We start from the raw sequence: 57,671 nt of genomic DNA on the forward strand, positions 1-57,671 counted from the left end.
ATGGAAAATATTTTGGATCTGTGGAATAAAGCACTTCAAAAAATAGAGACAAAGTTGAGCAAGCCCAGTTTTGAGACATGGATGAAATCGACAAAAGCCCATTCTCTTCAAGGCGATACGCTTACAATTACTGCACCAAATGAATTTGCTAGAGACTGGCTGGAATCAAGATATCTTCACTTAATTGCTGATACCATCTACGAACTGACAGGTGAAGAGCTCAGTATTAAATTTATTATTCCTCAAAATCAGGATGAAGTGGAAGCTATGCCAAAGTCTCCAATTAAAAAAATGTCTAAAGAAGATCCCGTCGATATTCCACAAAATATGCTGAATCCAAAATATACATTTGATACTTTTGTTATTGGTTCAGGCAACCGATTTGCGCATGCCGCTTCACTTGCAGTTGCGGAAGCACCAGCAAAAGCATATAATCCGCTCTTTATTTATGGGGGCGTTGGTTTAGGAAAGACTCACTTGATGCATGCGATTGGTCATTATGTCATCGACCATAATCCATCAGCCAAAGTGGTCTATCTATCATCTGAAAAATTTACAAATGAATTTATCAACTCAATCCGAGACAATAAAGCTGTCGATTTCCGTAATCGCTATCGGAATGTCGATGTGCTTTTGATAGATGATATTCAATTTTTAGCAGGAAAAGAACAAACACAAGAAGAATTTTTCCATACATTCAACACACTTCACGAAGAAAGTAAGCAAATCGTCATTTCTAGTGATCGGCCGCCGAAAGAAATTCCGACACTTGAAGACAGATTACGCTCTCGATTCGAATGGGGCTTAATCACAGACATTACCCCGCCAGATTTAGAAACGCGTATTGCGATTTTACGAAAAAAGGCAAAAGCAGAGGGATTAGACATTCCGAATGAAGTCATGCTTTATATTGCCAATCAAATCGACAGCAACATTCGTGAACTGGAGGGTGCTTTGATTCGTGTCGTTGCTTATTCTTCTTTAATTAATAAAGATATCAATGCGGATCTAGCAGCTGAAGCGCTAAAGGACATCATTCCTTCATCGAAGCCAAGGATCATTACAATTAAAGATATTCAAAGAATTGTAGGGCAGCAATTTAATATTCGTTTAGAGGATTTCAAAGCGAAGAAACGTACGAAGTCAGTTGCTTATCCAAGACAAATTGCCATGTATCTCTCTAGAGAAATGACCGATTCCTCTCTGCCTAAAATAGGAGAAGAATTTGGAGGTCGTGATCATACGACTGTCATTCATGCTCATGAGAAGATTTCGAAATTAATCGTTGAAGATGAACAGCTTCAGCAGCATGTGAAAGAAATAAAAGAACAATTGAAATAACCTAGCTGATATAATAAGTACGGGGAAATGTGAATAACTAGAGCATAGTCATACACAGTCTGTCCACATGTGGATAGGCTGTCTTTCCTTTCTTTTTACCGACTTATCCACATATTCACAAGCCCTACTATTACTTCTACGATTTTTATTAATAAAATATATATACATGTCATTAAGAAAATTTAGGAGGACCACTATGAAATTCACGATTCAAAAAGATCGTCTTGTCGAAAGTGTCCAAGATGTATTAAAGGCCGTATCCTCTAGAACAACGATACCTATTTTGACAGGGATAAAAATTGTTGCATCTGATGAGGGGGTTTCTCTCACAGGAAGCGACTCTGATATCTCAATTGAATCCTTTATTTCTCAAAGAGATGGAGATTTAGAAGTGATCACGATTGATCGTCCAGGGAGTATTGTGCTTCAGGCCCGCTTCTTTAGTGAAATTGTGAAGAAACTGCCAATGACTACTGTCGAAATTGAAGTAGAACAAAATCACCTCACCAACATCCGTTCTGGTTCAGCGGAATTTAACTTAAACGGCTTAGATGCTGAGGAATATCCGCATCTTCCGCAAATTGAAGAGCATCATGCATTTCAAATTCCGACAGACCTGCTTAAAAACTTAATTCGTCAAACTGTTTTTGCAGTGTCCACCTCAGAAACACGACCTATCTTGACAGGTGTAAACTGGAGGGTAGAAAAAGGTGAATTAATATGCACAGCGACGGATAGCCACCGTCTTGCTTTAAGAAAAGCAAAGTTGGATATTGACGAGGGAAGCTCATACAATGTCGTGATTCCAGGGAAAAGTTTAACAGAGTTAAGTAGAATCCTTGACGACGGACAAGATCTTGTGAGCATCGTAATTACAGAAACACAAGTTCTCTTTAAAGCACAAAACGTGTTGTTCTTCTCAAGATTGCTGGATGGTAATTATCCAGATACAGCTCGCCTGATCCCGCAGGAAAGTAAAACGGATGTCGTGGTCAACACGAAGGAATTCCTTCAAGCCATTGATCGTGCATCACTTTTGGCAAGAGAAGGACGCAATAACGTCGTAAAGCTGTCAGCTGATCCTGAACAAAGCCTTGAGATTTCTTCTAATTCACCTGAGATCGGTAAAGTAGTCGAAACGGTTCAAGCAGATGACATTAAAGGGGAGGACCTTAAAATCTCCTTCAGTCCAAAATATATGCTGGATGCGTTAAAAGTATTAGAGGGAACAGAAATTCATGTAAGCTTTACTGGCGCCATGAGACCTTTCCTGTTGCGCACACCAAATGATGATTCAATCTTGCAGTTGATTCTTCCAGTCAGAACATATTAATTCAACTAAAATAGCTGCTGTGAGAGTGCACAGCGGCTTTTCTTCTCGTTTACCATGCTTTCTTTCATCCCAGTTCGCTTTCCCCCTTTCCTTCTTGTCTTGTTTTTTAGTACAATTAGATATTAGTGATATTGAAAGAGGTCGATACAATGCCTAATCTTATAACCATTGAGAAAGAAATGATTACATTAGGGCAGTTTTTGAAATTAGCCGAAGTCATCCAATCTGGCGGAATGGCGAAATGGTTTTTAAGTGAACATGAGGTGTTCATTAATCAAGAGCCAGATAATAGACGGGGACGCAAACTATACCCAGGAGATGTTGTCGAGATAGAAGGTTATGGCACATTTCAAGTTGTGAATTAGAAACGGGTGACAATACATGTACATTCAAAGTCTGGCGTTAACTTCATACCGAAACTATGAACACACCGAGCTTCAATTCGACAACAAGGTGAATGTCATGATCGGTGAGAATGCCCAAGGTAAAACGAACTTGATGGAAGCGATCTATGTATTGTCGATGGCAAAGTCGCATCGTACGTCAAATGATAAAGAACTTATCCGATGGGACCAAGACTATGCTAAAATAGAAGGTAGAGTCATCAAAAAAAATGGTCCACTCCCAATGCAGCTCGTGATCTCAAAAAAAGGGAAAAAGGGCAAGGTCAATCACATTGAACAACAGAAGCTCAGTCATTATGTTGGTGCGTTAAACACCATCATGTTTGCACCAGAGGACTTAAGTCTTGTGAAGGGCAGCCCGCAAATCCGCAGAAGATTTCTCGATATGGAGATTGGACAAGTTTCTGCTGTCTACTTGCATGATTTATCGCTCTATCAAAAAATTCTCTCTCAGCGGAATCATTACTTGAAACAATTGCAGACAAGAAAGCAAAAGGATCAAGCGATGCTGGAGGTTTTAACAGAGCAGTTGATTGATGCGGCAGCGAAAGTTGTCAAAAGACGACTGACTTTTACGAAACAGCTCGAGAAATGGGCGCAGCCGTTGCATTTTGGCATTTCTAGAGAGCTAGAAACACTCACGCTCCAATACCACACGGCGATAGAGGTATCAGAAGCGTCAGACTTGTCGAAAATAAAGAATAGCTATGAAGAATCGTTTCAGAAACTAAGAGACAGAGAAATAGACCGAGGAGTGACGCTGTGGGGACCTCACAGAGATGACCTTCTTTTCTTTGTGAATGGTCGGGATGTTCAGACATATGGCTCTCAAGGGCAGCAAAGAACAACAGCTCTTTCACTAAAACTGGCAGAAATCGACTTGATACACGAAGAGATCGGAGAATATCCCATTCTTCTACTCGATGATGTTTTATCTGAACTTGATGATTACAGACAGTCTCATTTGCTCCATACCATTCAGGGACGTGTACAGACCTTCGTCACCACAACAAGTGTTGAGGGCATCGATCACGCCACCTTGAAAGAAGCGGAAATTTTCAGAGTAGCCAGTGGAAAAGTAATTGACTGATAAATGAGGTGTGGGTCTTGTATATTCATTTAGGTGATGATTGTGTTGTTTCTACACGAGAGATTGTCGCAATTGTTGATTACAAAATGAGGTCGTCTTCTGTTGTGGAAGAGTTTCTCCTAAAACAAGAAGGACAAATCATTTCGTTATCACAAGGGACACCCAAATCCATCGTCGTCACAACTAAATCTGTTTATTACTCTCCTCTTTCCTCAAGCACGCTCAAAAAACGTGCTTCATTTGTGATTGAAATTGAAGTCTAAAAGCTCAATTCATATAAATATATCGTTTAAGAAAAGTGTAGGTGAATGTACGTGGCAATGGAACAGCAACATAATAGTTATGATGAAAATCAGATACAGGTGCTTGAAGGACTAGAAGCTGTTAGAAAACGTCCAGGAATGTACATTGGGTCAACCAGTGCAAAAGGACTTCACCATCTTGTATGGGAAATTGTCGACAACAGTATTGATGAGGCTTTAGCTGGATATTGCACAGATATTACGGTGCAAATTGAAAAGGATAATAGCATTACAGTGAAAGATAATGGCCGCGGAATTCCTGTTGGGATTCATGAGAAAATGGGACGTCCTGCTGTAGAGGTTATTATGACTGTTCTTCACGCTGGCGGTAAATTTGACGGCAGCGGTTATAAAGTATCTGGCGGTCTGCATGGCGTAGGGGCATCTGTTGTTAATGCGTTATCTACGACCTTAGACGTGACCGTATATCGTGATGGGAAAATTCATTATCAACAATTCAAACGTGGTGTTCCAGTTGGAGATTTAGAGATCATTGGTGAAACAGATGTTACAGGGACAACCACTCATTTTGTGCCAGATACAGAAATTTTTACTGAAACCATTGAATTTGATTACGACACACTTGCCAACCGTGTACGTGAGTTAGCTTTCTTAACAAAAGGTGTCAACATCGTTATTGAAGATTTACGTGAGGGGAAAGAACGACGAAATGAATACTGCTATGAAGGCGGTATTAAGAGCTATGTAGAACATTTAAATCGCTCAAAAGAAGTCGTTCATGAAGAACCCGTTTACATCGAAGGTGAAAAAGATGGAATCACGGTTGAAGTGGCATTACAATATAACGATTCCTATACAAGCAACATCTATTCCTTCGCCAACAATATCAACACGTATGAAGGCGGAACACACGAAGCAGGCTTTAAAACAGGTCTGACACGTGTCATCAATGATTATGCTCGTAAAAATGGCGTATTCAAAGATGGAGACTCGAATTTGAGCGGTGAAGATGTGCGAGAGGGCTTAACAGCCATTATCTCCATCAAACATCCAGATCCTCAATTCGAAGGACAAACGAAGACAAAGCTCGGTAACTCAGAAGCAAGAACCATTACCGACTCCCTTTTCTCTGAAGCACTTGAGAAATTCCTCTTAGAGAACCCTGATGCTGCAAAGAAAATTGTGGAGAAAGGCGTGATGGCAGCTCGTGCAAGAATGGCTGCCAAAAAGGCACGTGAGCTGACAAGACGTAAAAGTGCACTGGAAGTCTCCAGCTTACCGGGGAAACTGGCGGATTGTTCTTCTAAAGACCCTTCCATCTCTGAACTTTATATCGTAGAGGGAGATTCTGCGGGTGGATCTGCTAAGCAAGGTCGTGATCGTCACTTCCAAGCAATCTTACCGTTAAGAGGGAAGATCCTAAACGTAGAAAAAGCGCGACTAGATAAAATTCTATCGAACAACGAGGTTCGGTCAATGATTACAGCGTTAGGGACTGGAATCGGAGAAGACTTTAATTTAGAGAAAGCTCGCTATCACAAAGTTGTGATCATGACGGATGCGGATGTCGATGGAGCGCACATTCGAACGCTGCTTTTAACATTCTTCTATCGCTACATGCGTGAAATCATTGAAAACGGTTATGTGTATATTGCGCAGCCACCTTTATTTAAAGTGCAGCAAGGTAAACGTGTTGAGTATGTGTATAACGATAAACAGCTAGATGAGCTGCTAAAGACATTGCCTCAAACACCAAAACCTGGACTTCAGCGCTATAAAGGTCTTGGAGAAATGAACGCAACTCAGCTTTGGGAAACAACAATGGACCCTGATGCGAGAACACTTCTTCAAGTCACACTTGAGGATGCGATCGATGCTGATGAGACATTTGAAATGCTCATGGGAGATAAAGTAGAGCCGAGAAGAAACTTTATCGAAGAAAATGCGCAATACGTGAAAAACCTCGATATTTAGATAGATCCCTACTGAGAACAACCTTATTTCTTGTTTGGAATAAGGTTGTTTTTCAAGAAATAGGGGCGTGTAACCAATGTCCTGTTTTTCCGTGTTTTCGCTGATTTTCTAGTAAATAAATGTGTATAAAGACGAGATTATTGATATAATGGAGAATAGTCTTGTGAAGATAAATACATATTTTACTCCCACATAATTTATTTCATGTGATACGTAAAGGGAGGTTCTTATAGTGAGTGAACAACATACACCAAATGTACGCGAAGTGAATATTAGTCAGGAAATGCGTACGTCTTTTTTAGATTATGCAATGAGTGTGATTGTGTCGCGTGCATTACCAGATGTGCGTGACGGATTAAAGCCCGTGCATCGAAGAATTTTGTATGCGATGAATGACCTAGGTATGACAAGTGATAAACCATTTAAGAAATCTGCACGTATCGTCGGGGAAGTTATCGGTAAGTATCACCCTCATGGTGACAGTGCTGTATACGAAGCGATGGTTCGTATGGCGCAAGACTTCAACTATCGTTATATGTTAGTAGATGGTCATGGAAACTTTGGTTCAGTCGATGGAGACGGAGCAGCGGCGATGCGTTACACCGAGGCACGTCTATCGAAGATTTCTATGGAAATCCTCCGTGATATCACTAAGGATACCATTGATTATCAGGATAACTATGACGGCAGTGAAAGAGAGCCAATGGTGATGCCTGCAAGATTCCCGAACTTATTGGTCAACGGAGCGACAGGAATTGCTGTAGGAATGGCGACCAATATTCCGCCACACCAATTAGGTGAAGTGATTGATGGGGTATTGGCTATCAGTCAAAACCCTGAAATGACCACACAGGAACTTATGGATATCATCCCAGGTCCAGATTTCCCAACAGCAGGTCAAATCATTGGCCGAAGTGGTATTCGGAAGGCGTATGAGACAGGGCGCGGCTCTATTACATTAAGAGCAAAATCGGATATTGAGGAAACATCTAGTGGTAAACAGCGCATTGTTATCAATGAGATTCCTTACCAAGTCAACAAAGCCCGTTTAATTGAAAAAATTGCTGATCTTGTGCGTGATAAAAAGATTGATGGCATTACAGACTTGCGTGATGAATCAGATCGTAATGGTATGCGTATTGTCATTGAACTGCGTAGAGATGCAAACGTTCATGTTCTATTAAACAATCTTTATAAACAAACGACACTTCAAACGTCTTTTGGTATCAACTTATTAGCACTTGTTGATGGACAGCCGAAAGTCTTGTCCCTCAAACAATGTCTAGAGTACTATCTAGAGCATCAAAAAGTGATCATTCGCAGAAGAACAGCGTATGAGCTACGTAAAGCAGAAGCAAGAGCACACATTTTAGAAGGTCTGAGAATTGCACTTGATCACTTAGATGAAGTCATTGCTTTAATTAGAGGCTCTCAAACTGCGGAAATTGCGAGAAATGGTTTGATGGAGAACTATAGCTTGTCTGAAAAACAGGCACAGGCCATTCTTGATATGCGACTTCAGCGTTTGACTGGTCTAGAACGAGAAAAGATAGAAGATGAATATAAAGGACTTGTTGATTTGATTGCTGAATTAAAAGCCATTTTAGCAGACAATGAGAAAGTACTTGAAATCATTAGAGAAGAATTAATAGAAATTAAAGAACGCTTCAATGATACGCGCCGTACTGAAATTGTGACAGCGGGTATTGAAACAATTGAAGACGAAGATTTGATTCCTGTTGAGAACATCGTGATTACGCTGACGCATAATGGTTATATCAAGCGTCTCCCTGCATCAACATACCGCAGTCAAAAAAGAGGCGGTAAAGGTGTCCAAGGAATGGGAACCAACGAAGATGATTTCGTTGAACAGTTGATTTCAACATCGACCCACGATACGATTCTTTTCTTCTCTAATAAAGGGAAGGTTTATCGTGCGAAAGGGTATGAGATTCCTGAATTCGGACGGACAGCGAAAGGGATTCCGATCATTAACCTTCTTGAAGTAGAAAAGGGAGAATGGATTAACGCCATTATTCCTGTAAGCGAATTTGATGAAAATTCGTATCTCTTCTTTACAACAAGACATGGTGTATCCAAACGGACGACATTGTCCCAGTTCGCTAACATTCGAAACAACGGTCTTATTGCACTTAGCCTTCGTGACGAAGATGAACTGATGGCCGTTCGTTTAACCAATGGAGAAAAACAAATCATCATTGGGACGAAAAAGGGGATGCTGATTCGTTTCGCCGAGACAGATGTTCGTGAAATGGGACGTACGGCAGCTGGGGTCAAAGGGATTACACTTTCTGAGGATGACATCGTCGTTGGAATGGAAATCCTTGAGCCAGATGCAAACGTATTGATCGTAACCGAAAGAGGTTATGGTAAATTAACGCCTGAAAAAGAATATCGTGTTCAAACTCGAGGCGGTAAAGGTCTTAAAACATGCAAGATCACTGACAACAATGGTCCGCTTGTCACAGTGAAGGCGACCAATGCTGAAGCTGAAGAAGACTTGATGATTATTACAGGGAGCGGTGTCATCATTCGTATGGCCGTTTCAGACATTTCGACAACAGGCCGTGTCACTCAAGGTGTCCGCCTAATCCGTCTTGGTGATGAGGAACATGTCGCAACAGTGGCATTAGTTGAACAATCACAAGAAGACGATGAAGATAATGAAGAGAACGTAGAGAATATAGAGTCAGATCAAGAGCAATCTGAGTAAAAATAAAGCCGGTTTTTCACCGGCTTTATTTTTTTTTGAAAAAACATCACTTTTTTTGAAATTTATAATGCTTTTTTCATAGATATGTGTTAATCTTTCAAAGGAGCAAAAAGAGGCTCTATTTTTTATCTCATTCCCCAGTAAAAACTTCTTAGAAAAACAAAATGTTTTTTAAGAAAAATGTTGACTGTTGATAGAGATATATGATATATTTAAGTGGTCGCTTTAAGAGAGTGACACACAAGTTCTTTGAAAACTAAACAAGACAAAACGTACCTGTTAATTCGAGTTTATAAAAAAATCCTATGTTATATCATAGGTAGTCAGTCAAACGCTGACGAAAAACAAAACTTCGGTTTTGTACTTTTTCGGAGAGTTTGATCCTGGCTCAGGACGAACGCTGGCGGCGTGCCTAATACATGCAAGTCGAGCGAACAGAAGGGAGCTTGCTCCCGGATGTTAGCGGCGGACGGGTGAGTAACACGTGGGTAACCTACCTGTAAGACTGGGATAACTCCGGGAAACCGGAGCTAATACCGGATAGTTCCTTGAACCGCATGGTTCAAGGATGAAAGACGGTTTGGCTGTCACTTACAGATGGACCCGCGGCGCATTAGCTAGTTGGTGGGGTAATGGCTCACCAAGGCGACGATGCGTAGCCGACCTGAGAGGGTGATCGGCCACACTGGGACTGAGACACGGCCCAGACTCCTACGGGAGGCAGCAGTAGGGAATCTTCCGCAATGGACGAAAGTCTGACGGAGCAACGCCGCGTGAGTGATGAAGGTTTTCGGATCGTAAAGCTCTGTTGTTAGGGAAGAACAAGTGCGAGAGTAACTGCTCGCACCTTGACGGTACCTAACCAGAAAGCCACGGCTAACTACGTGCCAGCAGCCGCGGTAATACGTAGGTGGCAAGCGTTGTCCGGAATTATTGGGCGTAAAGGGCTCGCAGGCGGTTTCTTAAGTCTGATGTGAAAGCCCCCGGCTCAACCGGGGAGGGTCATTGGAAACTGGGAAACTTGAGTGCAGAAGAGGAGAGTGGAATTCCACGTGTAGCGGTGAAATGCGTAGAGATGTGGAGGAACACCAGTGGCGAAGGCGACTCTCTGGTCTGTAACTGACGCTGAGGAGCGAAAGCGTGGGGAGCGAACAGGATTAGATACCCTGGTAGTCCACGCCGTAAACGATGAGTGCTAAGTGTTAGGGGGTTTCCGCCCCTTAGTGCTGCAGCTAACGCATTAAGCACTCCGCCTGGGGAGTACGGTCGCAAGACTGAAACTCAAAGGAATTGACGGGGGCCCGCACAAGCGGTGGAGCATGTGGTTTAATTCGAAGCAACGCGAAGAACCTTACCAGGTCTTGACATCCTCTGACAACCCTAGAGATAGGGCTTTCCCTTCGGGGACAGAGTGACAGGTGGTGCATGGTTGTCGTCAGCTCGTGTCGTGAGATGTTGGGTTAAGTCCCGCAACGAGCGCAACCCTTGATCTTAGTTGCCAGCATTTAGTTGGGCACTCTAAGGTGACTGCCGGTGACAAACCGGAGGAAGGTGGGGATGACGTCAAATCATCATGCCCCTTATGACCTGGGCTACACACGTGCTACAATGGACAGAACAAAGGGCTGCGAGACCGCAAGGTTTAGCCAATCCCATAAATCTGTTCTCAGTTCGGATCGCAGTCTGCAACTCGACTGCGTGAAGCTGGAATCGCTAGTAATCGCGGATCAGCATGCCGCGGTGAATACGTTCCCGGGCCTTGTACACACCGCCCGTCACACCACGAGAGTTTGCAACACCCGAAGTCGGTGAGGTAACCTTTATGGAGCCAGCCGCCGAAGGTGGGGCAGATGATTGGGGTGAAGTCGTAACAAGGTAGCCGTATCGGAAGGTGCGGCTGGATCACCTCCTTTCTAAGGATATATGGAGCAGTGTGCGTTTTCGTCTTGTTTAGTTTTGAAGGAACTTGCAAAAGATCCTACAACATCATATCTTCGATATGAAAGATGGGCCTGTAGCTCAGCTGGTTAGAGCGCACGCCTGATAAGCGTGAGGTCGGTGGTTCGAGTCCACTCAGGCCCACCATCTTCTATTAAATCGGGGCCTTAGCTCAGCTGGGAGAGCGCCTGCCTTGCACGCAGGAGGTCAGCGGTTCGATCCCGCTAGGCTCCACCAACGTGTTCTTTGAAAACTAGATAACAATAAGTAATACATTCACATTGAATGCAATGCAAAGTTCATCACACATAGTGATTCTTTCTAAAGTAAGAAATGGTTAAGTTAGAAAGGGCGCACGGTGGATGCCTTGGCACTAGGAGCCGATGAAGGACGGGACGAACACCGATATGCTTCGGGGAGCTGTAAGCAAGCTTTGATCCGGAGATTTCCGAATGGGGAAACCCACTGCTCGTAATGGAGTAGTATCCATACTTGAATACATAGAGTATGAGAAGGCATACCCGGGGAACTGAAACATCTAAGTACCCGGAGGAAGAGAAAGCAAATGCGATTCCCTGAGTAGCGGCGAGCGAAACGGGAACAGCCCAAACCAAGAGGCTTGCCTCTTGGGGTTGTAGGACACTCTATACGGAGTTACAAAGGAACGATATAAGCGAAGAGGTCTGGAAAGGCCCGCCAAAGAAGGTAACAGCCCTGTAACTGAAATGTTGTTCTCTCCAGAGTGGATCCTGAGTACGGCGGAACACGTGAAATTCCGTCGGAATCCGGGAGGACCATCTCCCAAGGCTAAATACTCCCTAGTGACCGATAGTGAACCAGTACCGTGAGGGAAAGGTGAAAAGCACCCCGGAAGGGGAGTGAAATAGATCCTGAAACCGTGTGCCTACAAGTAGTCAGAGCCCGTTAAAGGGTGATGGCGTGCCTTTTGTAGAATGAACCGGCGAGTTACGATCCCGTGCAAGGTTAAGCAGAAGATGCGGAGCCGCAGCGAAAGCGAGTCTGAATAGGGCGCATGAGTACGTGGTCGTAGACCCGAAACCAGGTGATCTACCCATGTCCAGGGTGAAGTTCAGGTAACACTGAATGGAGGCCCGAACCCACGCACGTTGAAAAGTGCGGGGATGAGGTGTGGGTAGGGGTGAAATGCCAATCGAACCTGGAGATAGCTGGTTCTCTCCGAAATAGCTTTAGGGCTAGCCTCAAGGTAAGAGTCTCGGAGGTAGAGCACTGATTGGACTAGGGGCCCCTACCGGGTTACCGAATTCAGTCAAACTCCGAATGCCGATGACTTATCCTTGGGAGTCAGACTGCGAGTGATAAGATCCGTAGTCGAAAGGGAAACAGCCCAGACCGCCAGCTAAGGTCCCAAAGTATACGTTAAGTGGAAAAGGATGTGGAGTTGCTTAGACAACCAGGATGTTGGCTTAGAAGCAGCCACCATTTAAAGAGTGCGTAATAGCTCACTGGTCGAGTGACTCTGCGCCGAAAATGTACCGGGGCTAAACGTATCACCGAAGCTGCGGACTGTTCTTACGAACAGTGGTAGGAGAGCGTTCTAAGTGCTGTGAAGTCAGACCGGAAGGACTGGTGGAGCGCTTAGAAGTGAGAATGCCGGTATGAGTAGCGAAAGACGGGTGAGAATCCCGTCCACCGAATGCCTAAGGTTTCCTGAGGAAGGCTCGTCCGCTCAGGGTTAGTCGGGACCTAAGCCGAGGCCGAAAGGCGTAGGCGATGGACAACAGGTTGATATTCCTGTACCACCTCCTCACCATTTGAGCAATGGGGGGACGCAGGAGGATAGGGTAAGCGCGGTATTGGATATCCGCGTCCAAGCAGTTAGGCTGGGAAATAGGCAAATCCGTTTCCCATAAAGGCTGAGCTGTGATGGCGAGCGAAATTTAGTAGCGAAGTTCCTGATTCCACACTGCCAAGAAAAGCCTCTAGCGAGGTGAGAGGTGCCCGTACCGCAAACCGACACAGGTAGGCGAGGAGAGAATCCTAAGGTGATCGAGAGAACTCTCGTTAAGGAACTCGGCAAAATGACCCCGTAACTTCGGGAGAAGGGGTGCTTCTTAGGGTGTTAAAGCCCCGAGAAGCCGCAGTGAATAGGCCCAGGCGACTGTTTAGCAAAAACACAGGTCTCTGCGAAGCCGTAAGGCGAAGTATAGGGGCTGACGCCTGCCCGGTGCTGGAAGGTTAAGAGGAGCGCTTAGCGTAAGCGAAGGTGCGAATTGAAGCCCCAGTAAACGGCGGCCGTAACTATAACGGTCCTAAGGTAGCGAAATTCCTTGTCGGGTAAGTTCCGACCCGCACGAAAGGCGCAACGATCTGGGCACTGTCTCAACGAGAGACTCGGTGAAATTATAGTACCTGTGAAGATGCAGGTTACCCGCGACAGGACGGAAAGACCCCGTGGAGCTTTACTGCAGCCTGATATTGAATGTTGGTACAGCTTGTACAGGATAGGTAGGAGCCTTGGAAACCGGAGCGCTAGCTTCGGTGGAGGCATCGGTGGGATACTACCCTGGCTGTATTGACCTTCTAACCCGCTGCCCTTATCGGGCAGGGAGACAGTGTCAGGTGGGCAGTTTGACTGGGGCGGTCGCCTCCTAAAATGTAACGGAGGCGCCCAAAGGTTCCCTCAGAATGGTTGGAAATCATTCGCAGAGTGTAAAGGCACAAGGGAGCTTGACTGCGAGACCTACAAGTCGAGCAGGGACGAAAGTCGGGCTTAGTGATCCGGTGGTTCCGCATGGAAGGGCCATCGCTCAACGGATAAAAGCTACCCCGGGGATAACAGGCTTATCTCCCCCAAGAGTCCACATCGACGGGGAGGTTTGGCACCTCGATGTCGGCTCATCGCATCCTGGGGCTGTAGTCGGTCCCAAGGGTTGGGCTGTTCGCCCATTAAAGCGGTACGCGAGCTGGGTTCAGAACGTCGTGAGACAGTTCGGTCCCTATCCGTCGCGGGCGCAGGAAATTTGAGAGGAGCTGTCCTTAGTACGAGAGGACCGGGATGGACGCACCGCTGGTGTACCAGTTGTTCTGCCAAGGGCATCGCTGGGTAGCTATGTGCGGACGGGATAAGTGCTGAAAGCATCTAAGCATGAAGCCCCCCTCAAGATGAGATTTCCCATTCCGCAAGGAAGTAAGATCCCTGAAAGATGATCAGGTTGATAGGTCTGAGGTGGAAGCGTGGTGACACGTGGAGCTGACAGATACTAATAGATCGAGGACTTAACCTATATTCTAATGTGAAGTTTGAACATTGTTATCTAGTTTTGAGAGAACATTCTCTCCATCAGGTTTGGTGGCGATAGCGAAGAGGTCACACCCGTTCCCATACCGAACACGGAAGTTAAGCTCTTCAGCGCCGATGGTAGTTGGGGGTCTCCCCCTGTGAGAGTAGGACGCCGCCAAGCTTTTCTAAGGATCAGTTCCATAAGGAACTGGTCTTTTTTGTTTTTTCTTCTAATAGCATCATGATATAAGCTGGGAACTTCTCTTCGGCAATCTCCATGTAGCGTTCAATCATGACGTAATCATCACTAATGTATTGAGACAGCAGCTCGTACCACCATTCAGTTTCGTAGCGGGCAATCATACTGAGGTTATACATTAATAAGTAATGACTGATGATCTCAGGAATCCCTAAAAAGGAATCACGCGTTGACGGAATATACCATTGATCCATTTCTAAATCATAATGAAGATGAGTAGCCAGCGCTGGGTTTTCTTCTAGAGATACATCAAACGTCAGCTTTTTGGCTTCTCTCTGTTTGAGTTTCCAACTTGTATGAAACTCAAAGTATTCAATAAAACGTTCAGCAGACATGTTATATAGCAATGGAATATGATCTTGAATCATCATCCCATTGGCCTTTTCCACTTTAACTAATGTCGAGGGCTGCTTTTGAAACTCCAGAATATGACTCATTTCAGGTATCTTTGAAAGGAGATGAATCATCGTAAATCGTTCATCTTCAAGTCCATTTAAATGAAATAGATGCTTTAACACATGCATGCATAGTCCATTTCGTTGAATTTTCACCTCATCTTCACTAAAACGGTAGTGCTGCTTCTTTCTCTTTCTCGATGTTACACCATGGGCCAAAACAGAGGTTTGAGAAGGATAGTGAGGATCAACTGTCAGTAAACATGCCTTTAGCAACTGAGCCATTCCATAAAACAATAAAATGGGCTTCAGTTCGAGTGGAGCGATAGCTGCCTGTTCATAGAACGTATGGCCATGCTTTAAAAAATAAATAAACCGTTCACAGTTTTTAAAGGCTTGCTGGTTTGCATCTTGAATGTTCCGTTTCTCATATTGTTGATATAGAAATTTTTGGGAAGTTTCAAGTGAGTAAAAACGTTTTAAATCCTTCCATCCTGAACTTTTCATCTTCTTCCTCAACTCTCTTTATATTTTCTAAAAATTGCAACTGTTTGTTGCTTCCTTGACATGCTGTTTGCTAGTTGATAATCTACATATAATATTTTGCCGAAAAGAGGGGGATTTACTAATGTGGGAAAGTAAATTTTCAAAAGAAGGTTTGACGTTTGACGATGTTTTGCTTGTTCCAGCTAAGTCTGAAGTACTTCCGCGAGATGTCGATTTATCAGTTGAGTTAACAAGCACATTAAAACTAAACATTCCAATTATCAGTGCAGGAATGGACACGGTGACTGAATCACAAATGGCGATTGCAATGGCACGTCAAGGTGGTCTTGGTATCATTCATAAGAACATGTCTATTGAGCAACAAGCAGAGCAAGTGGATAAAGTAAAACGTTCAGAGCGCGGCGTTATTACAAATCCATTCTTCTTAACACCTGAGCATCAAGTCTTTGATGCAGAGCACTTAATGGGTAAATACCGTATTTCAGGTGTACCGATTGTAAATAACATAGAAGATCAAAAGCTTGTCGGTATTATTACGAACCGTGACCTTCGATTTATTTCGGATTATTCAATGAAGATTAGCGATGTGATGACAAAAGAGGAACTTGTGACAGCTTCTGTCGGTACGACGTTAGAAGAAGCTGAAAAAATCCTACAGCAATACAAAATTGAAAAATTACCTCTTTTAGATGACGAAGGAACGTTAAAAGGTCTCATCACCATCAAAGATATTGAAAAAGTGATCGAATTCCCTAACTCCTCTAAAGATGCACATGGTCGTTTAATTGTTGGTGCCGCTGTTGGTGTCACTGGCGATACAATGACTCGTGTGAGAAAATTAGTCGAAGCCAATGTGGATGTCGTTGTCATTGATACGGCACATGGTCATTCACAAGGTGTTCTAAACACTGTATCGAAAATCCGTGAAACGTATCCTTCTCTTAATATCATTGCTGGTAATGTGGCAACAGCCGAAGCAACTAAAGCATTGTTTGAAGCAGGAGCCGATATTGTGAAAGTCGGTATCGGACCAGGATCTATTTGTACAACACGTGTTGTTGCAGGCGTTGGTGTACCACAAATCACAGCGATCTATGACTGTGCAACAGAAGCAAGAAAACATGGTAAAGCTATTATTGCAGATGGTGGAATTAAATATTCAGGTGATATCGTAAAAGCTCTAGCATCTGGTGGACATGCTGTAATGCTTGGAAGCCTTCTAGCTGGTACATCTGAAAGCCCAGGAGACACAGAAATTTTCCAAGGTAGACGCTTCAAAGTTTATCGCGGTATGGGTTCAGTCGCTGCAATGGAAAAAGGAAGTAAAGATCGTTACTTCCAAGAAGATAATAAAAAATTCGTTCCAGAAGGTATTGAAGGCCGTACACCATACAAAGGACCAGTCGTTGATACAGTGTATCAACTCGTTGGCGGTATCCGTTCTGGTATGGGCTATTGTGGAACACAGGACTTACGCTCTCTTAGAGAAGATGCACAGTTCATTCGCATGACTGGTGCAGGACTTCGTGAGAGTCATCCACATGATGTACAAATTACAAAAGAATCACCAAACTACACAATTTCTTGATAAATTGTGACAATCAAATTACATTTGACAGGGTCTATGACTCTGTCTATTTTTTTTGTCTTTATTGTGATAAAATTTATACTGTTGTGTTGAAATAAGCCCTTGTGGATTAAATATATATGAAATATGTCGAAAAAAGATGATAACGGAGGTATGACGATTGAACAGCAAGATATTGAAACAGCTTATGGTCTCTATCCTTGCACTGGCATTGATTGTGACAGCATTTACACCAATGTCCAAAGCAAAAGCAGCTGAAGATCCATTCAATGTGAATGCGAAAGCAGCGATCCTAATTGAAGCTTCTACAGGTAAGATCCTTTATAGTAAAAACGCAGAGCAAAGACTGCCTATTGCAAGTATGGCAAAGATGATGACAGAGTATCTTTTACTAGAAGCGATTGCTGAAGGCAAAGTGAAATGGGATCAAACGTATACGCCAGATGATTATGTATACGAAATTTCTCAGGACCGCAGTTTATCAAACGTTCCTTTGAGAAAAGATGGCTCGTATACAGTGAAAGAACTTTATCAAGCAACGGCTATTTATTCGGCAAATGCAGCAGCAATTGGCTTAGCAGAAGTGATTGCTGGATCAGAATCGAAGTTCGTTGAAAAAATGAACGCAAAAGCGAAAGAATTAGGTTTAACAAACTACAAATTCGTGAATGCAACTGGACTAGAAAATAAAGACTTACATGGCAAACAGCCAAAAGGTACAGGTCCTGATGAAGAAAGTGAAGTATCTGCGAAAGATATGGCATTGCTTGCACAGCATCTCATCAAAGACCACCCAGAAATTCTTGAAACATCAAGTATTGCGAAAACAAAGTTCAGAGAAGGCACAGACGATGAAATGGACATGCCTAACTGGAACTTCATGCTTAAAGGACTTGTGAAGGAATATAAAGGTGTAGACGGTCTGAAAACAGGTTCTACAGATTCAGCTGGTTCTAGCTTCACAGGTACCGCTAAGCAAGGTGACATGCGTGTCATCGCAGTGATCTTGAATGCAAAAGGTAATCTTCATACAGCACGTTTTGACGTGGCGAAAAAACTGTTCGATTATGCGTTTAAAAACTTCACGATGAAAGAAATGTACAAAAAAGGTCAACAGATCAAAGGACATGAAAACATCGAAGTCGACAAAGGCAAAGACAAAGAAGTACCTGTCGTTACGAAAGAAGCTTTCTCTGTGCCGGTAAAAAATGGCGACGAAAAGAGCTTTAAAGCAAAAGTAAATATCGAGAAAACAAAACTCGAAGCTCCTATTAAAAAAGGAACGAAGGTAGGCATGCTGACGACTTCTTATTCTGGTGATGAGAAGGACTACGGCTATTTGAATAAAGATCAATCAGGTGTTGAGCTTATAACGAAAACAGGCGATGAAAAAGCAAACTGGTTCATCCTTGCAATGCGTGGTGTAGGTGGATTCTTCGCTGGCATTTGGGGCGGAATCGTTGACACAGTAAAAGGTTGGTTCTAATAAAAAACTGCTCTCTATGCATGAGAGCAGTTTTTTTATCGTTAAAAGAAAAGCGATTGTTTGTGATTTTGAGGAGTGGACAAGGCTTGCTGAAAAATACCACATAACTTTTCCACTCCCTCGGTCAGTGCCTTTTCATTCACATAAGAAAAGCTGAGGCGGATATAGTTTTGTTTCGGCTCTCCAGGATAGCACACAGAGCCAGGCAGAAAGGTGATTTGCTGTTTACGTGCCTCATGCAGCAGTGCACGTGTATCAACCCAGGAAGGAAAGCTAAGCCACAAATTGAGCCCACCCTGAGGAATTTGCCACGTCACATCTTTTGGTGCGTTCTTCGTTAACACATCTATCATTAAATCACGTCTCACCTTCAAGGCGGTTCTCAGCTTTTTCGTATGATCAATCATTTTCTTTGAAGTCAGAAATGGCAGAATAGCTTTTTGTGTGAGAAGAGGGCTGCCTAAATCATTATTGGCCTTTGCAGCTAATAAACGATTAAATATCGAGCCTGAAGCAGTGATAATCCCAATTCTGCATCCTGGAGCAAGTGTTTTACTTAAACCTCGTAAATAAATGACGTGTCCATCATGATCCAGACTTTTGATAGGTGCTGGCGGCTTCTTTTCGAAATAAAGCTCACGATAAGGATCATCCTCTACAATCAGACAATCAATACTTTGAGCCAGTAAGAGAAGTTGTTTTCTGCGTTTCATTGACATACTGGCGCCTGTTGGACTGTGAAAAGTAGGAATCGTGTAGATGAGCTTTGGTTTATATTTATCACAAATGCTTTGAAGCTGCTTCATGTTCATTCCTTCATGATCAACCGGGACTGTAATAATTCTTGCCCCTCTCCCCATAAAGACATCAATGGCGCCTGGATAGGTCGGTGCTTCCATGACAACTACATCATCAGGACCGATAAACGCACGTGCGACCAAATCAAGCCCTTGCTGAGAACCACTAGTTACTAAGATATTCTCAGGAGTAGAAGGCACATCCAGCTTTTCTAAAAAAGACTGAATGACCTGCCGAAGCTGAAGATCCCCTTGAATTTCCCCATACTTTGACATGATTTGAGGATGTCTGGCTAGGACATGCTGCATTTCTTTTTCTAAATAACGGTTTGGCAAAAGCCCTGGATCGATCATAGAGGAAGAAAGGTTGATCGCTTCTTCGACATAGTGATACTGCGCAAATTGAGACCGTGGTAAATAATCCGGAATGGATAACTGCCAATCAAAAGAGGTAGATGACGGAACCGGAATCTCTGACTGCTTTTGCAACTCATCCACAAACGTTCCTTTTCCTTGCACAGTCGTTAAATATCCGTCGTCCTTCAGCCGAGTGTATGCCTTTGCTGCCGTGACAAGACTCACATTCAACTGCTTTGCCAAATCACGTACAGTTGGCAGCTTATCTCCCTGTTGAAGCAAACCCGATTGGATATGATCAATGATAGAAAAGTAAATCTGATTTGAAAGCGATGTATCAGAATGTCGATGGATATCAATATGCATGAGAAACCTCCATTGAGTGCAAAATTGTTATACATGAATTTGAATTGTTATAGTTGCATTATAGCATGTAAATGACACTTCAAAGAAAGAATGACATATTTTTAGCAGGTAATCGTTTATATACAAGGGTTTAAGCTATTTTTTCGGCTGATTGAATTGTTATACTATTCTCTTTATTGTTATACTGTCTCGCTTGTATGATAAAGGGGTAAATCAATCGAATTGACAAATGGGAGGAAACTATTGTGAGCAATAAGGGAACTGAACGAGTGAAACGTGGAATGGCAGAAATGCAAAAGGGTGGCGTCATTATGGATGTCGTCAATGCTGAACAGGCGAAGATCGCAGAAGAAGCAGGTGCGGTGGCAGTTATGGCACTAGAACGAGTACCAGCTGATATCCGTGCAGCCGGCGGTGTTGCCCGTATGGCAGACCCAAGAATCGTAGAAGAAGTACAAAATGCAGTAACGATTCCAGTCATGGCAAAAGCACGTATCGGCCATATCGTCGAGGCTCGTGTTCTTGAAGCACTTGGTGTTGATTATATCGATGAGAGTGAAGTGCTGACGCCCGCAGATGAGGAATTCCATTTAAATAAAAATGAATACACAGTACCTTTTGTCTGTGGTTGCCGTGATTTAGGTGAAGCAACCCGTCGTATCGCAGAAGGCGCTTCTATGCTTCGTACAAAAGGGGAGCCTGGAACAGGCAACATTGTAGAAGCTGTCCGTCATATGAGAAAGGTCAATGCTCAGATTCGTAAAGTAGCATCAATGAATGAAGATGAACTGATGACAGAAGCGAAGAACCTAGGAGCACCGTATGAATTATTGCTTCAAATCAAAAAAGATGGCAAGCTCCCTGTTGTTAACTTTGCAGCGGGAGGCGTTGCGACACCAGCAGATGCTGCGTTAATGATGCAGCTTGGAGCAGACGGTGTATTTGTTGGATCTGGTATTTTTAAATCAGACAATCCAGCGAAATTTGCAAAAGCAATTGTTGAAGCAACGACTCACTTCACAGATTACCGTCTCATTGCAGAGCTTTCAAAAGAGCTTGGAACAGCCATGAAAGGAATTGAAATCTCAAATCTACTGCCAGAAGAGCGTATGCAAGAGCGTGGCTGGTAATTAAGGGAGCGCAAACGAACATGCTAACAATTGGTGTACTAGGGCTTCAAGGAGCCGTGAGAGAGCATATTCAATCGATTGAAGCTTGCGCTGCAGAAGGGAAGATCATCAAACGAGCAGAAGAGCTAGCATCTGTGGACGGTCTTATTATCCCTGGTGGAGAAAGCACGACGATGAGAAGACTCATGGATACGTACCAATTCATTGAACCGATCAAAGCGTTCGCTGCAGAAGGGAAACCGATTTTCGGAACATGTGCCGGTTTGATTATGCTGGCAAAGCATATAGAAGATCGAGACGATGCTCATCTTGGACTGTTAAATGTATCTGTTGCACGGAATTCATTTGGCAGACAGGTAGACAGCTTTGAAGCAGAATTAGAAGTAAAAGGACTGGATGCGCCGTTTACAGGAGTGTTCATCCGTGCGCCTCATATCATCAGCGCAGATGAGAGCGTAGATATCATGGCTGAACATGATGGCAGGATTGTGATGGCGAAGGAAAACAATATCTTAGGCTGTTCTTTTCATCCAGAGCTGACAGACGACCACCGGTTAACACAGCTGTTTGTTGAAATGGTGAAGTCCTATAAAACGAAGCTCGCTGTATAAAACGGTTGAAAAGAGATAAAACTTATAGTACATTAAAATCACAATCAAAGATCGAAAAAGCGTTGACGGGAAATAGTAAGAAGCCCCTCTTTCTCAGAGAGCCGATGGTTGGTGCGAATCGGTGAAAGATGCAGTCTGAATCCATCCTTGAGCGAAATGCTGAAACACGTGAAGTAAGCATTTACGGTGATACCGTTACAGAGGAAAGAGGAAAGCATGCTTCTGCATGTTTTCAATCAGGGTGGCAACGCGAGAGCTCTCGTCCCTTTCATGGGATGAGGGCTCTTTTTATTTTTCGATAAAAAAAGGAGTGTTACACATGCTGGATATTAAACAACTGCGCACGGACTTTGATCAAATCAAAGAAAAATTAGCACACCGAGGCGAAGATTTAGCAGATTTTGATAAGTTTGGTGAGCTGGATCAAAAAAGAAGAGAATTAATCGGAAAAACAGAAGTATTAAAGAGCCGAAGAAATGAAGTATCACAGCAAGTGGCTGTTCTAAAAAGAGAAAAGAAAGACGCCGATCACATTATTCAAGAAATGCGTGAGGTAGGAGATGAGATTAAGAAGCTGGATGATGAGCTACGAACAGTAGAAGAAAGCTTGCAGCACATCCTATTCTCTATTCCGAATATCCCTCATGACACTGTACCCGTTGGGGAAACAGAAGATGACAACGTGGAAGTGAGAAAATGGGGCGAACAGCCGGCATTCTCATTTGAGCCAAAGCCACATTGGGACGTAGCGGATGAACTAAACATTCTCGATTTTGAACGTGCAGGAAAAGTCACAGGAAGCCGTTTCGTTTTTTATAAAGGGCTTGGCGCACGCTTAGAGCGCGCACTATACAACTTTATGCTCGATTTGCATGTAGATGAGTTTGGTTTTACTGAAGTGCTTCCTCCTTACATGGTCAATAGAGCAAGCATGACAGGGACTGGACAGCTTCCAAAATTCGAAGAGGATGCCTTTAAAATCCGTGAAGAGGATTATTTCCTCATTCCAACAGCTGAAGTACCTATTACCAACATGCACCGTGATGAAATTCTTGAAGGGGAACAGCTGCCAATCAATTATGCAGCATTCAGTGCTTGCTTTAGATCAGAGGCTGGATCTGCCGGCAGAGATACACGCGGACTTATCCGTCAGCATCAATTTAATAAGGTAGAGCTTGTGAAATTTGTAAGACCTGAAGATTCTTATGAAGAATTAGAGAAACTAACAAACCAAGCAGAAAAAGTCCTACAGCTATTAAACCTGCCATACCGTGTCATGAGCATGTGTACCGGAGATTTAGGCTTCACGGCTGCGAAAAAATACGACATCGAAGTATGGATTCCGAGCCAAGATACGTATCGTGAAATTTCTTCTTGCAGTAACTTCGAAGCGTTCCAAGCAAGACGTGCAAACATTCGATTCCGTCCAGAGCCTAAAGCCAAGCCAGAACATGTGCACACATTAAATGGATCTGGTTTAGCAGTAGGAAGAACCGTGGCGGCCATTTTAGAAAACTATCAACAAGAGGACGGTACTGTGATTATTCCTGAAGTACTGCGTCCTTATATGGGAAATAAAGAAGTAATTAAATAAGATGCCGTTATGGCATCTTATTTCTTTTTCCCAAAAGTCCTACAGTTTTCCTAAATTTAGCCGATAGAAATACTAAAAGCTTCTAGGAAAGAAGGAATAACCTTGAATAGGCTTGACTATTATGTTGAAATGGCTCAATTAATTAGAAAAGTTCTAGATGAAAGTATCCTTTTCGGCATCACTGATACAGAGAAGGTGCTTTGTTACTATCCGTCTAAAACAATAGATTTTGGCATGAAGGTTGGGGACCCATTGAACCCAGAAGACCAAAACGTGGCGACGACATTAAGAGGACAAGAATATGACGGTCATTTACCAGAGTCTTTATATGGTTATGAAATTGCAGTAAAAGGTTACCCGATTTTTGATGAAAATAGAAAAGTAATTGGCTCTTTTTTAGTGGCATTTTCACATCATCGTGAAAAGAAATTAAGTGGTTACATGGAGCATATCAATGATGTAGCGAAAGAACTTCAAAGTGGAATTGAGCAAATTGCTGCGCATTCACAAGAGCTGGCTGCCACAAGTTTAGAAATAAGCGAACAGGCAGGAAGAGCGGAAGAGAAATCTGCAAATATTGAAGAAGTCGTCAAAACCATTGGCGGGATTGCTAGACAAACCAATTTGCTAGGCCTAAATGCTGCAATTGAAGCAGCAAGAGCAGGAGAGAATGGAAAAGGGTTTGCTGTCGTAGCTGATGAAGTTCGTAAATTATCAGATGGCTCAAAGGAAGCGGCTGAAACCATTAATACCTTCTTAAAAGAGATCCAAGACAGCATTGGCACTTTGTCTGAAAACATCTCACAAATCAGCAGTTCAACAAATGAACAAGCAAAACAAGTGACAGACTTTACGAAAATTATTGAATCATTAAATGAGTTTAAAGAAGAGATGAATCATTTTATTGAAGAGATTAGACAGGATACAAAATAGATCAAGAGCAGCCGTCGATGGCTGCTTTTTTATGGGCAGATTCTCATGCCAAAATAACTTATTGAAATTTTTTTCGAAAAGATGTTGACTTGAAATAAATCGATATGGTATATTAATTCTTGTCGATACGGAGGAATACCCAAGTCCGGCTGAAGGGATCGGTCTTGAAAACCGACAGGGGTGTCAAAGCCCGCGGGGGTTCGAATCCCTCTTCCTCCGCCATATTGATTTTTTACCTTAGTTGAATTGAAACGCAAGCATAAAAATTGGAATTGTCAAACCGCTGCATTCGCGAAATGCAGCGGTTTTTTTATTTTGTTTTAGAGCGATTTTTTTGAATAACAGAAGCTATTTCATGAAGAATGGGATCAAGTGAGCTTTCATCATGAAGTAAGTCATAATCTTCAATGTTAATTTTAATCACTGGACATAAATCGAATTGTTCGATCCATTCCGTGTATCGCGTGTACATTTCTTCCCAATAGGCTCGATCCGTTTGAGTTTCCATCTCTCTGCCGCGTTCCTCAATACGATGTAAAATATGATCTAAATCCCCGTGTAAATAGATGAGAACATCAGGGTGAGGGAAGTAAGGTGTCATCACCATCGCCTCGAATAGACTTGTATACGTTTCATAATCTACTTCAGACATCGTACCTTTGTCCGCATGCATTTTTGCGAAAATGCCAGTGTCCTCATAAATTGAACGATCTTGCACATACCCTCCACCAGATTCAAAAATCCGCTTTTGCTCCTTAAAACGCTCAGCTAGGAAATAGACCTGTAAATGGAAGCTCCATCTTTGGAAATCTGAATAAAAGGGCTCTAAATATGGGTTATCATCTACTTTTTCAAGAGAGGTTTGAAAGCCTAGCTTGTCCGCTATTGTTTTAGTCATAGTTGATTTTCCGACACCAACAGTCCCGGCGATTGTGATCACTGCATCCTTTGGTATTTCGATATTGTTCATAGCACTTGCTCCTTTATGTTCTGTACAATTTGCTGGTAATCTTGCTGTGAGGAAACGAAGTCTGTATGATCTCCTTCAATTGTAATGATAGGAAGCCCTGGGTCAGTCTGTTTTAAATGTTCAATGGCCAGCTCATAATCTTCAATGAGTGTTTTTAAATAAGCCGGTTCAATGTCTTCTTCAAAAGAGCGTCCTCTCATCTGTATTCTTTCAAGTAAGGTAGGAAGGCTGGCTTTTATATAGATGATGGCATTTGGTTTAGGAAGATCATCTGTTAGCAGGTGATAGATCTTTCTATATTTGTCCATGTGCTTTTTTGATAATGTTCTTTCTGCAAATATCATATTTTTATAGACATGATAATCAGTGACAATCGGCTGCTGTTGATTCACATAGTTTTCTTGAATAGATTCTAATTGTTTGAACCGATTGCATAAAAAGAACATCTCAAGCTGAAAGCTCCATTGTTCCATATCTTCATAAAATTTATCTAAGAATGGATTTTCTTCTACAATCTCTTTTACTAATGGAAATTGAAATTCCTTCGCAAGCATTGTAGCCAAAGTTGTTTTTCCGGCTCCAATTGGGCCTTCCACTGCAATAAAAGGGGCAGGATACATAGGCGTTCTCCTCTATCTATAAAGTTGTCAAACCAATGTATATTGTACCATACCCCTGCCGAGAGATAGAGCGAACGGATTACGATGTCGTTCTTTTTTCAATATTGAATTGATCTGATAATAAGAGCCAATTTTGAGGGAAGGATAGACCTAATTTCCAATAAGCAATTCCGTTCAAGTTTAACTCTTTGATGAGGTTGAACTTTGCTTGAATTGATCTAGCGTCTTCGAACCATACCTCATGCTCTTTATTATTGGCATCTGTATAACGAAAATAAGGTGCTTGTGCTGTTTCGTCATATAGAATGGAGGCATTATTATTTCTAGCAATTGCAATCGCTTGTTGGGGACTGACAGCTTTAGCAATAGGGCCGCCTTGAACGTAAGGAAGCGTCCAATCATAGCCGTATAAGTTCTGGCCCATAACAATTTTATTTGCTGGAATAACGGTCAGTGCATATTCAATGACTTGGCGGACAGGTCCAATGGGAGAGACTGCTTGCGCAGGGCCGCCGCTGTATCCCCATTCGTAGGTCATTAATACAACATGATCGACGATTTTCCCAATGGCTTCATAGTCATGAGCTTCATACCATTTTCCCTTTTGCTGACTACTTGTTTTAGGGGCAAGTGCAACAGATATTGTCCATCCTTCTTGATGGAAACGGGTTGTTGCCTCTCTTAAAAATTGAATGTAGGCATCTTTATCAGCGGGACGTAAATATTCAAAATCAAAATGGATTTCTTTTAATTGATACTTTTTTGCAACACGAACGATTTCATTTAAAAATGTGGCTTTGACAGATTGGTTATTCAAAAGAATTTGCCCAAGTTCATCACTGAATTTATCATTCTCTAGGTTAGTCACCACCATGGATAAAACGGTTCTGCTCTGAGCGGCTATTTGAGGTAGCTGATCTATCGGTGGTTCTTTCAGTGTTCCATCTCTTTGCGCTTGAAAACTAAAGGCGCCTAAATGCGTTAAATATGGAGAGGCCTCTCTAGCTGCTTGTTTTAAGTTTTCACTGACTTGATTTCCCCGTGGTTCAATGTAAGCATTCGAGTTAATGTTCCTTTTCGGTCTTTGAGGGATATAGAGCAAGAAGCGAATAGGAAGTATCGCTTCAGGCCGTATTCTATTCACACGTGCCAACTCTTCCACTGAAATTCGAAATCGTCTTCCAATTTGATAAAGTGTGTCATTTTGTTTGACCTCATAAAATTGACCTCTAATTGGAATGACAATTGTTTGTCCAATGACGAGTTGATTTGGTGTTTCAATATCGTTGGTACGGATGATTTCATTGACTGTTGTTTTAAAACGCATGGCAATTTCGTTTAAAGTATCTCCTCTTTTGACAACATAAATTTGAATAGTCAACGCCCCCTTTGTTATTGCTAACAATTTATGAGGGTTATGGATAAATCATGTTTGATTTTCATTCGTGATCTCTTTAGCAGTGGTGATTTTTGCTAGTAGAACGTTCTCCATCATCGTTAAAGCATATTCGTTGTCTCTGTCGTCATTTGATGCGATACAATCTTCAGGTACAATTAAGTTGTATTCTCGCATGTATGCGTCATTTGCAGTGAACAGAACGCAAATGTTTCCTGCAATTCCGGTCAAAATGATGTCTTGTACACCTAATTCATTTAAGAGTGTCTCTAATGCAGTTCCATAGAAGGCAGAATGCTTCGGTTTAATTAAGAAGTAATCATCTTTAGATGGTGCCATTTTCTCTAAAATAGGGGCGCTTCTTTCATTTTTGCATGTTTCCATCACAGCTTGAATATCAGCCTTCCAGAGACCATAGTGGTCGTTGATATAGATGATCGGCCAATTTTCCTTGAAAGCATGATCTTTAAGAGCTAAAATCTTATTGGTCATTTGCTCTGTTTTATCAGCGAGCACATGTCCCATTTCAAAATCAAAATTATTAATCATGTCGATAATAAGCAGTGCCTTTTGGTGCTTTGACAAAGTAAGACCCCCTTTAAAAGATTGTGCTAATATGTTAACCTCAATATCCTTTTAAAAAACATGAAAAGAGAGCCGAGCTATGACGAGAGATGAACAGTTTATGCAAGAAGCTATTTCTGAAGCCTTAAAAGCAGAACAAATAGGAGAAGTACCAATCGGTGCCATCATCGTTGTTGATGACCAAATTGTGAGCCGAGCTCATAATTTAAGGGAAACAGAGCAGCGTTCAATTGCACATGCAGAATTACTTGCCATTGATGAAGCGTGTAAAACGACTGGAAGCTGGCGTTTAGAGGATGCTGTACTTTATGTGACGCTTGAACCATGTCCTATGTGTGCGGGAGCGATTGTCCTTTCTAGAGTGAAAAAGGTCGTTTTTGGTGCATACGATCCAAAAGGTGGATGTGCAGGTACTTTAATGAATTTACTGGATGATGAACGGTTCAATCATCAGTCTGAAGTCATTGGTGGTGTACTTGAAAATGAGTGTGGTGAGCTGTTAAGTCAGTTCTTCCGAAATCTCCGTCAGCGAAAGAAACAAGCCAAAAGTAAATGAATGGATGTCGTTTGCAATTTCGGCTATAAGAAGGTATACTTATGTCTGCGTCACTAACAATTTAATATTCATTTTGCCGTGCTAAGCGGGGAGGTAGCGGTGCCCTGTACTCGCAATCCGCTCTAGCGAGGCCGAATCCCTTCTCAAGGTTCGTTTACTTCAAGGTCTGCCTTAAATAAGTGGTGTTGACGTCTGGGTCCTGCGCAATGGGAATTCATGAACCATGTCAGGTCCGGAAGGAAGCAGCATTAAGTGAAACCTCTCATGTGCCGCAGGGTTGCCTGGGCCGAGCTAACTGTTTAAGTAACGCTTGGGGTAGCGAATCGACAGAAGGTGCACGGTAAATCAATATTAAATGTAACTCATCTAGTTAATCTAGGTGAGTTTTTTGTTGCTGTTTAAAGAATAGTTCAGCTGCTTTGTTTATACAAATAGCCAAAAAATCTTTTTAGAGTTTTTTTGTTTTTTATTAATCGCAGCGGGAACTAGTGTTCCTCGTGGTGTGGCAGATCAATTCGAAAATCTAGAAAACAGGTTTTTGGTTCATAGAAAGTAGAAAAACTATAGTTGAAATCATCATTTTCGTTTATTAGAAAATAAAGGTGTGCTTTTGAATTGATCGGTGCATCATGTATAATAAAAAAGATGATAAATGGAGGAGGGCGTATTTGTGAGTTATCAAGCTTTGTATCGAGTGTTCAGACCTCAAGTTTTTGAGGATGTTGTTGGACAAGAACACATCACAAAAACGTTGCAAAATGCCCTTTTGCAGAAGAAGTTTTCTCATGCTTACTTATTTTCAGGTCCTAGAGGAACAGGTAAAACAAGCGCTGCTAAAATCTTTGCGAAGGCAGTGAACTGTGAAAAGTCACCTGTGAGTGAACCTTGTAATGAATGTGATGCCTGTAAAGGGATTACAAACGGCTCGATTTCAGATGTGATCGAAATAGATGCTGCCTCAAACAACGGAGTAGATGAAATCCGTGATATACGTGATAAAGTGAAATTTGCTCCTTCGGCGGTTACATATAAGGTTTATATTATAGATGAAGTACATATGCTCTCTATCGGGGCGTTTAATGCCCTCCTTAAAACGTTAGAGGAGCCGCCCGCTCATTGTATCTTTATTTTGGCTACCACAGAGCCTCATAAGATTCCTCTTACCATCATATCTCGTTGTCAGAGATTTGATTTTAAACGAATCACGACAAAAGATATTGTTGGAAGAATGCAGAAAATTGTAGATGCAGAAAGCCTAAATGTCCAAGAGGGCTCGCTCGAGATTATCGCTAGTGCAGCTGATGGTGGTATGCGTGATGCACTAAGCCTCTTAGATCAAGCAATTTCATTTAGTGGTGAGCAACTGACAATTGATGATGCGCTGCTCATTACAGGAGCTGTTTCTCAGCAATTCATTAGTCAGCTAGCCGAAGCAATTTTTGATCAAAATATTGCCGTGGCGTTAGATACCTTAAATGAATTACTTCAGCAGGGGAAAGATGCTGCTAAATTAATAGAGGACATGATTTTTTACTTTAGAGATATGCTGCTTTATAAAACAGCACCAGATCTGGAAGGGGTCCTTGAAAAGGTAAAGGTCGATGAAAATTTCGTGACGCTTTCGGATCGTGTGACACCTCAATTTCTATATGAAACAATTGAAGTGCTGAATAAAAGTCACCAAGAAATGAAATGGACGAATCATCCAAGGATTTTCTTTGAGGTAGCTGTTGTCAAGCTATGTCAGTCAACGGCTGGAATACCACAAGCTCATGCTAACGCTGATTTAACGACGCTAACGGATAAAATAGACAGGTTGGAACAGGAGCTATCTAGGATAAGAGCTGAGGGTGTGCCAATGTCTCATTCTCATCATCCTCAAGAAAAAAAGGAAGCACCTCGACCACAAACGAGTAACAAAAATGGATACCGTGCACCTGTCGGTCGAATTCACGAAATTCTAAAAGAGGCAAAACGTCCAGAGCTAGAAAAAATTAAAGGTAAGTGGGGAGAACTCCTTGCCCACTTGAAACAGCAGAATAAGGTGTCTCACGCTGCACTATTAACGGATAGTGAACCAGTTGCTGCTGCTACTCATGCCTTTGTTTTAAAATTCAAGTTTGAAATACACTGTAAAATGGTTGCTGAAGATAAAAGTGGTGTTCGAACCAACCTTGAGCAGCTATTAGAGTCTATGTTAGGGAAAAGAGTGGAATTAGTTGGCGTTCCTGACGCTCAATGGGGTAAAATAAGAGAAGAATTTTTAAGAGATCATCAGCCGGATGAACAGGCAGATGGTCAGGGGACTTCTGCTGAAGAGGATCCATTGATTGCAGAAGCAAAGAAGTTAGTAGGAACCGATTTAATAGAAATTAAAGATTAATAAAAATGAAAGAGAGTGGTGTTCATATGCGCGGTGGAATGGGAAATATGCAAAAAATGATGAAACAAATGCAAAAAATGCAAAAGGATATGGCTAAGGCTCAAGAAGAGCTTGCAGAAAAAGTCCTTGAAGGTACAGCAGGTGGCGGTATGGTCACTGTAAAAGTAAATGGACAAAAAGAAGTTGTTGATGTAGCAATCAATGAAGAAGTTGTTGATCCAGAAGATATCGATATGCTTCAAGATCTTGTACTTGCAGCGACAAACGATGCATTGAAAAAAGTTGATGAGTTAACAAATGAAACAATGGGTCAATTCACAAAAGGAATGAACATGCCAGGTTTATTCTAGGAGGAATAACTGAAGATGCAATATCCTGAACCAATATCAAAGCTGATAGACAGCTTTATGAAATTGCCAGGAATCGGACCGAAAACCGCGGTCCGTCTGGCTTTTTTTGTTCTTAGTATGCAGGAAGATGTCGTACTAGATTTCGCGAAGGCGCTTGTTAACGCAAAGCGTAATTTAACTTATTGCTCGGTATGCGGCCATATCACAGATCAAGATCCTTGCTATATTTGTGAAGATACAAGAAGAGATCAATCTGTTATCTGTGTAGTGCAAGATCCAAAAGATGTGATCGCAATGGAAAAGATGAAAGAATACAATGGCTTATATCATGTGCTTCATGGTGCCATTTCGCCAATGGATGGCATTGGCCCAGAGGATATTAAAATTCCTGACCTGTTAAAAAGATTGCAAGACGATCAAGTGACAGAGGTAATCCTTGCAACCAATCCAAACATTGAAGGAGAGGCTACAGCCATGTATATCTCTAGATTGTTGAAACCATCAGGAATTAAACTCTCTCGTATTGCTCACGGACTACCAGTAGGTGGAGACTTAGAGTATGCGGATGAAGTCACACTGTCTAAAGCTTTAGAGGGCAGACGCGAGATGTAGGAAGGAGAAGTACGGTACATGGGTTTTCTTCGCAGAAAATCAATTCGAAAAGAATTCGATGAGAAATTAATTCAACAGCTTTTTAAGCAAAAGGAAGAATGGAACAGACAAAAAAAGCTTGTCGCAAATAGCGTTGAGCCTTCACCGGACATTCTATTCGAATTAAAGCTTGCTCAAGCGAAGTACTTTTTCTATCTAAGAGAAGCGAAAAAGAGGAATTTACGTTTAAACAACTGGAGATAGCAGGTCTATTTTACATAGTCCTCTCATATGCTTGTACTATTCATATGAAGAGGAGATGAGAGGATTATGGAACCTGTTATTGTGATCGGGTCAATTTTGCTTGCTGTATTATTGTTGTTTATGTCAGGTGTTCAAGCGAACCCCATCAAATGGTTAGGGCTGATCGGAATAAAGTTTGTGGCAGGTGCTCTTTTTTTATTTTGCCTCAATCTATTTGGTGAGAGTCTAGGATTACATGTCTCTATTAACCCTGTAACAAGTGGAATCAGTGGTCTATTGGGCATCCCAGGCGTAGCAGCTTTAGTCGTAATTGAAAAATTTATTATTTAATGAGAAATATTGTTGACTTTGATCCCGTATGGTGGTAAATTAATATACGTCGCTGATGACGAAGAAACGAAATAACATGATAACAAAAAAGTTGTTGACATCAACAATTTAAATATGGTATAATGTTCTAGTCGCTTCTGAAGCGGTAAACAAGTTCTTTGAAAACTAAACAAGACAAAACGTACCTGTTAATTCGAGTTTTTATAAAAAAATCCTATGTTATATCATAGGTAGTCAGTCAAACGCTGACGAAAAACAAAACTTCGGTTTTGTACTTTTTCGGAGAGTTTGATCCTGGCTCAGGACGAACGCTGGCGGCGTGCCTAATACATGCAAGTCGAGCGGACAGAAGGGAGCTTGCTCCCGGATGTTAGCGGCGGACGGGTGAGTAACACGTGGGTAACCTGCCTGTAAGACTGGGATAACTCCGGGAAACCGGAGCTAATACCGGATAGTTCCTTGAACCGCATGGTTCAAGGATGAAAGACGGTTTCGGCTGTCACTTACAGATGGACCCGCGGCGCATTAGCTAGTTGGTGGGGTAATGGCTCACCAAGGCGACGATGCGTAGCCGACCTGAGAGGGTGATCGGCCACACTGGGACTGAGACACGGCCCAGACTCCTACGGGAGGCAGCAGTAGGGAATCTTCCGCAATGGACGAAAGTCTGACGGAGCAACGCCGCGTGAGTGATGAAGGTTTTCGGATCGTAAAGCTCTGTTGTTAGGGAAGAACAAGTGCGAGAGTAACTGCTCGCACCTTGACGGTACCTAACCAGAAAGCCACGGCTAACTACGTGCCAGCAGCCGCGGTAATACGTAGGTGGCAAGCGTTGTCCGGAATTATTGGGCGTAAAGGGCTCGCAGGCGGTTTCTTAAGTCTGATGTGAAAGCCCCCGGCTCAACCGGGGAGGGTCATTGGAAACTGGGAAACTTGAGTGCAGAAGAGGAGAGTGGAATTCCACGTGTAGCGGTGAAATGCGTAGAGATGTGGAGGAACACCAGTGGCGAAGGCGACTCTCTGGTCTGTAACTGACGCTGAGGAGCGAAAGCGTGGGGAGCGAACAGGATTAGATACCCTGGTAGTCCACGCCGTAAACGATGAGTGCTAAGTGTTAGGGGGTTTCCGCCCCTTAGTGCTGCAGCTAACGCATTAAGCACTCCGCCTGGGGAGTACGGTCGCAAGACTGAAACTCAAAGGAATTGACGGGGGCCCGCACAAGCGGTGGAGCATGTGGTTTAATTCGAAGCAACGCGAAGAACCTTACCAGGTCTTGACATCCTCTGACAACCCTAGAGATAGGGCTTTCCCTTCGGGGACAGAGTGACAGGTGGTGCATGGTTGTCGTCAGCTCGTGTCGTGAGATGTTGGGTTAAGTCCCGCAACGAGCGCAACCCTTGATCTTAGTTGCCAGCATTTAGTTGGGCACTCTAAGGTGACTGCCGGTGACAAACCGGAGGAAGGTGGGGATGACGTCAAATCATCATGCCCCTTATGACCTGGGCTACACACGTGCTACAATGGACAGAACAAAGGGCTGCGAGACCGCAAGGTTTAGCCAATCCCATAAATCTGTTCTCAGTTCGGATCGCAGTCTGCAACTCGACTGCGTGAAGCTGGAATCGCTAGTAATCGCGGATCAGCATGCCGCGGTGAATACGTTCCCGGGCCTTGTACACACCGCCCGTCACACCACGAGAGTTTGCAACACCCGAAGTCGGTGAGGTAACCTTTATGGAGCCAGCCGCCGAAGGTGGGGCAGATGATTGGGGTGAAGTCGTAACAAGGTAGCCGTATCGGAAGGTGCGGCTGGATCACCTCCTTTCTAAGGATATATGGAGCAGTGTGCGTTTTCGTCTTGTTTAGTTTTGAAGGAACTTGCAAAAGATCCTACAACATCATATCTTCGATATGAAAGATGGGCCTGTAGCTCAGCTGGTTAGAGCGCACGCCTGATAAGCGTGAGGTCGGTGGTTCGAGTCCACTCAGGCCCACCATCTTCTATTAAATCGGGGCCTTAGCTCAGCTGGGAGAGCGCCTGCCTTGCACGCAGGAGGTCAGCGGTTCGATCCCGCTAGGCTCCACCAACGTGTTCTTTGAAAACTAGATAACAATAAGTAATACATTCACATTGAATGCAATGCAAAGTTCATCACACATAGTGATTCTTTCTAAAGTAAGAAATGGTTAAGTTAGAAAGGGCGCACGGTGGATGCCTTGGCACTAGGAGCCGATGAAGGACGGGACGAACACCGATATGCTTCGGGGAGCTGTAAGCAAGCTTTGATCCGGAGATTTCCGAATGGGGAAACCCACTGCTCGTAATGGAGTAGTATCCATACTTGAATACATAGAGTATGAGAAGGCATACCCGGGGAACTGAAACATCTAAGTACCCGGAGGAAGAGAAAGCAAATGCGATTCCCTGAGTAGCGGCGAGCGAAACGGGAACAGCCCAAACCAAGAGGCTTGCCTCTTGGGGTTGTAGGACACTCTATACGGAGTTACAAAGGAACGATATAAGCGAAGAGGTCTGGAAAGGCCCGCCAAAGAAGGTAACAGCCCTGTAACTGAAATGTTGTTCTCTCCAGAGTGGATCCTGAGTACGGCGGAACACGTGAAATTCCGTCGGAATCCGGGAGGACCATCTCCCAAGGCTAAATACTCCCTAGTGACCGATAGTGAACCAGTACCGTGAGGGAAAGGTGAAAAGCACCCCGGAAGGGGAGTGAAATAGATCCTGAAACCGTGTGCCTACAAGTAGTCAGAGCCCGTTAAAGGGTGATGGCGTGCCTTTTGTAGAATGAACCGGCGAGTTACGATCCCGTGCAAGGTTAAGCAGAAGATGCGGAGCCGCAGCGAAAGCGAGTCTGAATAGGGCGCATGAGTACGTGGTCGTAGACCCGAAACCAGGTGATCTACCCATGTCCAGGGTGAAGTTCAGGTAACACTGAATGGAGGCCCGAACCCACGCACGTTGAAAAGTGCGGGGATGAGGTGTGGGTAGGGGTGAAATGCCAATCGAACCTGGAGATAGCTGGTTCTCTCCGAAATAGCTTTAGGGCTAGCCTCAAGGTAAGAGTCTCGGAGGTAGAGCACTGATTGGACTAGGGGCCCCTACCGGGTTACCGAATTCAGTCAAACTCCGAATGCCGATGACTTATCCTTGGGAGTCAGACTGCGAGTGATAAGATCCGTAGTCGAAAGGGAAACAGCCCAGACCGCCAGCTAAGGTCCCAAAGTATACGTTAAGTGGAAAAGGATGTGGAGTTGCTTAGACAACCAGGATGTTGGCTTAGAAGCAGCCACCATTTAAAGAGTGCGTAATAGCTCACTGGTCGAGTGACTCTGCGCCGAAAATGTACCGGGGCTAAACGTATCACCGAAGCTGCGGACTGTTCTTACGAACAGTGGTAGGAGAGCGTTCTAAGTGCTGTGAAGTCAGACCGGAAGGACTGGTGGAGCGCTTAGAAGTGAGAATGCCGGTATGAGTAGCGAAAGACGGGTGAGAATCCCGTCCACCGAATGCCTAAGGTTTCCTGAGGAAGGCTCGTCCGCTCAGGGTTAGTCGGGACCTAAGCCGAGGCCGAAAGGCGTAGGCGATGGACAACAGGTTGATATTCCTGTACCACCTCCTCACCATTTGAGCAATGGGGGGACGCAGGAGGATAGGGTAAGCGCGGTATTGGATATCCGCGTCCAAGCAGTTAGGCTGGGAAATAGGCAAATCCGTTTCCCATAAAGGCTGAGCTGTGATGGCGAGCGAAATTTAGTAGCGAAGTTCCTGATTCCACACTGCCAAGAAAAGCCTCTAGCGAGGTGAGAGGTGCCCGTACCGCAAACCGACACAGGTAGGCGAGGAGAGAATCCTAAGGTGATCGAGAGAACTCTCGTTAAGGAACTCGGCAAAATGACCCCGTAACTTCGGGAGAAGGGGTGCTTCTTAGGGTGTTAAAGCCCCGAGAAGCCGCAGTGAATAGGCCCAGGCGACTGTTTAGCAAAAACACAGGTCTCTGCGAAGCCGTAAGGCGAAGTATAGGGGCTGACGCCTGCCCGGTGCTGGAAGGTTAAGAGGAGCGCTTAGCGTAAGCGAAGGTGCGAATTGAAGCCCCAGTAAACGGCGGCCGTAACTATAACGGTCCTAAGGTAGCGAAATTCCTTGTCGGGTAAGTTCCGACCCGCACGAAAGGCGCAACGATCTGGGCACTGTCTCAACGAGAGACTCGGTGAAATTATAGTACCTGTGAAGATGCAGGTTACCCGCGACAGGACGGAAAGACCCCGTGGAGCTTTACTGCAGCCTGATATTGAATGTTGGTACAGCTTGTACAGGATAGGTAGGAGCCTTGGAAACCGGAGCGCTAGCTTCGGTGGAGGCATCGGTGGGATACTACCCTGGCTGTATTGACCTTCTAACCCGCTGCCCTTATCGGGCAGGGAGACAGTGTCAGGTGGGCAGTTTGACTGGGGCGGTCGCCTCCTAAAATGTAACGGAGGCGCCCAAAGGTTCCCTCAGAATGGTTGGAAATCATTCGCAGAGTGTAAAGGCACAAGGGAGCTTGACTGCGAGACCTACAAGTCGAGCAGGGACGAAAGTCGGGCTTAGTGATCCGGTGGTTCCGCATGGAAGGGCCATCGCTCAACGGATAAAAGCTACCCCGGGGATAACAGGCTTATCTCCCCCAAGAGTCCACATCGACGGGGAGGTTTGGCACCTCGATGTCGGCTCATCGCATCCTGGGGCTGTAGTCGGTCCCAAGGGTTGGGCTGTTCGCCCATTAAAGCGGTACGCGAGCTGGGTTCAGAACGTCGTGAGACAGTTCGGTCCCTATCCGTCGCGGGCGCAGGAAATTTGAGAGGAGCTGTCCTTAGTACGAGAGGACCGGGATGGACGCACCGCTGGTGTACCAGTTGTTCTGCCAAGGGCATCGCTGGGTAGCTATGTGCGGACGGGATAAGTGCTGAAAGCATCTAAGCATGAAGCCCCCCTCAAGATGAGATTTCCCATTCCGCAAGGAAGTAAGATCCCTGAAAGATGATCAGGTTGATAGGTCTGAGGTGGAAGCGTGGTGACACGTGGAGCTGACAGATACTAATAGATCGAGGACTTAACCTATATTCTAATGTGAAGTTTGAACATTGTTATCTAGTTTTGAGAGAACATTCTCTCCATCAGGTTTGGTGGCGATAGCGAAGAGGTCACACCCGTTCCCATACCGAACACGGAAGTTAAGCTCTTCAGCGCCGATGGTAGTTGGGGGTCTCCCCCTGTGAGAGTAGGACGCCGCCAAGCTTTTCTAAGGATCAGTTCCATACGGAACTGGTCTTTTTTGTTTTTTAAGAAAAGGAACAAACACCCGATCTGACATGGATACATATACTAAACTACCATCTGAAACATTCTTAATTTTGTATACAATTGAAAGCGCTAGGGCATACTGAAGCTATAAGTGGAGGTGTCACAATGAGCAAAAAAGAGCGAGAAGCGATTTGTTTGATTTGTGAAGAGAAAAAGACAAAGGGAATTTATTTATATCATCAGTTTTTGTGCCGCGACTGTGAGCGAAAGTTAATTTCTACATCGACCTCGGATCCTAGCTATTCCGATTATGTGAGAAAGCTTAAAAATCTTCATACGCCGCCTTTGTATTCATAGACCACTAGATGGTCTTTTTTTAGGAGCTATGAAGGATTGGGCTTGTTTTTTGGAACTTAGTTTGGACATCATCCGTAATTCATAATAAGATAAACAGAGAGCCTGATTATTCATAGGAGTCGATGAACATGAAATCAATCTTTTATACATTTATATGGGCCATCCTCTCTACTTTTTTTTCGCTTGTGATTTTAACCGTCAGTATAGGGGTTTTCCATCATCATGCTGGATTATCGATACTGTATGCGATGATTGGGTGGGGCGTGATGTTTGTGGGGAGCAGATGGACTGCTTTCCAATTGTTTTTAAAGAAACACGGACTGTCTCGTAGTGATTATGTATATATCAAACAGCATTTAAAAGAAGCGGGACAAAAGCTTGTGCGTTTAAAAAAAGCTTTATTTGCTGTGAAAAACGTACAAACGATCAAACATAATTATGAAGTTTTTCGGCTTGCACGACGAATCTATACAATAACAAAAAAAGAGCCTAATCGCTTTTATGATGCACAGCGTTTTTATTTTGAAAGCTTAGATTCTGTCGTTGAACTAACTGAGAAATATGCACTCTTGTATAATCAGCCTAATCGTAGTCATGAGCTGGAAATGACATTGAGCCAAACCCGAGTGACATTGACAGAGCTGCAAAAGCAATTGACGAATGATTTGCAGCAAGTGTTAGGAAGAGATATAGAGGCTCTTCATATTGAGCTTGAAGTAGCTGATAAAATGATGAAGAAATAGATGAAAGGAGTCAAACTCGATGAAACCGGAAGATCGCGCCACAACATCACTTGCCTCCAATACAGATCTTCAGTTTCGGGTGTTTGATACCTTATCTGATGAAGAGAAAAAAGAAGCTGTGCAGCGAGCTCAGCAGATCCCTGAAAATCCGCAAAAGCTCCTTTTCTATGGTACACGTGTGCAGGAACGACTATTGGAACAATCACAACAGATGATGAAATATGTTGAGAAAAAAGATATCGATCAAATAGGAGACGTGCTTGAAGCCTTTTTGCAGCAGCTGCAAGTAGTGGAGCCTGAGGATTTAGTGCCAAAGAAACAGGGCTTTTTTTTGAAATGGTTTCAACGGGATAAGCGATCTATTCAGGAGATCATATCACGATTTCAACATGCAAAATCACAGATCGAGAGATTGTCCGCAAGGCTTCGTTATGCAAGAGGTGTATTAATCTCGGACCATATATTATTAGAGCGTTTATTTGAAGAAAATCAAACATATTTTCAAGAGATGACGATGCAGGTTGCCGCAGTTGAAGCGAAAATGACAACGTTAGAGCAGCAGCCTCTTTCAGAAACGCAACTTTCTGTTGAACGGACGTTAGAGGAGCAATTGATGAGTCAAGAAATCAATGAAGAAGAGTATGTGGAGAGACTAAAGGAACGAAAGTATGATTTGCTGTTAAGCCGGCAAATTGCATTGCAATGTAATGCTCAAATTCGGATGATCCAGCATACGAATCATACATTGGCCAATCACATTCAATCAACTGTTTCAGCATCTATTCCTCTATGGATCAACCAAATGTCGATTGCATTAACACATATTCAGCAGCGGGCCAATTCAGCTCTTGAGAACCGAATCCAAAAAACATATGAAAATGTATCGAAACAGCAGGGGCAAATTGTTGAAGAGGCATCTTTAGCCCCTATAGATACGTTGAAAAAGGTTCAACGTCAATTAGCTGAAACATTACAGGAAACATTACAGGTGAAAGAGCATGGAAGCCAAGAGCGAGCTCAATTGAAAAGCAGTATGTATGAGGCAGAGCAGCAGTTGGCGAATCCAATAAAGGAATGAGAAACCATCTTTCGGTTCACTTGTTTGAACGTTATAATAGACTTAAGATATTGTTAAAGTGAAAAGGGTCGATTTGTTTGAGAACACCTTTATATACAGCATTAGCACAGCATGCGGAAAAGAAGCCTTATTCTTTTCACGTTCCAGGACATCACAATGGAGATGTCTTTTTTGATGAGGCACGGTCTCACTATGCTTCAATCCTTCAATTGGATGTGACGGAGCTTGAAGGCCTAGATGATCTTCATCACCCGACTGGGGTCATCCAAGAGGCAGAACATTTATTGACTAAGCTATATGGTTCAGGTCAAAGCTTCTTCCTTGTGAATGGCACAACAGTCGGAAATTTGGCGATGGTGATGACAGCATGCCGCATGGGAGACGAGATTTTTGTCCAGCGTAATTGCCATAAGTCTGTCTTTCATGCGATCGAGCTTGCAGGGGCAACGCCTATTTTGATAGACGCTGAGATAGACGCTCACTTGCACGTTCCAACACATGTGACGGATGATACAGTGAGAAAAGCCATAGCAAGACATCCTCATTGCCGGGCAATCGTTTTGACTTATCCGAACTACTACGGACACGCAGCTGATTTATCAAAGCTGATTCACATGTGTCATGAAGCAGGTATGGTTGTTTTGGTTGACGAGGCACATGGTGCGCACTTTGTATTAGGCGGTGCCTTTCCTCCATCTGCTCTTTCCTATGGAGCGGACGTGGTGGTACAATCAGCACATAAAACCCTTCCGGCAATGACGATGGGTTCCTATCTTCATCTTCAAGGGGACCGAATCGATGCGAAGCGTTTGAAAACCTTGCTCACGATGCTTCAAAGTAGTTCGCCCTCTTATCCAATTATGGGCTCATTAGATGTAGCAAGAGCTTATGTCGAGGAGATCAAAGGAAAAGGGACATTGGATGTAATCATGAAAGAACTGACAGAGCTGAAAGATCAGTTCAACCGTCTGACCCATCTTGAAGTGGTTGAACCTGACTCGATACATTCCGATCCTTTAAAATGCGTCATTCGATCAACAAAAGGACTGACTGGTTACGAACTAAAGCAGGTGCTTGAATCAGTGGATGTTCATCCAGAGCTTGCGGACGAACATCAGGTTTTACTTGTACTTAGCTTAGAACAGAGGCAGAACGTTCCTTTCAAGCGGATTGAGCAGGCTCTTAAGCAAAGTGATTCATTGCTCAAAGGAAAAAAACATATCCAAAATGAGACGATATCTATTGAGACTGATGTACAAAATCAAGACATAGAGGCTGTCCCATTTGAACATGCAGCAGGCCGGATGAGTGCAGAATCCATTATTCCCTATCCACCTGGAATTCCTTTGATGATTAAGGGAGAGCGTATTGAAAAAGAACAAATTGAGGCGTTAAGCCGTTTGCTTGGTCACGAGGTTCATATTCAAGCAAGTCAGGTCATTCATCAGAGAAAATTATATGTTTATATAGAAGAGGAGACACTATGAGTGGTATGTTTATTACGTTTGAAGGGCCAGAGGGTGCCGGAAAAACGACAGTGATACGAAAAGTGTACGAAGAAATGGAACGTCAAGGATATGCAGTGATGGCGACACGCGAGCCGGGCGGCATTGACATTGCTGAGCAGATCCGTGAAGTCATTTTAAATGAAAAAAATACAAAAATGGATGCGAAAACAGAGGCATTGCTGTATGCAGCAGCAAGAAGGCAGCATTTGGCTGAAAAGGTAGAACCGGCATTGCAGCGCGGAGAGACAGTCTTGTGTGATCGTTTTGTTGATAGCTCTCTTGCTTATCAAGGCTATGCGAGAGGGCTTGGAATTGACCAAGTCAGATCAATTAACGACTTTGCTATTGATGGCACGATGCCGCAAATGACGATTTACTTTTCCATTACACCTGAGGAAGGGCTAAAGCGAATTCACGCCAATCAAGGAAGAGAAAAGAATCGATTAGACATGGAGACGCTGAATTTCCACCAGTTGGTCAGAGAAGGCTATGAACTACTTATTGCGCAATCACCAGAACGATTCCATGTAGTGGATGCTTCTCAGCCAATGCAAGATGTCTATGAAGAAGTACTTCGAGTGATTCAGGACACATTAAAGAAAAATCAAAAATGACCTCATTCCCAATCGTTGTTATAATATAGAGGAAGACATCGGCATGTCACCTGTGCCTAAAACAAAGGAGGCCAATCAAATGAAATTAATTGTTGCCGTTGTACAGGACCAAGATAGCAGCAAGTTGTTGAAAATATTGACTGAACATCAATTCGGCGTGACAAAATTAGCTTCAACTGGTGGGTTTTTAAAGTCTGGGAATACGACTTTTATCATTGGTTGTGATGATGTCCGAGTGGATAAAGCGTTACAGCTTATAAAAGAAAATTGCCGTAAACGTGATCAAATGATTGCACCTGTATCTCCAATGGGTGGTAACGCAGATTCATATGTACCATACCCTGTTGAGGTTGAAGTTGGTGGAGCTACTGTCTTTATTCTGCCAGTTGAACAATTTCATCAATTCTAAGGATGGGTTGCTGTGAAAATTAATCAAGATATGCGGCTGCTTTTAGAAAAGCGTGAACTCCAAGGCATGAAAGGAAGCCACACATCTGCCTCTTTTAAAGCATCGATGGAGACGCAAAGCGGCAAAATGCGCTTAGAGCAGCTGACGGTTATGCTGAGTGATATCGAAGTGTTCGGTAAAAAGCTGACAAAGTCACGAAACTTAAAGGACTTGGCTAGGTTTAAAGGTCTTGTGAAGCGCTTTGTGAAAGAGACAGTCGATAATGGATTAAATATAGAAACATCAAGAAGCTTTGACATTTATGGCAACACGCGTACACTCGCTTTAGTCAAAGCATTAGATGAAAAGCTGATTGAATTAACAGAGGATATGATGGACCAAGAGAAGCCATCTATTGATTTGCTTGAACGTATTGGAGAAATAAAAGGTTTATTGATTAACCTTTACACATAGAGAGTGATAACATGGCAATTAGCTGGGATGACATGAATGAGTTGCAGCCGCGCGTCATGCGGCTGATTTTTAATAGTATTGATAAAGACCGACTTGCGCATGCCTACTTATTTGAAGGAAAAAAAGGTACTGGTAAGCGGGATGCTGCGATGCTTTTGGCTAAGAGCTTTTTTTGCTTGGAATCAGGAGTGGAACCGTGTGAATCCTGTCAAAACTGCAAAAGGATTGAGTCAGGAAACCATCCCGATTTACATCTCGTGCAGCCTGATGGTCAATCAATTAAGAAAGCGCAAGTACAGGCATTGCAAGAGGAATTTACAAAAGCAGGTGTGGAATCTCACCGAAAAATGTATATCATTCTTCATGCGGACAAAATGACGGTCAATGCCGCGAACAGTTTATTAAAGTTCCTAGAGGAGCCTAACCGGGAAACGATGGCAATTTTAATCACTGAGCAATCGCATAAAATGTTGGATACGATTATTTCAAGATGTCAGATGCTCAGCTTTCAGCCGCTGCAGCCACAATCCTTGGAGCAGCAGCTATTACAAGAAGGCGTATCTCAGCATCTTGCAAGGCTTTTGTCGAATTTAACCAACAATTTAGCAGAAGCACTCGAATTAAGTCGAAATGATCAGTTTGCAGAGTCTAGAGCGAAAGTGATAAAATTGTATGAAGTCTTACACCAGCGAAAAGAACATGCATTTTTTTATATACAAGATCAATGGATGCCTTTTTTCAAAGAGAAAGACCTTCAAGAAACAGGTCTGGATATGCTTTTATTTATATATCGTGATGTATTGTCGATTCAAATAGGAAATGAAGATAAAGTCATTTATCAAGACTTATTCCAGACAATGAAGCAGCACGCGCTGCATTCCACACAGCAGATGGTGACGAACCAGATCCTTGCTGTATTAGAAGCGAAAAAGAGACTTCAATCCAACGTGAATGCCCAAGGGCTGATGGAGCAATTGGTGTTGATGTTGCAGGAGGGATAAGCTTGTACAACGTAATTGGTGTTCGCTTTAAAAAAGCGGGCAAAATCTATTATTTCGATCCTAATGGATTTCATATAGAAAATGATAGTTGTGTCATTGTAGAGACGGTCAGAGGAGTTGAGTACGGACAAGTGGTCATCGCTAATAAAAAAGTAGATGAACACGATGTCGTTCTTCCTCTGCGTAAGGTGATTCGTGTAGCAGATGAACGAGACCGGCTCATCGTTGAGGAAAACAAAGAGGCAGCGATGACAGCCTTTGATACATGTCTTCAGAAGGTAAGTGAACATGGGCTTGAAATGAAGCTGGTTGATGTTGAATTTACATTTGACCGAAACAAGGTCATCTTCTACTTCACAGCGGATGGCAGAGTAGATTTCCGCGAGCTAGTGAAGGATCTTGCATCGATCTTCAAAACGAGAATTGAACTTCGCCAGATTGGTGTAAGAGACGAGGCAAAAATGCTGGGTGGCATAGGACCTTGCGGGCGAATGCTTTGCTGTTCGACATTCTTAGGAGACTTTGAACCAGTATCCATTAAGATGGCAAAAGATCAAAACTTGTCGCTAAATCCCACAAAAATTTCAGGGCTTTGCGGTCGTTTGATGTGCTGCTTGAAGTATGAGAATGATGAGTATGAAACAGCGAAAGAACAATTGCCTGATATCGGTGAAACGATTCAAACATCTAGTGGCTCTGCAAAGGTAGTAGGGCTCAACATTTTAGAACGAATTTTGCAAGTTGAATTAACCGGGCAAGAAAAAGTGGTAGAATATACTTGGGAAGAATTATTACAAGAAGGCGTTGTATCTGCACAAACAACTGAGTAACGAGGTGTGCCACCTTGGATAAAAAGGAACTATTTGATACGGTGATCAATTTAGAAGAACAAATTGGTTCTCTTTATCGCCAGTTAGGTGATTTGAAAAATCATATCGGTGAAGTGATTGAAGAAAATCATCAGCTGCAGATGGAGAATCAGCACTTGCGTGAACGTCTGGATCAGTCCGATCGGGACAAATCGTCTGAGACAGAGAATGATTCTGCTCAGAAACCAGGTCATTCTGATATAGGAGAAGGTCATGATAACCTGGCTCGGTTATATCAGGAGGGCTTCCATATTTGCAATGTACATTATGGGAGCATACGTAAAGAGGGAGACTGTTTGTTCTGTCTGTCATTTTTAAATAAAAAATGAGAAAAGGCTTCCGCTGAATCGGAAGCCTTTTTCACAGGAAAAGAAAGGATACATCATGGTTTCACTAAGAGAAGATGAACGATTAGATTATTTGCTCGCCGAAGATATGAAGATTATTCAAAGTAAAACGGTTTTCGCCTTTTCATTGGACGCAGTGTTATTAGCAAAATTTGCGTATGTGCCCATCCAAAAAGGAGAGATTATTGATCTTTGTACGGGAAATGGCATTGTGCCATTGCTGCTTTCGACACGATCTAAGGCCTCCATTACTGGGGTCGAAATTCAAGAACGGCTGTTTGATATGGCAAAAAGAAGTGTGGCGTATAATCAACTTGAAAAGCAGATAGAACTGATTCATGGAGATCTGAATGATATGCCATCACGCTACGGCAATCACAAAGTAGATGTCATCACATGTAATCCGCCATATTTTAAGACACCTTCTAAGGAAGAAATCAATGAAAATGAATACTTGGCCATTGCTCGGCATGAAATTCATTGTACATTAGAAGATGTCATTCGCGTTTCTTCCACGCTGCTGAAGCAAGGAGGGAAACTGGCGATGGTTCATCGGCCTGGCCGGCTACTTGAGATTGTGGAATTGATGAAGAAGTACCGAATTGAGCCAAAACGAATTCAATTTGTTTATCCCAAACAGGGTAAGGAAGCCAATACCATCTTAGTAGAGGGAATAAAAGATGGAAAACCAGATCTGAAAATTCTCCCGCCTCTTTTTGTTTATGGAGATGATCAAGAGTATACTGAGGAAATCAGGACGATACTGTATGGAAAAGCATAATCATTATTTCTATGTATTGAAATGTGCGGACGGCAGCCTATATGCAGGTTATACAAATGATTTACAAAAAAGACTGACGACCCACAATAGTGGAAAGGGAGCAAAATATACAAGAGCTAGACGGCCGGTTGAGCTGTATTATCATGAATGTTTTGCAACCAAAAGAGAAGCCATGCAGCAAGAATATCGTTTTAAAACGTGGACACGGAAAAAGAAAGATCTTTATATAGAAGAAATGCGTATTGAAAAGGAGGCGGCACATGAAAACACAGAAAAGCTTTGATGGTCAATCAGATATGGGCATTCTATATCTCGTCCCAACCCCAATTGGCAATTTAGAAGATATGACGTTTCGAGCCATCCAAACATTAAAAGATGTAGACTATATTGCTGCAGAGGATACAAGACAAACGAAAAAACTTTGTCATGTCTATGAAATTGATACGCCATTAACGAGTTATCATGAGCATAACAAAGACAGCAGCGGCCACAAGTTGATCGAATGGTTAAAAGAAGGAAAAAACATCGCACTCGTGAGTGATGCTGGTTTACCGACGATCTCTGATCCAGGTGCTGAAGTGGTCCGTGACTTTACTAATATCGGCGGTTATGTCGTTCCGTTACCTGGAGCAAATGCTGCACTTACAGCACTCATTGCCTCAGGGATCACGCCGCAGCCATTTTTCTTTTATGGATTTCTTGACCGACAAAAAAAGGAAAAGAAAAAACAGCTCGAAGCTTTGAAGAAGCGTCAAGAAACAATCATTTTCTATGAAGCGCCTCATCGGTTAAAAGAAACGCTGACTTTGATGAAGGAAGTGTGGGGCAACAGGAATATCGCCATTACGAGAGAACTAACGAAAAAATTTGAAGAGTTTATTCGTGGAGATTTAGAGTCTGTGCTGACATGGGCGGTAGAGAATCAAATCCGAGGTGAATTCTGTCTTGTCGTACAAGGTAACGATCAAGATGAAGAAGAGCTAAATGAAGAAGCCTGGTGGAAGTCCTTATCAGAAAAAGAACACGTGATCCATTACATAGAAGAAGGATTAACGTCGAAGGAAGCCATTAAACGTACAGCCGTCGAACGTGGTGTACCAAAGCGTACCATATACGATGCCTATCATATTGAACAATAAAGAAAGGTTCTTGCAAACGGTGCAAGAACCTTTTTTATATCAAACTTATTTTTGTGATTGAAGTTGGTTTTGGATTTCGTTAATGATTTGCTCTGCACCTTCACGGCTAAGAACTAATTTACCATTAGCAAGTTTAAGGTTATCGTCTGATACTTCACCTGTAACTTGGCAAGTCATGTTTGGTTTATATTTTTTTAGGATAATTTTTTCATCATCAACATAAATTTCCAAAGCGTCTTTTTCAGCGATTCCTAGAGTACGGCGAAGTTCGATTGGAATCACCACGCGCCCTAATTCGTCAACTTTACGTACAATACCTGTAGATTTCATCTTCATTCTCCTCCCAAAGAGTTCTTATTCTTAATATAATATTATCTTCGTCATTATTCGACAAATTCCTTACATTCATAGCATAACAAGGTTTCCATAAATCGTCAATCATTTTGTTTACTATTGTTTGTAAAATATGACTCTTAAAGTCAAAAGACCTTGAAACTACTGATTTATAAGGATTTTGCGGGTTTTTTCTATGAAAATATGAGAAATGACGAGTTCAGATTAACAAGACTTTTGCCCTAAATTAGACAATTGTAAATCTGGAGATAGATTTCATACGACAATATTCGACAAAATGTCGACAGGTTTGTCGTTTTTTTTGAAAAACTCATCTTTTTCGATCATTTCATCTTGTTCTATGTATATATGCTTGATCTTAAAGGCTAAGATGGTATCATAGAGAAAGCACAAGTGCAAAATTTAATAAATGGATCTAACACATTTTCATGTAATGATGATAACCGCTCTCGTCCATTGGGCGGGAGTTTTTGACTTTTACACACACGCAGGAGGTTCCAACATGCCGGAAAAGAAAAAAACGTTCTATCTGACAACACCTATTTACTATCCGAGCGGAAAATTACATATTGGACATGCTTATACGACAGTAGCAGGGGATGCTATGGCTCGTTATAAACGTCTTCAAGGCTATGATGTGATGTATTTAACGGGTACAGATGAGCACGGACAAAAAATTCAGCAAAAAGCTGAAGAACAAAACATCACACCGATCGAGTATTTAGATCCGGTCGTAGCAGACATTCAATCACTATGGAAGAAACTCGACATTTCCAATGATGATTTCATCCGTACAACAGAAAAAAGACATACGAAAATCATTGAGCAAGTGTTTCAAAAGCTACTTGATCAAGGTGATATTTATTTAGATCAATATGAAGGCTGGTACAGTATTCCTGATGAGACATTCTATACGGAAACACAGCTTGTGGATGTTGAGCGGAATGAAAAAGGAGAAGTCACTGGCGGGAAAAGCCCTGACAGCGGACATCCTGTCGAATTAATTAAAGAGGAATCATATTTCTTCCGTATGAGTAAGTATGCGGATCGTTTACTAGACTATTACGAAAAGAATCCAACGTTCATTCAGCCTGAATCAAGAAAGAATGAAATGATCAATAACTTCATCAAACCAGGTTTAGAGGATCTAGCTGTATCAAGAACAACCTTTGACTGGGGAATTAAAGTTCCAAACAATCCAAAGCACGTCATCTATGTATGGATTGATGCGTTGTTCAACTATTTAACTGCGATTGGTTACGGAACTGATCAGGATGAAAAATATAAAAAATATTGGCCTGCCAACGTGCATCTCGTAGGGAAAGAAATTGTTCGTTTCCATACGATTTATTGGCCAATTATGCTGATGGCACTCGATCTGCCGCTGCCGAAACAAATTTTCGCACACGGCTGGCTGCTGATGAAAGATGGTAAGATGTCTAAATCAAAAGGGAACGTAGTAGATCCGGTCACATTAATTGATCGCTACGGTCTTGATGCCCTTCGTTATTACCTCCTTCGTGAAGTACCATTTGGTGCGGATGGTGTGTTTACACCAGAAGGATTCGTGGAACGTGTAAACTATGATCTTGCCAATGATTTAGGTAACTTGCTTAACCGTACAGTTGCGATGGTGCAAAAATATTTTGACGGGACATTAAGCAGCTATAAGGGTCCAGTTAATGAGTTTGATGAGGAACTTAAAGCAGTAGCTGAGCAAACAGTCAAAGCCTATGAAGAAGCGATGGAAAATCTTGAATTCTCGGTGGCTCTTTCAAATGTTTGGACATTAATCAGCAGAACCAATAAATATATTGACCAGACAGCTCCTTGGGTGCTGGCAAAGGATGAAACAAAACGAAAAGAGCTGCATTCTGTCATGTATCATTTAGCAGAATCATTGCGCATCACAGCAGTGCTCTTAACGCCATTCCTAACGAAAACACCTGAGAAAATTTTCTTCCAGCTTGGCATTGAAGAAGAGAAACTTAAAAGCTGGGATAGCATTCTATCTTTCGGTGCGATTCAACAAGCGACGGTACAAAAAGGCGAGCCTTTGTTCCCGCGTTTAGAGGTTGAAGAAGAAGTAGCATATATTAAAGAGAAAATGCAGGGAAGTGCACCAAAGGTAGAAGAAGAGAAAGTAGAAATAGAAGAAACAGAATTACCTGAGCTAGGAACAGAAATTGCTTTTGATGATTTCTCAAAAGTTGATCTTCGAGTCGCACAGGTACTGGAAGCAGCCCCAGTGAAAAAAGCAGATCGTCTCTTAAAGCTGCAGCTTGATTTTGGATTTGAAAAGAGACAAATTGTTTCAGGGATAGCCAAGCATTATCAACCTGAGGAATTAGTAGGGAAAAAGCTCGTCTGTGTAGCGAATCTCACACCAGTTAAACTCAGAGGGGAAATTTCCCAGGGAATGATTTTAACTGGAGAAACTAGCGGGAAATTGCAGGTTCTTGAAGTGGATCAATCTCTAGCGAATGGAACAAAAATTTTATAAATCAACAAAGGTGTTCCACGTGTAACATTTCGTCGAACACCTTTTGTTTTTTAGCAGAATTGTCGAAAGGAGCAATCAACGATGTTATTTGATACACATGCCCACTTAAATGCGGAACAATATAATGAAGACTTAGAGCAGGTGATCGAAAGAGCGAAGAGTGAAAAAGTCGAAAAAATCGTGGTGGTAGGGTTTGACCGCTCGACAATTACGAGAGCAATGGAATTAATTGAAGAGTATGATTTCATCTATGCAGCCATTGGCTGGCACCCAGTTGACGCCATCGATATGACAGATGAGGATTTGCTGTGGATCAAAGAATTATCTCAACATGAAAAAGTCGTTGCGATTGGAGAAATGGGTCTGGATTACTATTGGGACAAGTCGCCAAAAGATGTGCAAAAAGAAGTCTTTAAACGTCAAATTGCTCTTGCGAAAGAAGTGAATCTTCCAATCATTATTCATAATCGTGACGCAACGGAAGATGTCGTGACGATCTTAAAGGAAGAGGGAGCGGCTGAAGTTGGAGGGATTATGCATTGCTTTACTGGCAGCCTAGAAATCGCAAAAGCGTGTATGGATATGAACTTTTATATTTCATTCGGTGGACCCGTGACATTTAAAAATGCCAAAAAACCGAAGGAAGTTGTCAAGGACATACCAAGTGACCGGCTTTTAATTGAAACAGACTGCCCATACTTAACGCCAGCGCCATTTAGAGGAAAACGCAACGAGCCGAGTTATGTGAAATATATCGCAGAACAGATTGCAGAGTTACGAGATATAAGCTTTGAAGAGCTTGCTGAAGTGACCACAAAAAATGCGAAAAAAGTTTTCGGTATAAACTGACAGTATATGATGTCAATCCTTGTTTAAGCTTGTCCATTTGTGAAACATAACGAAAATGTTCTACACGTTTACGCCTCTTCATAGGATAAGTTGTCGATAAGTCTTTCTTCCCTTCCTTCCATTAAACTCCCATAATAGGGGTACAATCGAGCATTTTTGTACAGTGGGTGGAAGGGTTGACAGGTTTTGAGATACTCTATATAATCTCTCCGAGGAGAAGGAGGCGTTTTTCATCGTACAAAAAATGAAAAATCTGTTTTCTGTTAAGCTAGGAAAAGGCAAGGTTTTATTACTAGTTGTTTGCTTGCTTTTAGCTGGAACTGGGACGGCTTACGGTGCGCATGAGCTCACTAAGCAGTCTATTACCATTTCAATCAATGGTAAAGAGAAGACAATTCGTACACATGAAGAGACAGTAGCACAGCTGTTTTCAGACCTTGGAATAAAGACCAAGGCGGAGGATCATATCTCTCCAAGTCTAAATACAAAGATTGAAGACAACATGAACATTGTGTATGATGCGGCTATACCGGTTCATCTGACCCTAGATGGGAAAGAGAAAACGATATGGACAACAGATCAGACGGTAGGAGCATTATTGAAGAATGAGAAGATAGATATTGGGAAGCACGATCAAGTAACTCCAGGAAAGAATGACAAGATTAAAAAGGATATGGATCTTGTGGTTGAGCAGGCCTTTCAGGTCAGCGTAAATGATGGAGGAAAAGAGAAAAAAGTGTGGACCACTTCGACTACGGTCGCTGACTTTTTAAAGCAACAAGAGCTGAAGCTCAAGAAGCACGATAAGATCAAACCTGCGTTACATAGTCATATTTCTAAAAAAAGCGCAGATATCCAGATCACTCGGGTGGAAAAAGTCACCGATGTAGTGGAAGAGAAAATTGCTTTTGATACCAAACATAAAAAGGATCGTTCTCTTGAAAAAGGAAAAGAGAAGGTGCTTAAAAAAGGTGAAGAAGGTAAATTGAAGAAGCACTATGCCATTGTGAAAGAAAACGGCAAAGTGGTGTCTAAAGAATTGATTAAAGAAGTGACTGAAAAAGATAGCAAGGATCGTTTAGTGGCCATTGGTACACAAGAGTCCCAAAAAGAGCCTAAAGCGACACCTGCCGTTTCAAGAAGCAATGAATCGTCAGGAAAAGAATTTTATGTGGCGTCGACAGCCTATACAGCGAGCTGTGCTGGATGTACGGGCAGAACGTCAACAGGCTATAATTTAAAATCAAATCCAGGTGCAAAGGTCATAGCAGTTGATCCGAGTGTCATTCCGCTAGGCTCTAAAGTGTATGTGGAAGGCTATGGATATGCCGTTGCATCAGACACTGGATCTGCTATAAAAGGGAATAAAATTGATGTGTTCGTCCCAAATAAGTCGGCAGCTTATCAATGGGGAAATAAACGAGTGAAAATTAGAGTACTCAAATAAACACATCAAATCATTTATATGAACAGAGGGCTTTGCGCACCCTCTGTTTTTTTGGTTATAATAGAAGCACTGTTTTCTAATTAATTAGACGCAAAAACAGCAAGAAAGGTTTCATTTTTTAACCAAAAATTGTTTATTGTTTTTGCAAGCGGAGGAATACATGAAAATTAAAGAAATCATTGTGGTGGAAGGTCGTGACGACACTGCGAGATTGAAGATGGCAGTTGATGCAGATACGATCGAAACAAACGGATCAGCCATTGGCGATACAGTTATTCAACAAGTGCGTCTTGCTCAGGAGACGAGAGGGGTCATTATTTTAACTGATCCTGATTTCCCTGGGGAGAAGATCCGGAAAACCATCGCAGAAGCGGTTCCTGGCTGTAAGCACGCATTTTTGCCAAAACATCTTGCGAAGGCGAAGCGGGACAAAGGAATTGGTGTCGAGCATGCTTCCTTGGACAGTATTCGGGAATGCCTTGCCCATGTCCATGAGGAAATGGAAGTAACGGAAAGTGACATTACATTAGATGACTTATTTGACGCAGGCCTAATCGGAGGCGAATCATCGAAACGCCGCAGAGAACGACTAGGTGTGCTATTAAATATAGGATATACCAATGCGAAGCAGCTGCATAAGCGCCTTCACATGTTCCAAATAACCAAACATGATTTTATTGCGGCCTTAAAGACCGTCATGCAGGAGGAAGCCGATGAATAAAGATATAGCGACACCCATCAGAACGAAGGAAATACTGAAGAAATACGGTTTCTCTTTTAAAAAGAGCTTAGGGCAGAACTTTTTAATTGATACAAATATACTCGATCGTATTGTCGATCACGCAGAGGTGACGGATGAGACCGGCGTGATTGAGATTGGGCCTGGTATCGGTGCATTGACCGAGCAGCTCGCTAAGCGTGCAAAGAAAGTCACTGCTTTTGAAATCGATCAGCGGTTATTGCCCATTTTAAACGATACGCTTTCTCCATATGATAATGTTACGATCATTCATCAAGACGTATTAAAGGCAGATGTGGGAAAGGTCATCGAGGAAAATTTTGCTGACTGTAAAGAAGTGATGGTTGTCGCCAACCTTCCATATTACGTGACGACACCGATTATTATGAAGCTGCTTGAAGAAAACCTTCCATTGAAAGGGATTGTAGTCATGCTGCAAAAAGAAGTAGCAGATCGTATGGCCGCTGTCCCTTCATCAAAGGAATACAATTCGCTGTCTATCGCAGTTCAATACTATACGGAAGCGAAAACGGTGATGGTTGTGCCTAAAACGGTTTTCGTTCCACAGCCAAATGTCGATTCGGCTGTAATCAAGCTGACCGTTCGTGAAACGCCTGCTGTCTCAGTAGAAAATGATGAGTTTTTCTTTCAATTGATCCGTGCGAGCTTTGGTCAGCGCCGAAAAACATTGATGAATAATCTCATGAACAACTTACCTGATGGAAAGCAACATAAAGTGATCATTGAAGAAGCACTTCAAACAGCAGACATTGATGGAAAGCGCCGCGGCGAGTCATTATCCATTGAGGAATTTGCCCGTTTGGCGAATGTTTTACAAAAAGCCCTGTCTTAAGGGCTTTTTTCTTTTGTTTTTCACCACTTCGTTTGTTCGGGCATAGGCTAGAAAGAACAGCACCATGAAAGACGAACATATTTATCGCAAGACGATACCAACAGGATATGAGCCTGATTGTGGAGTGAAAAGCATGCAATTTCAAATAGGAGATATGGTGACAAGGGCATCCTATCAAATGGATATTTTGTTTCGAATTATTCGAATTGATGAGACCGATCAGCACGAAGCCACCGCCATATTGCATGGGAATGAAGTGAGGCTGATTGCTGATGCCAAGTTGTCAGATCTCGTCAAGGTTCAAAAAGAGGAACAGCTGACTAGAGAGAAAAATGACGAAAGAAAAATCAATGAATCGCTCGATTTACTAAGACAGGATTATCAGCTGCTGCGGGAAAAACAAGAGTATTATACTTCTGGACAATATCAGCATCAGGAGCAGTATTTTCACATGCCTGGAAAGGTCCTTCATTTAGATGGAGATGCTTCATACTTAAAGAAATGCTTAGATGTATATGAACGAATTGGTGTACCTGTGTATGGGGTGCATTGCCATGAGAAGAAAATGCCAAGCATGATTGACTCGTTAATTGATCAATATCGGCCAGATATATTGGTTATCACAGGACATGATGCGTATTCCAAGCAAAAGGGCGGCGTACATGATATCAGTGCATATCGTCATTCTCGGCATTTCGTTGAAACGGTTCAAAAAGCCAGACGGAAAATCCCTCATTTAGATCAGCTTGTGATCTTTGCTGGTGCCTGTCAATCTCATTTCGAATCATTGATCCAAGCAGGTGCCAATTTTGCGAGCTCGCCTTCCCGTGTGAATATCCATGCGCTCGACCCCGTCTATATCGTTGCGAAGATCAGCTTCACTCCATTTGTAGATCGAATCAACGTGTGGGATGTGCTCCGAAATACATTAACAAGAGAAAAAGGGCTCGGAGGCATCGAGACGAAGGGTGTTCTAAGGGTAGGTATGCCATATAAAAGAGATCATGAATCGACATAACCCGACTGATTTCAGTCTGGTTTTTTTTATGTTCAAAAAGAAATTGCAAAAGGATACATAATTCACCGGAAATTGAGAAAAATAGGGAGGAGAAAAGGTAGAAGTTTGTCAAAATTATTTTGTTGACAATGGCTCGTGTTGGTTGATATAATTTAATTTTTATTTGACAAAAACGGGCCGTTGTTGTATAATAATCTCAGTGAGGTGGATGCAATGGCGAAGACTTTGTCCGACATCAAAAGATCGCTTGATGGTAACTTAGGTAAACGTTTGACGTTAAAGGCTAACGGGGGCCGCCGTAAAACAATTGAGCGTTCGGGCATTTTAGCTGAAACGTACCCTTCTGTATTTGTGATTCAATTAGATCAAGATGAGAATTCGTTTGAAAGAGTTTCTTATAGTTATGCAGATATACTGACTGAGACGGTCGAATTAACGTTCGATGATACCGCTAGCTCAGTCGCCTATTAATGGGCAGTGAACTTTTTGTTTACTGCTTTTTGTTTTGCCTTTTTTCTGAATGGGAGTCTGTCCATTTTTTGAAAGGGGTAAAAGAAAGGATTCGATACAAAATAAGAAAGCCACACAAGCGGTGGCACTGATTCGAATTCTCGACTAAAGGGGCTGTTTCGTTTGGGTAGACGCCGAGGGATTATGTCAGATGAGTTCAAATACGAGCTGGCGAAGGATCTTGGATTTTATGATACCGTCAAAAATGGAGGCTGGGGAGAGATTCGTGCGCGTGACGCAGGTAATATGGTCAAACGTGCCATTGAATTAGCTCAACAGCACATGGCTCAGGATGAGAATCAACGATAGAAAAACGGTCAGGGATACCTCGGGTGTCTCTGGCTTTTTTTGATGAAAAAGTCAGTGTGCTCAGCGTAAAAGCCTATATTCATCAGATCGATCAAATGTGATACAATATTGATACTTATGTTTAGATGGAGAAGTAGGTGAAATGTTTGCGTATTTTAGAAAAAGCACCGGCGAAAATTAATCTCTCACTTGATGTTCATGGAAAAAGACCGGATGGATATCACGAAGTGGAGATGGTGATGACAACAATAGACCTTGCAGATCGACTTGAGCTGACGGAGCTGGACAAGGATGAAATCCGTGTATCATCTCATAATCGATTCGTGCCAGATGATCAGCGTAATTTGGCTTATCAGGCGGCTAAATTACTTAAAACAAGGTTCGGTATTCAAAAAGGTGTATCCATTGTCATCACAAAAACAATTCCAGTCGCAGCAGGGTTAGCTGGAGGCAGCAGTGATGCAGCAGCAGCACTTCGCGGCTTAAATCGTTTGTGGAAGTTAAACCTCACGTTAGATGAACTAGCTGAGCTTGGAGCGGAGATCGGCTCAGATGTGTCCTTTTGTGTACACGGAGGCACAGCACTAGCGACAGGACGTGGAGAAAAGCTGCAGCATATTGCGACACCGCCGCATTGCTGGGTGATTTTAGCGAAGCCGGTGATTGGGGTATCTACAGCTGAAGTCTATAGACAATATGACGCAAGCAAAGTAGAACACCCGAATGTAAAGCGTATGATTGAAGCGATTGAAGCGAAAGATTATAAAGAGATGTGCGGCTCACTCGGAAATGTTCTAGAGTCTGTGACATTAAAGATGTATCCAGAAGTAGATATGATCAAAAGACAGATGAAGCGTTTCGGTGCTGACGCTGTTTTAATGAGTGGAAGCGGCCCTACAGTATTTGGCTTGATTCAATATGAATCGAAGGTACAAAGAATATATAACGGACTGAGAGGATTTTGTGATCAAGTATACGCTGTCCGCATGATCGGCGAACAAAATGCCCTTGATTAAATCCGTATATTAAGTTATATTTATCATAAATTATTCGGGTTCTGGGGGTAAGTTCATGAAGTTTCGTCGAAGCGGCAGATTGGTGGACTTAACAAATTATTTGTTAGCCCACCCGCACGTACTAGTACCGTTAACTTTTTTTGCAGAAAGATATCAATCTGCGAAGTCCTCCATTAGTGAAGACTTAACGATTATCAAACAGACCTTCGAACAGCAGGGAATAGGCACATTGCTTACTGTACCTGGTGCTGCTGGCGGAGTGAAATATATTCCGAAGATTCACCTAAAAGAAGCAGACGACGTGGTAAACGATATCGGAGAAGCTCTATCGACTCCTGAACGTGTACTTCCTGGCGGTTATTTATATTTAACCGATGTTTTAGGGAATCCTTCAATCCTTGCGAAAATCGGTAAGCTATTTGCGACCATCTTTGCAGATCGTGCGATTGATGTCGTCATGACTGTTGCGACAAAGGGTATTCCTATTGCCTATTCTGTTGCGGGTTATTTAAATGTGCCGGTTGTGATCGTTAGAAAAGATAATAAAGTAACTGAGGGATCAACTGTAAGTATTAACTACGCGTCAGGTTCGTCTAATCGAATTCAAACCATGTCACTTGCAAAGCGGAGCTTAGATAAAGGATCCAATGTCCTGATCATTGATGACTTTATGAAAGCTGGCGGAACCATTAACGGCATGGTGAATTTGCTTGAGGAATTTAATGCAAATGTTGCAGGGATCGGTGTTCTTTTAGAAGATGAAGGCGTAGATGAACGTCTCGTTGATGAATATGTATCGCTTTTAAAGCTTTCAACCATTGATATGAAGCAGAAGATCATTGAGATCAATGAAGGCAATTTCCACGAGTTTTTTCATTCGAAAGCTTAAGCATTGATAAACATGTAGTTGAATGGGAGAGATTGATATGACAAAAGTTGTTCAAACCAAACATGCACCAGCAGCCATTGGACCTTACTCTCAAGGGATTATTGTCAATAACATGTTTTACAGCTCCGGGCAGATTCCATTAACGGCAGCTGGAGACTTTGTAAATGGAGATATTAAAG

49 protein-coding genes, 5 tRNA genes, 6 rRNA genes, 1 other RNA gene, 1 pseudogene and 1 other annotated feature (1 of these 63 running past the window's edge) are annotated in these 57,671 nt (G+C 42.7%); of the genes and pseudogenes, 55 read left to right on the forward strand and 7 right to left on the reverse strand.

Translation table 11 applies throughout. From position 1 onward, the window contains the following. The 12 genes from dnaA (at position 1) to rrf (CKW02_RS00060) (ending at position 14,520) form a co-directional block, all read left to right on the forward strand. Positions 1 to 1,341, forward strand: a complete 1,341-nt coding sequence (dnaA, locus tag CKW02_RS00005) for a chromosomal replication initiator protein DnaA (protein WP_003214781.1) — start codon at positions 1 to 3, stop codon at positions 1,339 to 1,341. A 196-nt stretch (positions 1,342 to 1,537) separates the two neighbouring features. Continuing rightward, positions 1,538 to 2,674 (forward strand): DNA polymerase III subunit beta, encoded by a 1,137-nt coding sequence (dnaN, locus tag CKW02_RS00010; RefSeq protein ID WP_003214619.1) that lies wholly within the window; start codon positions 1,538 to 1,540, stop codon positions 2,672 to 2,674. A gap of 149 nt (positions 2,675 to 2,823) precedes the next feature. Next, positions 2,824 to 3,039, forward strand: coding sequence for a S4 domain-containing protein YaaA (gene yaaA, locus CKW02_RS00015; RefSeq protein WP_003215257.1), 216 nt, complete (start codon positions 2,824 to 2,826; stop codon positions 3,037 to 3,039). Positions 3,040 to 3,055: 16 nt separating this feature from the next. Beyond that, on the forward strand, positions 3,056 to 4,168 hold the full coding sequence (recF, locus tag CKW02_RS00020) for a DNA replication/repair protein RecF (protein WP_003215341.1): 1,113 nt from the start codon (positions 3,056 to 3,058) through the stop codon (positions 4,166 to 4,168). 17 nt (positions 4,169 to 4,185) lie between these two features. Beyond that, the gene (remB, locus tag CKW02_RS00025) at positions 4,186 to 4,431 is read left to right on the forward strand and encodes an extracellular matrix regulator RemB (protein WP_003214686.1); all 246 of its coding nucleotides are present in this window, start codon (positions 4,186 to 4,188) and stop codon (positions 4,429 to 4,431) included. Between the two features lie 57 nt (positions 4,432 to 4,488). Beyond that, positions 4,489 to 6,405 (forward strand): DNA topoisomerase (ATP-hydrolyzing) subunit B, encoded by a 1,917-nt coding sequence (gyrB, locus tag CKW02_RS00030; RefSeq protein ID WP_034620352.1) that lies wholly within the window; start codon positions 4,489 to 4,491, stop codon positions 6,403 to 6,405. A 232-nt stretch (positions 6,406 to 6,637) separates the two neighbouring features. Then, a complete protein-coding gene (gyrA, locus tag CKW02_RS00035) occupies positions 6,638 to 9,139 on the forward strand; it encodes a DNA gyrase subunit A (protein ID WP_003214767.1) in 2,502 nt (833 codons plus the stop codon). 365 nt (positions 9,140 to 9,504) lie between these two features. Then, a 16S ribosomal RNA gene (locus CKW02_RS00040) occupies positions 9,505 to 11,052 on the forward strand. 95 nt (positions 11,053 to 11,147) lie between these two features. Continuing rightward, positions 11,148 to 11,224, forward strand: a tRNA-Ile gene (locus tag CKW02_RS00045). A 14-nt stretch (positions 11,225 to 11,238) separates the two neighbouring features. Next, positions 11,239 to 11,314, forward strand: a tRNA-Ala gene (locus CKW02_RS00050). A gap of 98 nt (positions 11,315 to 11,412) precedes the next feature. Further along, a 23S ribosomal RNA gene (locus CKW02_RS00055) occupies positions 11,413 to 14,343 on the forward strand. 61 nt (positions 14,344 to 14,404) lie between these two features. Next, positions 14,405 to 14,520 (forward strand): 5S ribosomal RNA (gene rrf / locus CKW02_RS00060). Together the 16S, 23S and 5S rRNA genes with 2 tRNA genes alongside form the textbook arrangement of a ribosomal RNA operon. A gap of 11 nt (positions 14,521 to 14,531) precedes the next feature. Here rrf (CKW02_RS00060) and CKW02_RS00065 read toward each other — a convergent pair. Continuing rightward, the gene (locus tag CKW02_RS00065; protein ID WP_003218107.1) at positions 14,532 to 15,500 is read right to left on the reverse strand and encodes a YaaC family protein; all 969 of its coding nucleotides are present in this window, start codon (positions 15,498 to 15,500) and stop codon (positions 14,532 to 14,534) included. Between the two features lie 121 nt (positions 15,501 to 15,621). Between CKW02_RS00065 and guaB the strand changes: the two genes are divergently transcribed. Both guaB and CKW02_RS00075 read left to right on the forward strand, forming a co-directional pair. Then, a complete protein-coding gene (gene guaB, locus CKW02_RS00070; RefSeq protein ID WP_003218109.1) occupies positions 15,622 to 17,088 on the forward strand; it encodes an IMP dehydrogenase in 1,467 nt (488 codons plus the stop codon). Between the two features lie 160 nt (positions 17,089 to 17,248). After that, positions 17,249 to 18,574 (forward strand): D-alanyl-D-alanine carboxypeptidase family protein, encoded by a 1,326-nt coding sequence (locus CKW02_RS00075; protein ID WP_003218098.1) that lies wholly within the window; start codon positions 17,249 to 17,251, stop codon positions 18,572 to 18,574. A 41-nt stretch (positions 18,575 to 18,615) separates the two neighbouring features. On the opposite strand, the gene pdxR is transcribed toward CKW02_RS00075, so the two are convergent. Then, a complete protein-coding gene (gene pdxR / locus CKW02_RS00080; RefSeq protein ID WP_003218114.1) occupies positions 18,616 to 20,094 on the reverse strand; it encodes a MocR-like pyridoxine biosynthesis transcription factor PdxR in 1,479 nt (492 codons plus the stop codon). A gap of 245 nt (positions 20,095 to 20,339) precedes the next feature. Between pdxR and pdxS the strand changes: the two genes are divergently transcribed. The 5 genes and pseudogenes from pdxS to CKW02_RS00105 all read left to right on the forward strand — a co-directional run bounded on the left by pdxS (position 20,340) and on the right by CKW02_RS00105 (position 24,584). Beyond that, a complete protein-coding gene (pdxS, locus tag CKW02_RS00085) occupies positions 20,340 to 21,224 on the forward strand; it encodes a pyridoxal 5'-phosphate synthase lyase subunit PdxS (protein ID WP_003218112.1) in 885 nt (294 codons plus the stop codon). Between the two features lie 20 nt (positions 21,225 to 21,244). Next, a complete protein-coding gene (gene pdxT / locus CKW02_RS00090; RefSeq protein ID WP_003218086.1) occupies positions 21,245 to 21,835 on the forward strand; it encodes a pyridoxal 5'-phosphate synthase glutaminase subunit PdxT in 591 nt (196 codons plus the stop codon). A 53-nt stretch (positions 21,836 to 21,888) separates the two neighbouring features. Beyond that, positions 21,889 to 22,105, forward strand: a binding site (T-box leader). Between the two features lie 49 nt (positions 22,106 to 22,154). Then, a complete protein-coding gene (gene serS, locus CKW02_RS00095; protein ID WP_003218092.1) occupies positions 22,155 to 23,429 on the forward strand; it encodes a serine--tRNA ligase in 1,275 nt (424 codons plus the stop codon). A gap of 597 nt (positions 23,430 to 24,026) precedes the next feature. Continuing rightward, positions 24,027 to 24,362: pseudogene (locus CKW02_RS20670) on the forward strand (methyl-accepting chemotaxis protein); the annotation flags it as partial. 129 nt (positions 24,363 to 24,491) lie between these two features. After that, positions 24,492 to 24,584 (forward strand) — tRNA-Ser (locus tag CKW02_RS00105). 88 nt (positions 24,585 to 24,672) lie between these two features. Here the strand turns inward: CKW02_RS00105 and CKW02_RS00110 are convergent. The 4 genes from CKW02_RS00110 to CKW02_RS00125 all read right to left on the reverse strand — a co-directional run bounded on the left by CKW02_RS00110 (position 24,673) and on the right by CKW02_RS00125 (position 27,933). After that, entirely contained in the window at positions 24,673 to 25,332 is a 660-nt protein-coding gene (locus CKW02_RS00110; RefSeq protein ID WP_003218104.1) for a deoxynucleoside kinase, read from the reverse strand. Next, a complete protein-coding gene (locus CKW02_RS00115) occupies positions 25,329 to 25,952 on the reverse strand; it encodes a deoxynucleoside kinase (protein WP_003218080.1) in 624 nt (207 codons plus the stop codon). The genes CKW02_RS00110 and CKW02_RS00115 overlap by 4 nt, the downstream gene beginning before the upstream one ends. 79 nt (positions 25,953 to 26,031) lie before the next feature. Next, positions 26,032 to 27,279: a glycosyl hydrolase family 18 protein gene (locus CKW02_RS00120; protein WP_229200378.1), complete on the reverse strand. Its 1,248-nt coding sequence runs from the start codon at positions 27,277 to 27,279 to the stop codon at positions 26,032 to 26,034. A 99-nt stretch (positions 27,280 to 27,378) separates the two neighbouring features. Then, complete coding sequence (locus tag CKW02_RS00125) at positions 27,379 to 27,933, reverse strand: cysteine hydrolase family protein (RefSeq protein ID WP_003218117.1); 555 nt, start codon at positions 27,931 to 27,933, stop codon at positions 27,379 to 27,381. Positions 27,934 to 28,012: 79 nt separating this feature from the next. Between CKW02_RS00125 and tadA the strand changes: the two genes are divergently transcribed. From tadA to rsmI, 25 genes are all read left to right on the forward strand, one after another. Beyond that, positions 28,013 to 28,489: a tRNA adenosine(34) deaminase TadA gene (gene tadA, locus CKW02_RS00130; protein ID WP_003218102.1), complete on the forward strand. Its 477-nt coding sequence runs from the start codon at positions 28,013 to 28,015 to the stop codon at positions 28,487 to 28,489. A 76-nt stretch (positions 28,490 to 28,565) separates the two neighbouring features. Continuing rightward, positions 28,566 to 28,830: signal recognition particle sRNA large type (ffs, locus tag CKW02_RS00135), an RNA gene on the forward strand. 329 nt (positions 28,831 to 29,159) lie between these two features. Further along, entirely contained in the window at positions 29,160 to 30,872 is a 1,713-nt protein-coding gene (dnaX, locus tag CKW02_RS00140; protein WP_003218100.1) for a DNA polymerase III subunit gamma/tau, read from the forward strand. 26 nt (positions 30,873 to 30,898) lie between these two features. Next, positions 30,899 to 31,222 carry a YbaB/EbfC family nucleoid-associated protein gene (locus CKW02_RS00145; RefSeq protein WP_008342011.1) on the forward strand — a complete coding sequence of 108 codons (324 nt, stop codon included), beginning with the start codon at positions 30,899 to 30,901 and terminating at the stop codon, positions 31,220 to 31,222. 15 nt (positions 31,223 to 31,237) lie between these two features. Continuing rightward, positions 31,238 to 31,834: a recombination protein RecR gene (gene recR, locus CKW02_RS00150; RefSeq protein ID WP_003218094.1), complete on the forward strand. Its 597-nt coding sequence runs from the start codon at positions 31,238 to 31,240 to the stop codon at positions 31,832 to 31,834. 18 nt (positions 31,835 to 31,852) lie between these two features. Then, entirely contained in the window at positions 31,853 to 32,077 is a 225-nt protein-coding gene (locus CKW02_RS00155) for a YaaL family protein (RefSeq protein ID WP_003218088.1), read from the forward strand. 66 nt (positions 32,078 to 32,143) lie between these two features. Beyond that, complete coding sequence (locus CKW02_RS00160; protein WP_003218084.1) at positions 32,144 to 32,407, forward strand: pro-sigmaK processing inhibitor BofA family protein; 264 nt, start codon at positions 32,144 to 32,146, stop codon at positions 32,405 to 32,407. 276 nt (positions 32,408 to 32,683) lie between these two features. Beyond that, positions 32,684 to 34,232 (forward strand): 16S ribosomal RNA (locus tag CKW02_RS00165). A 95-nt stretch (positions 34,233 to 34,327) separates the two neighbouring features. Next, positions 34,328 to 34,404 (forward strand) — tRNA-Ile (locus CKW02_RS00170). Between the two features lie 14 nt (positions 34,405 to 34,418). Next, positions 34,419 to 34,494 (forward strand) — tRNA-Ala (locus tag CKW02_RS00175). 98 nt (positions 34,495 to 34,592) lie between these two features. Next, positions 34,593 to 37,523: ribosomal RNA gene (locus CKW02_RS00180) — 23S ribosomal RNA — on the forward strand. A 61-nt stretch (positions 37,524 to 37,584) separates the two neighbouring features. Continuing rightward, positions 37,585 to 37,700: ribosomal RNA gene (gene rrf, locus CKW02_RS00185) — 5S ribosomal RNA — on the forward strand. 171 nt (positions 37,701 to 37,871) lie between these two features. Further along, positions 37,872 to 38,063, forward strand: coding sequence for a sigma factor G inhibitor Gin (locus tag CKW02_RS00190; protein ID WP_003217973.1), 192 nt, complete (start codon positions 37,872 to 37,874; stop codon positions 38,061 to 38,063). Positions 38,064 to 38,191: 128 nt separating this feature from the next. Next, the gene (locus tag CKW02_RS00195) at positions 38,192 to 38,806 is read left to right on the forward strand and encodes a 5-bromo-4-chloroindolyl phosphate hydrolysis family protein (RefSeq protein WP_003217944.1); all 615 of its coding nucleotides are present in this window, start codon (positions 38,192 to 38,194) and stop codon (positions 38,804 to 38,806) included. 19 nt (positions 38,807 to 38,825) lie between these two features. Next, positions 38,826 to 39,884, forward strand: coding sequence for a toxic anion resistance protein (locus CKW02_RS00200; protein WP_003217976.1), 1,059 nt, complete (start codon positions 38,826 to 38,828; stop codon positions 39,882 to 39,884). A 77-nt stretch (positions 39,885 to 39,961) separates the two neighbouring features. Beyond that, positions 39,962 to 41,371 carry an aminotransferase class I/II-fold pyridoxal phosphate-dependent enzyme gene (locus CKW02_RS00205; RefSeq protein WP_003217894.1) on the forward strand — a complete coding sequence of 470 codons (1,410 nt, stop codon included), beginning with the start codon at positions 39,962 to 39,964 and terminating at the stop codon, positions 41,369 to 41,371. After that, positions 41,368 to 42,006, forward strand: coding sequence for a dTMP kinase (gene tmk / locus CKW02_RS00210; protein WP_003217977.1), 639 nt, complete (start codon positions 41,368 to 41,370; stop codon positions 42,004 to 42,006). Before CKW02_RS00205 ends, tmk begins: the two co-directional genes overlap by 4 nt. Positions 42,007 to 42,085: 79 nt before the next feature. After that, on the forward strand, positions 42,086 to 42,415 hold the full coding sequence (locus tag CKW02_RS00215) for a cyclic di-AMP receptor DarA (RefSeq protein ID WP_012008640.1): 330 nt from the start codon (positions 42,086 to 42,088) through the stop codon (positions 42,413 to 42,415). Between the two features lie 12 nt (positions 42,416 to 42,427). Then, positions 42,428 to 42,868 (forward strand): YaaR family protein, encoded by a 441-nt coding sequence (locus CKW02_RS00220; protein WP_003217911.1) that lies wholly within the window; start codon positions 42,428 to 42,430, stop codon positions 42,866 to 42,868. Between the two features lie 11 nt (positions 42,869 to 42,879). Beyond that, positions 42,880 to 43,869, forward strand: coding sequence for a DNA polymerase III subunit delta' (gene holB / locus CKW02_RS00225; RefSeq protein ID WP_095117733.1), 990 nt, complete (start codon positions 42,880 to 42,882; stop codon positions 43,867 to 43,869). A 2-nt stretch (positions 43,870 to 43,871) separates the two neighbouring features. Continuing rightward, positions 43,872 to 44,699 (forward strand): competence/sporulation regulator complex protein RicT, encoded by an 828-nt coding sequence (ricT, locus tag CKW02_RS00230; RefSeq protein WP_003217932.1) that lies wholly within the window; start codon positions 43,872 to 43,874, stop codon positions 44,697 to 44,699. Positions 44,700 to 44,713: 14 nt separating this feature from the next. Continuing rightward, positions 44,714 to 45,067, forward strand: coding sequence for a DNA replication initiation control protein YabA (yabA, locus tag CKW02_RS00235; RefSeq protein WP_003217957.1), 354 nt, complete (start codon positions 44,714 to 44,716; stop codon positions 45,065 to 45,067). Between the two features lie 55 nt (positions 45,068 to 45,122). Then, positions 45,123 to 45,866 (forward strand): tRNA1(Val) (adenine(37)-N6)-methyltransferase, encoded by a 744-nt coding sequence (locus CKW02_RS00240; RefSeq protein ID WP_003217966.1) that lies wholly within the window; start codon positions 45,123 to 45,125, stop codon positions 45,864 to 45,866. Next, positions 45,853 to 46,149, forward strand: a complete 297-nt coding sequence (locus tag CKW02_RS00245) for a GIY-YIG nuclease family protein (RefSeq protein ID WP_003217970.1) — start codon at positions 45,853 to 45,855, stop codon at positions 46,147 to 46,149. The genes CKW02_RS00240 and CKW02_RS00245 overlap by 14 nt, the downstream gene beginning before the upstream one ends. Next, entirely contained in the window at positions 46,127 to 47,005 is an 879-nt protein-coding gene (rsmI, locus tag CKW02_RS00250) for a 16S rRNA (cytidine(1402)-2'-O)-methyltransferase (protein ID WP_003217903.1), read from the forward strand. The genes CKW02_RS00245 and rsmI overlap by 23 nt, the downstream gene beginning before the upstream one ends. Positions 47,006 to 47,050: 45 nt before the next feature. Here rsmI and CKW02_RS00255 read toward each other — a convergent pair whose 3' ends face one another. Then, the gene (locus CKW02_RS00255) at positions 47,051 to 47,341 is read right to left on the reverse strand and encodes a transition state genes transcriptional regulator AbrB (protein ID WP_087975202.1); all 291 of its coding nucleotides are present in this window, start codon (positions 47,339 to 47,341) and stop codon (positions 47,051 to 47,053) included. Positions 47,342 to 47,861: 520 nt separating this feature from the next. Between CKW02_RS00255 and metG the strand changes: the two genes are divergently transcribed. The 11 genes from metG to ridA form a co-directional block, all read left to right on the forward strand. Next, complete coding sequence (metG, locus tag CKW02_RS00260; RefSeq protein WP_003217934.1) at positions 47,862 to 49,862, forward strand: methionine--tRNA ligase; 2,001 nt, start codon at positions 47,862 to 47,864, stop codon at positions 49,860 to 49,862. Between the two features lie 81 nt (positions 49,863 to 49,943). After that, a complete protein-coding gene (locus CKW02_RS00265) occupies positions 49,944 to 50,711 on the forward strand; it encodes a TatD family hydrolase (RefSeq protein WP_003217927.1) in 768 nt (255 codons plus the stop codon). A 244-nt stretch (positions 50,712 to 50,955) separates the two neighbouring features. Further along, the gene (locus tag CKW02_RS00270; protein ID WP_034620901.1) at positions 50,956 to 52,158 is read left to right on the forward strand and encodes a G5 and 3D domain-containing protein; all 1,203 of its coding nucleotides are present in this window, start codon (positions 50,956 to 50,958) and stop codon (positions 52,156 to 52,158) included. A gap of 160 nt (positions 52,159 to 52,318) precedes the next feature. Further along, entirely contained in the window at positions 52,319 to 52,879 is a 561-nt protein-coding gene (gene rnmV / locus CKW02_RS00275; protein ID WP_003217938.1) for a ribonuclease M5, read from the forward strand. After that, positions 52,872 to 53,750, forward strand: a complete 879-nt coding sequence (gene rsmA, locus CKW02_RS00280) for a 16S rRNA (adenine(1518)-N(6)/adenine(1519)-N(6))-dimethyltransferase RsmA (RefSeq protein ID WP_003217929.1) — start codon at positions 52,872 to 52,874, stop codon at positions 53,748 to 53,750. Before rnmV ends, rsmA begins: the two co-directional genes overlap by 8 nt. A 133-nt stretch (positions 53,751 to 53,883) precedes the next feature. Then, positions 53,884 to 54,768 carry a sporulation peptidase YabG gene (gene yabG, locus CKW02_RS00285; protein ID WP_034620903.1) on the forward strand — a complete coding sequence of 295 codons (885 nt, stop codon included), beginning with the start codon at positions 53,884 to 53,886 and terminating at the stop codon, positions 54,766 to 54,768. A gap of 213 nt (positions 54,769 to 54,981) precedes the next feature. Next, entirely contained in the window at positions 54,982 to 55,239 is a 258-nt protein-coding gene (veg, locus tag CKW02_RS00290; RefSeq protein WP_003217979.1) for a biofilm formation stimulator Veg, read from the forward strand. A 162-nt stretch (positions 55,240 to 55,401) separates the two neighbouring features. Next, the gene (locus CKW02_RS00295) at positions 55,402 to 55,587 is read left to right on the forward strand and encodes a small, acid-soluble spore protein, alpha/beta type (protein ID WP_012008653.1); all 186 of its coding nucleotides are present in this window, start codon (positions 55,402 to 55,404) and stop codon (positions 55,585 to 55,587) included. Positions 55,588 to 55,733: 146 nt separating this feature from the next. Further along, entirely contained in the window at positions 55,734 to 56,603 is an 870-nt protein-coding gene (gene ispE, locus CKW02_RS00300; RefSeq protein WP_034620899.1) for a 4-(cytidine 5'-diphospho)-2-C-methyl-D-erythritol kinase, read from the forward strand. A 55-nt stretch (positions 56,604 to 56,658) separates the two neighbouring features. After that, complete coding sequence (gene purR, locus CKW02_RS00305) at positions 56,659 to 57,492, forward strand: pur operon repressor (RefSeq protein ID WP_003217919.1); 834 nt, start codon at positions 56,659 to 56,661, stop codon at positions 57,490 to 57,492. A gap of 37 nt (positions 57,493 to 57,529) precedes the next feature. Next, positions 57,530 to 57,671, forward strand: the beginning of a protein-coding gene (ridA, locus tag CKW02_RS00310; RefSeq protein WP_003217959.1) for a 2-iminobutanoate/2-iminopropanoate deaminase. It continues 236 nt past the right edge of the window; only the first 142 of its 378 coding nucleotides appear in the window; the start codon lies at positions 57,530 to 57,532; its stop codon lies beyond the right edge, outside the window.

Source organism: Bacillus pumilus (assembly GCF_900186955.1).
GTDB lineage: Bacteria > Bacillota > Bacilli > Bacillales > Bacillaceae > Bacillus > Bacillus pumilus.

Bases quoted from the DNA above. Each gene is read 5' to 3' on its own strand.
- dnaA (WP_003214781.1), top strand. From the start codon at position 1: ATGGAAAATATTTTGGATCTGTGGAATAAAGCACTTCAAAAAATAGAG.
- dnaN (WP_003214619.1), top strand. From the start codon at position 1,538: ATGAAATTCACGATTCAAAAAGATCGTCTTGTCGAAAGTGTCCAAGAT.
- yaaA (WP_003215257.1), top strand. From the start codon at position 2,824: ATGCCTAATCTTATAACCATTGAGAAAGAAATGATTACATTAGGGCAG.
- recF (WP_003215341.1), top strand. From the start codon at position 3,056: ATGTACATTCAAAGTCTGGCGTTAACTTCATACCGAAACTATGAACAC.
- gyrB (WP_034620352.1), top strand. From the start codon at position 4,489: ATGGAACAGCAACATAATAGTTATGATGAAAATCAGATACAGGTGCTT.
- CKW02_RS00065 (WP_003218107.1), bottom strand. From the start codon at position 15,500: ATGAAAAGTTCAGGATGGAAGGATTTAAAACGTTTTTACTCACTTGAA.
- guaB (WP_003218109.1), top strand. From the start codon at position 15,622: ATGTGGGAAAGTAAATTTTCAAAAGAAGGTTTGACGTTTGACGATGTT.
- pdxR (WP_003218114.1), bottom strand. From the start codon at position 20,094: ATGCATATTGATATCCATCGACATTCTGATACATCGCTTTCAAATCAG.
- pdxT (WP_003218086.1), top strand. From the start codon at position 21,245: ATGCTAACAATTGGTGTACTAGGGCTTCAAGGAGCCGTGAGAGAGCAT.
- serS (WP_003218092.1), top strand. From the start codon at position 22,155: ATGCTGGATATTAAACAACTGCGCACGGACTTTGATCAAATCAAAGAA.
- CKW02_RS00110 (WP_003218104.1), bottom strand. From the start codon at position 25,332: ATGAACAATATCGAAATACCAAAGGATGCAGTGATCACAATCGCCGGG.
- CKW02_RS00115 (WP_003218080.1), bottom strand. From the start codon at position 25,952: ATGTATCCTGCCCCTTTTATTGCAGTGGAAGGCCCAATTGGAGCCGGA.
- CKW02_RS00120 (WP_229200378.1), bottom strand. From the start codon at position 27,279: ATGCGTTTTAAAACAACAGTCAATGAAATCATCCGTACCAACGATATT.
- tadA (WP_003218102.1), top strand. From the start codon at position 28,013: ATGACGAGAGATGAACAGTTTATGCAAGAAGCTATTTCTGAAGCCTTA.
- CKW02_RS00145 (WP_008342011.1), top strand. From the start codon at position 30,899: ATGCGCGGTGGAATGGGAAATATGCAAAAAATGATGAAACAAATGCAA.
- recR (WP_003218094.1), top strand. From the start codon at position 31,238: ATGCAATATCCTGAACCAATATCAAAGCTGATAGACAGCTTTATGAAA.
- CKW02_RS00155 (WP_003218088.1), top strand. From the start codon at position 31,853: ATGGGTTTTCTTCGCAGAAAATCAATTCGAAAAGAATTCGATGAGAAA.
- CKW02_RS00160 (WP_003218084.1), top strand. From the start codon at position 32,144: ATGGAACCTGTTATTGTGATCGGGTCAATTTTGCTTGCTGTATTATTG.
- CKW02_RS00190 (WP_003217973.1), top strand. From the start codon at position 37,872: ATGAGCAAAAAAGAGCGAGAAGCGATTTGTTTGATTTGTGAAGAGAAA.
- CKW02_RS00195 (WP_003217944.1), top strand. From the start codon at position 38,192: ATGAAATCAATCTTTTATACATTTATATGGGCCATCCTCTCTACTTTT.
- CKW02_RS00200 (WP_003217976.1), top strand. From the start codon at position 38,826: ATGAAACCGGAAGATCGCGCCACAACATCACTTGCCTCCAATACAGAT.
- tmk (WP_003217977.1), top strand. From the start codon at position 41,368: ATGAGTGGTATGTTTATTACGTTTGAAGGGCCAGAGGGTGCCGGAAAA.
- CKW02_RS00215 (WP_012008640.1), top strand. From the start codon at position 42,086: ATGAAATTAATTGTTGCCGTTGTACAGGACCAAGATAGCAGCAAGTTG.
- holB (WP_095117733.1), top strand. From the start codon at position 42,880: ATGGCAATTAGCTGGGATGACATGAATGAGTTGCAGCCGCGCGTCATG.
- CKW02_RS00240 (WP_003217966.1), top strand. From the start codon at position 45,123: ATGGTTTCACTAAGAGAAGATGAACGATTAGATTATTTGCTCGCCGAA.
- CKW02_RS00245 (WP_003217970.1), top strand. From the start codon at position 45,853: ATGGAAAAGCATAATCATTATTTCTATGTATTGAAATGTGCGGACGGC.
- rsmI (WP_003217903.1), top strand. From the start codon at position 46,127: ATGAAAACACAGAAAAGCTTTGATGGTCAATCAGATATGGGCATTCTA.
- CKW02_RS00255 (WP_087975202.1), bottom strand. From the start codon at position 47,341: ATGAAGATGAAATCTACAGGTATTGTACGTAAAGTTGACGAATTAGGG.
- metG (WP_003217934.1), top strand. From the start codon at position 47,862: ATGCCGGAAAAGAAAAAAACGTTCTATCTGACAACACCTATTTACTAT.
- CKW02_RS00265 (WP_003217927.1), top strand. From the start codon at position 49,944: ATGTTATTTGATACACATGCCCACTTAAATGCGGAACAATATAATGAA.
- CKW02_RS00270 (WP_034620901.1), top strand. From the start codon at position 50,956: ATGAAAAATCTGTTTTCTGTTAAGCTAGGAAAAGGCAAGGTTTTATTA.
- rnmV (WP_003217938.1), top strand. From the start codon at position 52,319: ATGAAAATTAAAGAAATCATTGTGGTGGAAGGTCGTGACGACACTGCG.
- rsmA (WP_003217929.1), top strand. From the start codon at position 52,872: ATGAATAAAGATATAGCGACACCCATCAGAACGAAGGAAATACTGAAG.
- yabG (WP_034620903.1), top strand. From the start codon at position 53,884: ATGCAATTTCAAATAGGAGATATGGTGACAAGGGCATCCTATCAAATG.
- veg (WP_003217979.1), top strand. From the start codon at position 54,982: ATGGCGAAGACTTTGTCCGACATCAAAAGATCGCTTGATGGTAACTTA.
- purR (WP_003217919.1), top strand. From the start codon at position 56,659: ATGAAGTTTCGTCGAAGCGGCAGATTGGTGGACTTAACAAATTATTTG.